Raw genomic sequence first — 55,660 nt, 5'->3', positions numbered from 1 at the left:
AGCGCACCGACCTCGATCGGATCACCCAACCGCGTCCCCGTGCCGTGTCCTTCCACCACGTCCACGTCACCCGGCCCCAGTCCGGCACCTGACAACGCTTGCCGCACCACCCGCTCCTGCGCGCGTCCGCTGGGAGCTGTCAGACCGTTCGAGGCGCCGTCCTGGTTCACCGCAGAGCCCCGCACCACGGCGAGCACCCGATGCCCCTGGCGCACCGCATCGGACAACCGCTCCACCACCACCACACCCACACCCTCAGCAAACCCAGTCCCATCAGCGCTACCGGCGTACGAACGGCACCGGCCGTCCGCGGACAGTCCGCGCTGCCGACTGAATTCCACGAAAGTCGCCGGGTTGGACATGACGGTGACACCACCCGCCAGCGCCAGGGAGCATTCACCGGAGCGCAGCGACTGCGCCGCCCAGTGCAGCGCCACCAACGACGACGAACACGCCGTGTCCACCGTCACCGCGGGCCCCTCAAGCCCCAGCACATACGACACCCGGCCAGACAGGACTCCGCCGGATTTTCCCGTGGTCAAGTGCCCTTCGAGCTCTCCGGGGACCTGGTCGACCGTGGATGCATAATCGTGGTACATCAATCCAGCGAATACGCCGGAATTGGTGCCACGGAGTGAACGCGGGTCAATCCCTGCCTCTTCGATGGCTTCCCAGGACGTTTCCAGCAGCAACCGCTGCTGCGGGTCCATCGCCAACGCCTCATGCGGTGAGATGCCGAAAAAGCGCGGATCGAATTCCGCTGCTCCCTCCAGGAAACCTCCCCGCTTGGTGTAGCTGGTACCTGCGTGATCGGGGTCCTCGTTGTAGAGAGCGGCTACGTCCCACCCGCGATCGGCAGGAAATTCCGTGGTGGCATCCTTGCCGGCAGATATCAGATCCCATAGGCCCTCAGCCGACCGCACGCCCCCGGGGTAGCGGCATGCCATCCCCACGATGGCGATGGGATCGTCGGCGGATACCTCGCCCTCTCGCACGGGGCTCTCTTGGAACGAGCGTGATCCGGACGGAGGTTCCGTGGCCGTTTCGTCGCGGAGCAGGGGGAAGAGGTGCTCAGCCAAAGCCAGCGGGGTGGGGTAGTCGAAGACAACGGTGTCAGGCAACGAAAGGTTCGTGACATCGTTCAACCGGTTGCACAACTGGACGGCAGCGATGGAGTCGAACCCGGCGTCCTTGAACGACTGATCCACTTTGACCATGTCCGGCTGCACGTAAACGAGCACCTGAGCCACTTGGGTGCGAACCAGGTCGACTACAGAGTTGAGATCCGGGAAGTGTCGCATGGCGGAGCAGTCCTCGGTCGGGCTGGAAAAGTTCTCCTGATTCACCTGAGCACCTCATCGAAAACATTGATGTCACCCCGACATTGCAGGGTGAGGGAATCCGTAGTGATGACACCTTCAACATGACCCGTATGACGACCAGTCGCCCGGCGCGGAGTCATGGGCTTGTCTGCGAGGACGGTGCCTTCGGTATGGTGTTCGCGGAAATATGCGGTCAAGGTGCGACGGGGGAGTGCGACGGTGGTAGAGCGCCGAATTCACTGAGCGGTCCCGGTTCCACCGCAACGGCGTCATGTCCCAACGTTCACCAGCAGTCGGGCCCGATCCTGGCCCCGCTGGTCAGCTCAGCTTTTCGCGTAGCACCCAGGCTTCCAGAAAGTAACTCCAGCGTGAGGTTCATCTCGAATGTTCGACCATGTTGGGTTTGATTGCTCCCGCGGTTCTTCGCAGGCGCTTGAACCGGTTTCTTAAAGTATCAATGGCTATCGCGGCTTGCCATCATCAACTTTGACGGTTTCTGTCCTGGACCTGGCCGGCCCGGGGCTGCCGCGACGTTGCGGTGCCCGGCCCCGGCCAGGCTCCTGGGCGATCCGCCGCGATGCCCGGGTGGGCTGTGGCCGAACGCGCGTTGCGGCGTAGGCCTCACTGAGCCGGCCTGCACCCCTCGGCGTAGCGGGCCAGCCCATCCGCCATGCCCTGCATGAACTTCTGCAGGTAGCGCGGCATGAACCAACCCAACAGCCGGCTTGTCTCGTACTCGCCGTACCAGTGGATGACCGTGCCCGAGCACGCTGTCGGCTTCAGTTCGATGCGCGCGTGATAGTTGTGCATCGACGGATTGAACGCGTCTTCGTAGGCCAAGAGGCATCCCTCGACCTTCTCGGTCAGCCGCTCGCCGGTCACGACGCGTCCCGTCCGGAAAGCCCGGACGGCACCGATGCCGTCGTCGCCGCCGGGGTCGAGGCCGACCGACCGTGTCGTGTCCAGACTGTCCACCTTGGACCACAGCGGCCAGCTCGCGGCGTCGACCAGCAGCTTCCAGACGATTTCCGGCGAGGCGCCGGTGGTCACTGTGACGTCGTATGTGTGCATGGTGGAGGGCTCCTGTGCGTGGATGTGGGCGGTGTCCGTGTCAGGAAGACGCGGACGCCGTGGTAGCGGTCGGCCGCACACGTGGATGCGGTGGGGCGAGAGCCGGTCGGCGATCTGGAGGGTGATGACCACGGGGCCCGTGCCGAACGGCGTCCCGCACCCCCTTGGCGGCGTGGTCATCCGTCGAGGAAACGCAAGAGCTCGGCGGTGACGACGTGGGAACGACTTGTGCAAGTCGGCCCGCACGGTGGTGACACGGTCGGGTCCAGGCCGTGTGAGCGGGCGAGGGCGGCGAGCCGCTCGACCGCCACGGCCGAGACGTCGACGGCGGTGACATGCCACCCCTGGCGGGCGAGCCACAGAGCGTCGCCGCCGTTGCCGCATCCGAGGTCCAACGCGTCACCGGGCGGCAGGCCCGTCCCGGTCTCGGCGAGGCGGACATTCGGCTGCGGGCCGCCGGCTGCCGGCCGGGCCGCGTGGACGCCGTCCCAGAACGTGACCGTATCGGTGCTGCGCATCAAGGCTCCTTGTGTCGGGATGCACTCAGTCTTGCCAGGCACCGCACGACTTGGCACGAAATCTTGCGGTTACGGCAAGATGGCCTGATGGATCGCACGACGGACGACGAAGTGCTCGACGTGGTGGGGCCGCGCCTTCGTGCGCTGCGTCGTGACCGCGGCATCACCCTCGCCGACCTCGCGGCGACGACCGGCGTATCGGAGAGCACGCTGTCCCGGCTGGAGAACGGCCGGCGCCGGCCGAGCCTGGAATTGCTGCTGCCGCTGGCCCGTACCTATGACGTTCCGTTGGACGACCTCGTCGGCGCCCCGCGCACTGGCGACCCCCGGATACACCTCAAGCCGGTCAGGCGCTTCGGGATGACCTTCGTGCCCCTGTCGCGGCGACCGGGCGGGGTGCACGCGTTCAAGATGATCATCCCCGCACAGCCGGAACCACTCGAACCGACTCCGCAGACCCACGAAGGCTTCGAATGGCTCTACGTGCTCAACGGACGCCTGCGGCTCGTGACCGGCGAGCGCGACCTGACGCTGCCGCCCGGTGAGACAGCCGAGTTTGATACGTCCTTGCCCCACTGGCTGGGCAGCGCCGACGGCGGCGCGGTCGAGCTTCTCATCCTGTTCGGCCTGCAAGGGGTGCGTGCGCACGCACGCACTGACCCTCATCGATCCGATCAGACCGGTGGACGGCGGTGAACTCAGACTGGGGGTCTGCCCGCGCTCGGTCCGCCGGCCCTTTCGAGGAAGACGACCGCGTCCCGCAGGTTTCCTCCGTTCCGCAGGAGGCTGGGGTCACCGTCGGGCTGCGGTGTCGGAGGGGAGTTCGGCGAAGCGGTCGCGATACGCGCTCACGAAGCGGGCAAGGTGGAAGAGCACTCCCTTGAGTTGCGCTGGTCAGTTCCGTCGTTCGCCAGGTGTCGGCCGAGGTGTTCTGCAGGTCGTCCTTGCCGTTGACCAGAAGCAGCGGACAGCACGGCATGTCCAGGACGCGCCGGTCGAGCAGGGACAGCTCCGGGCAGAGGGCGAGGCAGTCCTCGACGGTCGGCGCGCGAAGCGCAGGACGCAGGACGCCGGAACTTCTTCGGCCCGTCCGTCACTTCGCACCGGACAGAGCACCTGGTTTCTTCGAAACCGTAAGCTCCGCCGGCGCTCCGCCTCATCCGAATCCGGCGGAGCCCATCCGCTGTGCGCAATGAATACCTGGTCGGCCTGATCGGCCTGGTCGGCCTGATCGGCCTGATCGGCCTGACCGGACCCGGTGTGGAGGTGTCGATGGCCGGCCTGCCCCGGTTCCGTCGCAGGCCACCTGATCCGCATGCTCGTTCACAGATCTGGATGCTTCGTCGCCACGTGGTAGTACCCCGAGTGAAACACCAGGGGGGTGCCGCCGTCGGCCTCGTACTGTTCGACCTCGCCGAGGAAGATGACGTGGTCGCCGGCATCGAGGCGTTGGACGGTGCGGCATTGGAAGCGGGCGACCGCGCCGTCGAGGAGGGGGGTGCCGGCGATGCCGGGGGTGGTGGGGGTACTGCGGAATTTGTCGTCGGCCGGGGTGGCGAACTGGCGGGAGAGGTGGTGCTGGTCGGCGGCCAGCACGTGGACGGCGAAGTGCGAGGCGTCGGTGAAGTCCGGGAGGCTCGGGCTGTTTTTGCCGGGGCACCACAGGACGAGGGGCGGGTTCAACGAGACGGAGGTGAAGGAGTTCGCCGTCATGCCGACGTTGCGGCCGTCGGGGGCGCGGGCCGTCACCACGGCCACTCCGGTGGCGTACTGGCCCAGCGCGCGGCGCAGTTCGCGGCCGTCGAAGCGGGCGGCGTGCCGGTCGCGCTTCTCGGCGAGGAAGCGGTGAGCCTCGGCCTCCTCGAACCACCAACGGTAGAGAGTGCGCGGGTCGTCGAATCCGGCGGCGAGCGCGTCGGCGACAGAGGGGATTTCGGCCGCCGCTGTCAGGAGGTCGCGGTGGTGGGGACTCAGCTCGGTCAGGAGGGAGTTGGTCCAGCCGACGGCCCATTGAGCCCAGCCGCGCCAGAAGCTGTCGAAGGTGCGCTGCATCCACTGCGGGGTGAACTCGGCGGTGCCGTGACGGAGAATGCTGTCGAGGTAGTGGGTCGCGGCCTGAGCCGCGTTGTTCGAACCCTGGCCGGTGATCGGATCGTTGAGGACGACGGCGTCGGCCATGCCGAGGACGTGCCGGCCGGAGGACAGTCGGGCGACGGGGTGCCGGACGGTCGGAGTGAACTTGCCGCGCAACACGCCGCCGTCGTCGGTGAGCCGGGCGTGCCGGTAGCGCTCGTATGCGTCGGGGAAGAACCGGTGGAGGATTTCCAGGGAGCGGGTGAGGTGGCCTTCAGGCGTGCGGATGTCGTCCCAGCAGTCCATCGGGCCGCCGGGGACACCTTCGAAGACCATGATGTCGCAGGGGCCGGTGGTGGTGAGGGCGGGGAAGGAGAAGAATTCGCCGACGCCGGGGACCAGGTGGTAGTGGACGGCGTCCTCCCCCTCCCGCGGTGCCGCTCCCGTGACGTACGTCAGGGCCAGCGCACGGCGTGGCCGGTCGTACGGGGAGAGTTCGCAGTTGCGCGTGAAGAGCTGACTCAGCTCGCCCTTGCCCGTGGAGACCACGACGAGATCGTGCGTACGGGCGTACCATTCGAGGTCGTTGACGCCCGCCTCGTGCAGCACGATCTCGCCGCGGCCGCCGTCCGCGAACTGCTCGATCCAGGCGGCACACTTGACCCGCTGGTCGACCGAGTGGGCAGGGGCCTCCAGCGGCGCGCGCCATGAGACGGCCGGAGTACCGTGCGGGCCGATGAGAGAGAGCGCGATGCCGGAGATGTCCGGGGCCTGGTCCTCCCAGTGGTGCAGGCCGAGTTCGCGCTCGCTCTGCAGCGCGGTGTCGAACATGCACTGGCTGGACATGACCGGGCCGCGACGTATCTCGTCGGGGTCGCGGTCGGTGACCAAGGTGACGTCATAGCCGTGCGCCTGTAGTCCCAGAGCGAGTTGGGCACCCGCCTGCCCGGCGCCAACCACCGCGATCCTTCTCATGCCCTGCAGTCCTGTTTCTCGTACGTCAATGTCACTGGCGTAGCGTCAGTTGTCTTTGCCCAGCTCCTGCCGGCCACTCAGGCACCGGCCTCCGTCAGATAGTTCTTCGCGGCGACCGGGTCCAGGAACCAGTGGAGCAAGTCGCGCGGGTCGTCGAAACCGTTGACGAAGCGGGCGGCGATACGGGAGTTGGCGCTCGCCGCGCCGAAGATCTCCAGGACGTGCTGCGGCGGGGCGCCGAGCATCGCGTTGGTCCAGGTCGTGGCGGACTGCGCGTTGTCCCAGAAGCGGCCGAAGGCCAGCTCCATGAACGCGGCGTCGTACGGGCACTCGCCGTGGTCCAGGATGGTGGCGAGGTAGGAGGCCGCGCACTTCGAGGCGTTGTTGGACCCCTGGCCGGTGATCGGGTCGTTCAGGACGACGACGTCGGCGAGGCCGAGCACCCGGGCGCCAGAGGGCAGCGTGGCGACGGGCTTGCGGACGGTCGGCGCGAAGCGGCCCGCGAGGGTGCCGTTCCGGTCGGTGAGCGTGACATCGGTGCAGCGCTCGGCCTCCCACGGAGCGTACGTCCGCAGCAGTTCCTGGAACGTCGCCAGCTGCTGGTGGGGGGTGAGCCCGTCGAAGCAGTCGAGCGGGCCACCCGGGATGCCCTCGAAGAACATGATGTCGCAGGGGCCGCTGGTGGTGAGGCTGGGCATGGTGAAGTACTCACCCATACCGGGGATGACGTTGAAGCTGACGCCGGGGCGGTCGGGCAGCGGCGCCATGCCGGTGACGTACGCCAGGGCCAGCGCGCGCTGCGGCGCGTCGTACGGGGAACGCACGGCGTCCCGCTCGAACAGCCCGGCGATCTCACCCTTGCCGGCCGCGACGATTACCAGGTCGGACTCGGCGGCGTAGCGCTCCAGGTCCTCGATGCCGGCTTCGCAGAGCTCCAGACGACCGCCGCGGCGCGCGAACTCGCCCATCCAAAGCGGCATCTTGACGCGCTGGTCGATGGAGCGGGCGGTGGCCTCGAGGCGGGCGTCGAAGGACAGCGCCCGGCCACCCTGGCCGTCGGCGATGTTCACGCCGAGACCGTCGATCGACGGGCAGGCTTCGCCCCAGAAGTCGAGGCCGAGGTTGCGCTCGTGGGCCAGCGCGGTGCCGAACATGGCCTGGCTGGACATGACCCGGCCCTCGCGGATCTGGTCTCCGGTGCGGTTCGAGACGATGGTGACGTCAAAACCGTGGTCGACCAGGCCGATGCCGAGCTGGAGGCCGGCCTGGCCGGCTCCGACGATGGTGATCTTGCGCATGAGGGGATTCTCCGGGGTTGTATGTGCGTTTTTCGAGCGGTGCCGTGCGGTGCCGTGCAATGCCGTGCGGTGCCGTGCGCTGTGCAGCGTTTCGGCACGTGGCGGCGTCAACGAGAGGGCGGCGGTGGTGTGGGGTGCGGCTGCCCGCCTGAGGGGGGTTGGCGGGCAGCCGCGGGAGGCCGGGGCACCCGTAGGGCCGGGGGATGGGCCCCGGGTGAACCGGCCGGCTAGAGGGGCCCGGCCGAATCGGCGAGCCGGGCCGGCAGAGGCAAGGGTGCCGCGACGTGCGGAGGTATGGCCTTGGCGGCCCTCTCCGCGCCGGTCGCGCGTAATACGCACGGCGCGCATGCGACGGGCCGTCCGCTGGGCGTGACTCCGCCTCTGACGAGCGCAGCCCGGCCCGGCACTCCCTGCATTGTTGATTCCAGGATTCTCTCGGGTCCGCGGCGGTCAGGGAGCAATCCTGGTATGGCAAGATCACCTTCGCTATCCGGATCACGCGGGTTGCTGTCCCGATCGCGCATCTCGGCGGTGGAGGTTTACATGCCCGCTGAAGAATTCCCCCTCGCAAATCACCAGCGGTTCCATACAGCGGACATTTGGGAGGCGCGGGTCGAGGTCGGCCGCGCCTTCTGTCCCCATGAGCTGCGCATCACGCGGCGCTCGGCGACGCTCGACGCCCGGCTGCACGGCGCACCCTTCGATCGGACAGGTCTCTATTATCTCGATTACGGAACGGAAGTCCGGATTACACCGGGCGATCTGGAGAGCTTCTTCCTCGTCCAGGTCCCGCTCGCCGGTTACGCCGAAATCACCTGTGGCCGCGAGGAGATCATTTCCTCCCCGGAACTCGCCTCTGTCCCCTCTCCGACCGGAAAGTTGGACATGCGCTGGGGTGACGGCAATCCGCAGCTGATCGTGTGGTTCGACCGATCGTCGCTGGAATCGCACCTGGGCAGCTTGCTCGGCCGCACCGTGCGCCGCCCGATCTTCTTCTCGCTCGGCATGAACCTCACCACATCGGCCTCCCGGTCCTGGCTCAACATCGTCGACCTCATGCGCCGGGAGGCGGAGGGGCCCGGTGGCATGACAAGCCAGCCCATCGTGACAAAACAGCTTGAATCGCTCCTCATGACCCAGCTGTTGCTGGCCCAGCCGAACAATTACTCGTCGGCGCTGCTCGGCGAGCAGCCGCGCGTCGCGCCGCCCGCGGTCCGCCGCGCCATGGAGGTCATCGAGGGACACGCCGCCGAGCCGCTCACGGTCGCGGAGATCGCGGAATGTGTCGGCGTCGGCGTACGGGCCCTTCAGGAAGGCTTCCGCCGGCACCTCGGCACGACACCGCTCGCGTACCTGCGCGAGGTCCGCCTGGACCGCGTACACAAGGAACTCCTGGCCTCCGACCCGGGTGCCGCGACCGTCACCGCCGTCGCCTCCCGCTGGGGCTTCCTGCACCCGGGCCGCTTCTCACTCGCGTACCGCCAACAGTTCGGGGAGTCGCCTTCGGAGACATTGCGGTCATAGGGAGGAATTCGGCCGTTCGACCGACCTGCCGACCTGCCGACCTGCCGACCAGGGGGCGGCGGGGCTTGAGGGCGCCGTGGACCCGCTGTGCGATCCCCGGCCGTCTGTGTGGCCATGGTCACGGCGTCAAGTCGAGAAATTCCCAGTGCGCCCGGGGTTGCGCGCCGCTGAGCCACTTCCCGCAGTTCTGCAGGACCGTGGGGCTTGAGGTGAGGTGCTGGGTACCCGTGCCGAGATCACGCAGAAACCGGTCGATCGGCCCGCGCCGGATCGCCGCCGTCCCCGCCCATCGGTGCACCGTCTGCCCCACGTCCTGCACGGTCCACGTCGCGTGGTTGAGCGCCAGCCTGAGCAGAGTGTCGTGCTCGGTGCTCGGCAACTCGCCTGCAGCCAAGGTCTCTTCGATACCCCGCCATACCTCCGTCGCCCACGCCCGTGCCGAACGAAGCTTGGCTTCGGCGGTCGCGTACTCCGCGTGGAACTGCGTGGTGTCGACGGCGGCGTTACGTGTGCCGGATTTCGCCGCGGCGACCGACTTCAACTCGTCGAGGAGGCGCCGCCCGACCCCCAACGCCCAACCGGTGTGTCCGATCGCGGACATGTTGACCAATCCGAGGCGGTAGATCGCGCCACCGTTGGCCGGGTCCGTCGTCGTGGCGAGATACGTGTGCGTTGCCGGGACAAGCACGTCGGCGCAGTGGTAATCAATGCTGTGCGTCGCACGCAGCCCGAGCACATCCCAGTTGTCGACGAGTTCCACCTGCGACTTCGGCATCGCCAGCACCCGCAGCTCCCCACTGCCCTCGACCTGGATCGCACTGTGGATATGGGTGGCGTGCGCCATGCCGGAGGCGAACTGCCAACTGCCGCTCACCAGATAGCCACCCTCCACCGGGACGGCCCGGCCGGGCCGGGTGCCGTGCCCGGCCAACAACGCGTGGTCCCCACCCGCGACATCAGGGAACAAGTCGGCCGTCGCAACGGCATCGAGATAGGCCGCAGTGGTACCGGTCATCAACTGCAGCGCCATCATCGTCCAGCCGGCCGCGGAATCGTGATAGCTGATCCGCTCGACCGTCTCTATCAATTGGCGTGGGGAGAATTCGTATCCGCCGAGGCTCTGCGGCAGTGCGGCTCCCACGACCCCAGCACCCAGCAACGCCCGCGCGATGTCCTCGGTGAGTCTGCCGCGTTCCTCGGCCGCGCCAGCGTCCGCCTCCAGCGCCCCGCCGAGTGCGTCAATCCGCTCCAGCATCGCGGGAAATTCGGGGCTGACATGCAATCCGATCGAGACCGCCATGGCTGGTTGCTCCTCGCTATCAGTATTGAGTCAGCGTCACCATAAGGGAGGAACCGTTCCGTTCCCCGAGCTGTGGTCGCATGGTGGCGATGCTTTCCAACGAACCTTCCGCGGAATGCAAGGCGCGGGTACCGGCCGGTCGTGCTCCCCGGGACCGGCCCGGCCTCGAACGACCAGGGCCCGGACGAGCCGTCGGTCCAGGGCTCCGGAGAGCCGGACGCCTCCTCGGCCCACGGCAACACCGCCGGCGCCGGCTCCGGTGCCGGCACCGGGAGTGCCACCGCCACTGACACCGGGAGTGCCACCGCCGCCGACACCGGGAGTGGCACCGCCGCCGACACCGGGAGTGCCACCGCCACTGACACCGGGAGTGGCACCGCCGCCGACACCGGGAGTGCCACCGCCACTGACACCGGGAGTGCCACCGCCACTGACACCGCCGTCACCGACAACGGCATGGACTCGAATTCCGGCGCCATCGACCACGTCGAGGTCAACGTCCCCGATGTCGACGCCGGGCCGGTCTCCGTCGCTCAGGTGAAGGGGACGGTGGACGACATCCGGATCGTCGGCAGCCTGCCGTCCTCGGTCAAGGGTGCGGTGCTGAGCCGGGTGCGCGGCGACGTCCAAGGCCACTGCACTGGCGCCGGCGACGGGGGCCGGCCGATGGAAGGAAGCTCGAACTGCCGGTCCGACCGACCGGCCGACCGTGCCGGTGACGCTCTTGCCCGATCGTGCCACCACGCTCCCGGCTGACGTTCGACCGCCGTGCTGCACGGGCTCAGGGGGTGGGCAGACCGCCCGGGCGGGCAGGGCGGCCGAAGCGAACCGGTACGCCGGGGGAGTACAGCACGCTCACCGGCGGGCCGACCGGCGAAGGCAGCCCGGCTGCGGTCACCAACTCATCCTCGCAGTCAAGGAGTTCTGCCCGGTGCAGCGGCCAGCGCGGGTGGGCATTGGGCAGATACACCGGTCGGCCGAAGAAGGCGTTGTGCATGCCCCAGCGGGCGGTCAGGAAGTGTTCGAGGGGGGTCGGCTCCTCGATCCGCTCGCCGATGCGCACCGCGATCCGGCAGCGCACCCCGCGCGGCCCCGGCCAGCGTCGGCTGCTGGTGTAGCTGATGGTGTCCGCGTCCGCGTCACGATGGATCGCCATCTTGGCCCACACGTAGGGCATCCGGAAGGCGCTGCGGGCGACGGCCACCGGCAGCAGCCGCGAGGCCTCCAGCGAGCGGAAGACCACGCCGCGTCGGCCGTGCCGGTCCACCGAGTAGAGCCGCACGTTGGTCTCGGGAAAGGTGCCGAGGTACGGGATACCCGGCATCCTGAACCAGCCCACCCGGTGCATCCGGAAAGCCACCAGGCCGATGTAGGTGAGCCCGTCGTAGGTGTCCGGCACGGTCCCGGCCGGCAGCAGCGGCGCCACGTCCGCAGGGTCGGCAGCCCAGTGCAGGAACGACAGGTCGAGCCAGGACTGGGTGAGCAGCGTGTCCGCAACCTCATTCAGCGGATCGGGCGTTATCGGCTCCGCAGGGGCGGAAGAGAGCGACATCACGTCAGCCTTGCACACCTGTGCGATCGTCGCGCCAGGAACCCCTCGTCGGCTGCGAGGCAGCCCCGACCGGATTGGCCGGCGTGGGTGGCAACCTGGACCAGAGCGTGGCATCCGCGTGATCGTGGCGAGCTGCAGCATGTCCTCGGTGGTATCCCCTCCCAGGACCCAGCCCTGTTGGGGGCACAGGTTCGAAGGTCTTGCGATGACGAAGAGTCACCCATTGCGCCGACGGACTTCCTGGCGACCACTCTCCCGGCGTCGTGCGCAAAGAAGCCGCTAGGCGGAGGCGGTGCCTTCCCAGATCCGTCGGGACGCTTCCAGCGGGTAGCAGGTGTCGGCGGGTGGGAGGTTCCAGACTCTGGTGGTCGACCGGTCCAGGGTGAAGCGCGGCCAGCCCGGGTCGCCGGTAGCGGCGAACGAGGTCCAGGCAGTTCGCAACCGGCCGGACAGGTCGGCGAAGTCGGAGGGCGGCGGTGAACCCAGAAAGCGGGCGGCGTAACGGCTGGTGGCGTTGCCGAAGGTGAACGGGACGTCGATGCCGTGGGCGGCGCCCAGGGCGGGGCCTTGCCAGGTGAAGTCGTACAGCCAGGTGAGGCCGCCTGCGCGTGCGTGGGACCGGGCGACCCGGGTGGTCGGGATCCGTACGAGCGCGTCGGACAGCATGACCGTGAACAGGTCGGTGTCGGTGAGCCCGGGGTGGGCCCGGCGGTAGGCGGTTGCCGCCTCCTTACCCAGGCCGACCGCCTCGGCGACCGGCTCCAGGTCGACTCCCGCCGCGGGGGCCGGGCCCTGGCCCCGATACTCCTCGTGGGTGAATCCGCAGACCAGGTCGACGTCGCAGCCCGCGCCCGTTTCGAGGGCGGCCCACGGCTGCCCGGTCACCAGGTCGCCGTCGATGACGGGACCGAAGGCGCTGAATCCGTCCGCGCGGGTGCGAAGCGGCGCGTCCTGGACCGCCAAGAGTGCCTCGGGCGGCAGGCCGGCCAGCCCGTCCCACGTCGCCGGGACGCCTGCGGCCTGCGCGATCGTGGCAGTGATCGTCTCTGCCTCGGTTCGGGTCCGGGCCCCCGCCGGGATGCTCTGGGCGATCGCACGCCGGAACAGGCCCCGCGCCGCGGGCGCGGCCATCAGCAGCACGGCGGAGGCGGCGCCGGCGGACTGTCCGAAAACGGTCACGTTGCCGCTGTCGCCGCCGAAGGCAGCGATGTTGTCCCGGACCCATTGGAGGGCGGCGATCTGGTCGTGCAGCCCTCGGTTGTCCGGCACTCCGGGCAGGTGCCCGAAGCCCTCGAAGCCGACCCGGTAGTTGAAGGTCACCACGACGACTCCGGAGCCGGCGAGCGTGGTGGCGTCGTAGTGGGGCATGCTCGCCGAGCCGTGCTTCCACAGGCCCCCGTAGATCCACACCATGACCGGCAAGTTGGCCGCACCGGGGTCAGGGGTCCACACGTTCACCGTCAGGCAGTCCAGCCCGTCGCCGGGCCGCCACATGGCGGGGGCGCCGGGGGCCGGGGCCGGCTGCGGGGGCGCGGCCCCACATGCGAGAGCGTCGCGGATCCCGTCCCACCCTTGAGGCGCGGTGGGGGGCCGGAACCTCAGCGGACCCTCGGGCGGCGCGGCGAAGGGGATCCCCCGGAAGCACGAGATCCCGTCCCTGCCGGCCCCTCGCACCTTCCCTGCGGACGTCACCACCACTGGATTCATACAGCGCTCCTCAGCCAAGACGGGCCTCCTGGCCACGACAGGCCGACCCGATTCTACGGCTGGGTGTCAGCCGGCCTCATACGCCGTGCCCGAAGGTGAAGTGGACGTTGTCGCCCGGCCGGCGCTTGAGCTTGGCCGATCCCTTCAGCAGCGGTTCTTCGACGGTGCGTCGGACGGCATGTGCCCCGGTCCCGGCGGGGGCTGCGGCGGTGGACTCGGCCGCGGTGGCCGCGCCCGTGGTGCCCAGGGTGAGTGCGGATGCCGCACCGGCGATGAGGGTCGTGGCGGTGACGGGAAAAGGGCGTCGGACGCGGGTGCGGAGCATTGCTTCCTCCAACGGGAATGGCATCGGTCGGACCGTCATCGGGTCCGTCGGCCGGGATATTCCCGGCCACTCACCACGGTGTCGTCCGCACCCCGTATCGCCGCATCGCACCACAGGCGGGTGTGCCTCCGCCGCCCGGCACCACGGACGGATCATTGCCAGGAGCCTCCGTGCCTGACCGGTTGGCCATCGGCTACAACCGCCACTCGGCAGGTGGTCCTGACCGCCTCGACAAGGCACATGAGCCGTGGCTCCGGGCCGGTGTGGGAGGCCCTGTGGCGTGTCTCGGAGGGGTGAATTCGGGAACCTGGCCGCTCCCGGATTCCGGTAGGACCGTTGGGCTGGGTGGATAGCCGGATGATCGCTCTTCGGGCGTCCTTTTCCTTTCCCGTACACGTACTTGAGGAGACGTCCCCTTGGCTACCGCTGATCTTCCTGGGCCTGATTCGCTGCTGCGCCGCACGCTGGGGGAGTGGCGGATCGGGTTGGTGGCATGGCGGCTGCTGGTTCTGCAGACCGCGGATCCGGCGGTCGCGGCCGGCATGGCCAACTTCTCCACCTACCGCGCGCACCCGTGGCGGCGTGTCGAGCACACCATGGACAGCGGGAAGCGGCTGTTCTTCTCCGACCGTGAAGGGCTGCGCCGTGAGGTTGCCCGTCTGGAGCGCACGCACCGCCGTCTGGCCGGGACCGACGAGCAGGGCAGGCCGTTCACCGCGTCGGACCCGGCGGTGCGGGTGTGGGTGCTGGTCACCTTGTACGAGTGCATGACGGCGATGCGGGAACTGTCCGGACGCCCGCTGATGCCCTCTGAACTGGATCAGATGTACGGAGAATTCCGGGCGGTGTGTACCGAGTTCGGACTCTCCGACGACCTGTTCCCGGCCACGGCCGCGGACGTGCCCGCGTATATGGACCGCACGATCCGCGAGCGTCTTGAATACAGCGAACCCGTGCGCTACCTGCTCTTCGACATGCTCCGTGAAGCACCCGCGCCCCGCCGTCTCGGTCACCTCAAGCCGGCCTGGCCGCTGCTGCGCACGGTGGCCGCCCACGTGATCGGTGCGCTGACCATCGCGGACCTGCCGGAAGCCTTCCGCGAGCGCTTCAACTTGCCCCGCACCCGGCGCGCGGCCCTGCTGTCCTTCATCCTGCACCGTGGCGTGCGCGTGCTGGTGAATGCGTTGCCCGAGCATCGCCGCTACCGCACCCCGCCGGCGGGAAACTCATCGACTTCGCAGCCTTCCACCGCCTCCACCGATCGTCCTTCTCCGCCGGAGGCAAGCCCTGTCCGGCTTCCCGCACCACGCCGCCGCCGGGGCGCCGATTCCCGCCCGGCGCGTCTGCGGACCTTCTTCCGCCAGGTCCTTGACCAGACCGGCGACGGCCGCATCAGCTCGGTCGATCTGCAGGCCATGGCGCACAACGTGTGCTGGCCGCTCGAACTCACCCCCGAGCGCGAAGCCCGCGTCTATGCCGCCTTCGAAACCTGGTGGCAGCACCTGCGGACCGGCATGGATGCTGACGACGACGGACAGCTGACCTGCGAGGAGTTCGTCACCGCCATGCTCACCGGGATCGACGCCGGGCCGGCCTATCTCGAGCAGGGGTTGCATGTCGCGGTGCGGGCGGTCTTCCACGCCGCGGACACCGACGGCAGCGGACACCTGTGCGCCGATGAGTACCGCACGATCTTCGGCGGCTCCCGGGTCCACCCCGCCGAACTCAACCACGGCTTCCGCCAGCTCGACCACGATGGAGACGGCCGCATCACCGAAGCCGAATTCATCCAGGCCTTCACCGACTACTTCACCGCCCGCACCGACAACACGGCCGGCACCCAACTCCTCGGACGCCCATAGCGGCCGCTGCGGGCCAAGTGCCGGGGCAGCCACTGATGCGGCCGGGCGCGCATGCTTTCGCAGGGCGTCATCATCGCGCTGCCCCGCCAACGCGACACCAGCCGGGTGCCGGTGCGCAACGCCCCTCCGTGGTCCGTGAAATGCTCGCCGCGGCCAGTGCGGGCACGGGCCCCGCCGTGGGTAGGAAGCGGGACGGGGGAAATGGGATGACACAAGGACGAGTTGAGGGGCCCCTCGAACAGAATCGACGGCAGGACTTGGGACAGGAGGCACCGTTATGCGCATCCCCGGACCCGGGCACCAGGAGGACGGCGGGCTGAGCGCCGTTGCGGCCGCGGGCGGGCTGCACCGTTACCAGTTACGCCTGCACGAGGCGTACGGACCCGTCGTGCGCTTCCAACTGCCGGGCGCGGACACGGCCGTGTCGGTCGCCGATCCCGTGCTTCTGGAGGCCACGGCGCACATCGACACGCGGCCCGAGGAGCTGTTCGCGTTCCTGGACCCGCTGTGCGAGGCAGGCAACCTGCAAGTGCTACCCGCCGACGAGCACGGCCCCTGGCGCCGATTGCTGCTCTCGGTGCTCGCCGGACGGCCGGCGCACGAGCGGCACTTCGCGCGCTTCACCGAGCTGGCGTGCGAGCTCGCGGACCGCTGGGCGGGGGAGGGCGACGGCGAACCCGTCGAGCTGCAACAGGAATTGGCCGCGCTCTCGCTCCGTATGATCTGCGGGTTCGCGCTCGGCGGCGCGGAAACCGACACGGACCGTGTCGTCGCCGCGTTCGAGGAGGTGCTCACCGAGCACCTCGGGCGGCTCTACCAGGTGCCGCGGGCCGACCCGCGCTCGGCGGAGCGGGCCGAGGTGGCCCTTGCCTATCTGCGCGCGACGGTCGACCGCGTGGTGGCGGCGCACCGCTCGGGTGGCCGTACCGACCGCGGCGACCTGATCGGGGCGCTCGTCGAGGCCGGTCAGAGCCCGGCACGGCTGCGGGACACCGTGATGGTGACGCTGCTCGCCGCCCACCACACCACCGGCGTCGCCGTCTCGTGGACGCTGCACCTGCTGGGCCGCCATCCTGACGTGGCCGATCGCGTCGCCGCCGAACTGGACCAGGTGTTGGGTGCGCGCGAAACGCCCGATTACGGTGATCTGCGGCGGCTCACGTATCTGGACATGGTGCTCAAGGAGTCGATGCGCCTGTTCCCGCCCGGCCCGTACGGCGCACGCGAGACGACCGAGGACCTGGTTCTGGGCCCGTACGAGATTCCGGCCGGGACGACGGTGTTCTATCCGTTCTGGGCGGTGCACCTGAACCCTGAGCACTGGCCCGAGCCGGAGCGGTTCGACCCCGAGCGGTTCACGCCGCAGGAGGTGTCCAAGCGGCCGCGGCTCGCGTACATCCCCTTCGGAATCGGGCCACGCAGCTGCGAGGGCGCCGCTTTGGCCATGGTCGAGGCCCAGCTCGTCCTGGCCGTCCTCCTCAAGCGCCTGCGCTTTCGGCCCGCGCCGGGGCACGAGGTGACGCCGGTGGAACGGTTCGTGCTGTGGGCTCGGGACGGGATCCGGATGACGGTGCGGCCAAGGGACCTCTAGGGCTTGTCCGGCTTTGCGAGTCCAAACCCTCAGTCGCCGCGGCGCACCCGGGCTGCCTTGCGGGCCTCGGCGAGCTTACGGGCCTCGCCGGCCTTGCGGGACTTGCCGCCGGCGCCGCGGGAGGTGTCCTTGCTGGTGCCCAGGCCGCGGAAGGGGACGTTGGTGTTCTTGGTCCGGGGCGCGGTGGGCCCACCGTCGAGCGGGGTGCCGGAGGGGGCCTTGGCCCCGGTGAGCCGGCTGAGCTCCGCCTCACCCGAGCGCACCTTGGTGATCGTCGGCCTGATGCCGGCCGCGGCTATCAGCCGGCTCGTCTCGCGGCGCTGGCCCGACAGCACCAGCGTGACGACGCTGCCGGACTCACCGGCCCGGGCAGTGCGGCCCGCGCGGTGCACATAGTCCTTGGGGTCGGTGGGCGGGTCGACGTTGACCACGAGATCGAGGTCGTCGACGTGCAGACCACGGGCCGCGACATTGGTCGCCACCAGGACGGTGACCTGGCCGTTCTTGAACTGCGCAAGGGTCCGTGTGCGCTGCGGTTGGGATTTACCGCTGTGCAGGGCCGCGGCGTGCACTCCGCTGGCCCGAAGATGCCGGGTGAGCTGGTCGACCGCCTGCTTGGTGTCCAGGAACAGCAGTACGCGGCCGTCGCGGGCGGCGATCTCGGTCGTGACGGCGTACCGGTCGGGGCCGTGGACGACCAGTACATGGTGGTCCAGCGTCGTGACCGCACCCGCGGACGGGTCGACCGAGTGGACGACGGGGTCGTGGAGGTAGCGGCGGACCAGGTGATCGACGTCGTGGTCCAGGGTGGCCGAGAACAGCATCCGCTGGCCGTCGTGGTGCACCTGGTCGAGCACCGCGGTGACTTGCGGCAGGAAGCCCATGTCGCACATCTGATCCGCCTCGTCGAGGACGGTGATCCGTACTCGTCCCAGGCGGCAGTCCCCGCGCTCGATGAGGTCGTGCAGGCGGCCAGGGGTGGCGACGACGACCTCGGCTCCGTCGCGCAACGCAGCGGCCTGCCGGCCGAGCGACATGCCGCCGACGACCGTGGCCATCCGCAGCCGGAGCGCGTCGGCATACGGCGCGAGGGCTTCTGTTACCTGTTGGGCCAGCTCCCGGGTAGGCGCCAGGATCAGGGCGAGGGGCTGCTTCGGCTCCGCGCGCCGCCCGGCCGTCCGTGCGAGCAGCGGCAGGCCGAAGGCGAGCGTCTTGCCCGACCCCGTGCGCCCGCGCCCCAGGACGTCGCGTCCTGCGAGGGCGTTGGGCAGCGTGGCCGCCTGGATCGGGAAGGGCTCGCGTACCCCGAGCTCGGTGAGCGTTCGCAGGACCTCGGCCGGCAGTTCCAGGTCGGCGAAGGAGGCGACCGGGGGCACCGTCGAGGTGAGGGGCACCGGCCGGGCGGGGGTGCCGTGCGAGGTGCCGAGGCGGTCCGGGTGGTTCATGTAAGAGCCTTCCGTAGGGGGAACGTACCGAGGAAGGCCCGGCAGGAATGAGCACCGACGAAACAATGGGAACCGCACGGACGGAATCGCCGGTCGTCACGGCCGCCCGAAAATTTGAGGCTAACACGAAGTGACTGCTCGGCCCCGGCACCGCGGTGCTGATCTCGGCGAGGAGCAGGTTGCCACGGAGGCGGGTGAGGGCACCGTGGACAGCGAAGCGACTGCCCTCTGCCGGTGACGGAACGGTGTCAGCCTCCAGGTGCTGCAACGGCCCCAGCCGTCGCCCGGAAGCTCACGGGATGAGCTGACCCGTTCGTCCGTGGGCCGGGGGCGGCGACGGAGGAATGGGTGATCGTCGGGGCGATCTCGTTGGTGGGCTTCGTCGTGTGCGTCGAAGTGGCGGACGCTGTGGTGCCATGGGACCGCGCGGGCCGCCCGGCAGATCCTCGTGCCCGTACTCGCGGTAGCCGTTGGCGGCCGGCCGGGCTCTCAGCAGCCCCTCCACCTCGTAGTAGCGCGGCGACCGCGTGCTCACCCCGGCCGGCTCGGTCAGCTCCCCCATCCACACGGCGGCTCGTGCCACTGCCACCTCGTGAAGCGGTGCGGCCCGGACTCCTGTGGGGTGCCGGTCCAGGCGGAGACGCGGACCACCGCCGAGACGCGGCGAACGTCGGAGGCCCAGGGGAGTGCTGCCGTTCCCCTACCGATGCCAGGAGCGTTCACACAGCGCGGTCAGACGCGGCGTTTCCCTCATCGGAGTGGTTTCGCCCCGTCACCGGACCGCTGCCGGTGATCTTCCGGTTGCCTCTCGAAGAGCACGCATGGCGCGCACTTGCAGACCATGCACCGACTACGTGCAAAGCAGAGGGGCCACAATGAGCGACGGGACGGTTCTGTTCGCGGTACGCGAGGTCTCACAGAGCGGAGGCATCGCCGCCGAGCAACTACGCAGAATGCGCCGTGAGTTGGAGACCCGAGGTCTCGACGTGCGCTGGGCCACCACAGCCGACGACGCCCAGGCGGTGCTGCGCACCGAGGCAGGCCTGGCCGCCGCCGTGGTCGACTGGGACCTGCCCCAGGCCGCCGGAGACGGCGGCGAAACAGGCGGCGCCGCGGTACTGCGCCACGCCGGTCGGCGCTTCCAGAACCTCCCCGTCTTCCTGGCCATGGCCGGCGAAGACCTGGAACACCTGCCCCTGTGGGTGGCCGAAGCCGTGATCGGCTATATCTGGCCGCTGGAGGACACCGCATCCTTCATCGCCGGACGGATCGCCGGCGCCGCCCGCGGCTACCAGCACAACCTGCTGCCACCGTTCTTCGAGGCACTGCGCCGCTTCGACCACGCGCACGAGTACTCCTGGCACACCCCTGCCCACTCCGGCGGTGTCGCCTTCCTCAAGTCCCCCGTCGGCCGGGCCTTCCACGACTACTTCGGAGAACGGCTGCTGCGCAGCGACTTGTCGATCTCCGTCGAGGAACTCGGTTCCCTCTTCGAACACACCGGCCCGGTCGGCGCGGCGGAACGCAATGCCGCCCGCGTCTTCGGCGCCGACCGCACCTACTTCGTACTCCACGGCGACTCCACCTGCGACCGGATGGTCGGTCACTTCAGCGTCACCCAGGACGAGATCGCACTGGTGGACCGTAACTGCCACAAGTCGGTCCTGCACGGCCTGGTCCTCTCCGGAGCCCGGCCGGTCTACCTGGTCCCCACCCGCAACGGTTACGGACTGGCAGGACCCCTGTCACCTGCCGAGATCCAGGCACCGGCGGTCGTCTCCCGGACCAGCCGTAACCCGCTGACCCAGGGCGCCGTCTCACCCAAGGCCCAATACGCGGTGCTGACCAACTCCACTTATGACGGCCTGTGCTACGACACACTCCAGGTCGCCCAGGCCCTCGCACCCAGCACCCCCCGGCTCCACTTCGACGAAGCCTGGTTCGCCTACGCCCGCTTCCACCCCCTCTACGCCGGCCGCTACGGCATGGCGGTGGGCCCCGACACCTTCCCCGGCCCCCAACGCCCCACCGTCTTCTCCACCCAATCCACCCATAAGATGCTGGCCGCGCTGTCACAGAGCGCCATGGTGCACATCAAACCCGCACCCCGGGCGCCGGTGGAGCACGAACGGTTCAACGAGGCGTTCATGATGCACGGCACCACCTCACCGCTGTATCCGATGATCGCCTCCCTCGACGTGGCCACCGCGATGATGGACGGCCCCCAGGGCCGCTGCCTCATCGACGAAGCGGTGACCGAAGCCATCCGCTTCCGCCAGACCGTCGTACGCGTCGGCCGGCGCATCACAGCCGCCGACGACCGTCCGGACTGGTTCTTCGGCGTCTGGCAGCCCGAGACCGTGACCGACCCGGCCACCGGCGAACGTGTGCCCTTCGCCGACGCACCGGCCGAACTGCTGCGCAGCGAGCCGTCCTGCTGGCAGTTGGAGCCCGAGGCGGACTGGCACGGTTTCACCGGCCTGACCGAGGGCTACTGCCTGCTCGACCCCATCAAGGTCACCCTCACCTGCCCCGGCATCGACGCCACCGGGCAGATGTCCGACTGGGGCATCCCCGCCCGCGTCCTCACCGCCTACCTGGCCACCAGGAACATCGTGGTGGAGAAGACCGACAGCTACACCACACTCATCCTCTTCTCCATGGGGATCACCAAGGGCAAGTGGGGAACCCTGATGGACGCCCTGATGGACTTCAAAGCGCTCTACGACCACAACGCACCCCTGGAGCGTCTGCTGCCCGAGCTGGTCGCCGCCCACCCCCACCGATACACCGGCCAGACCCTGCGCGAGCTGTGCCAGGAGATGCACCACCACCTGCGCGACGCCCGCCTGGTCGAGCTGCTCGACACCGCCTTCCAGGACCTGCCCGAGGCCGTCACCCCACCCCAGCACTGCTACCAGCGCCTCATCCGCGGTGGCACCGAGCGCGTAAGACTGACCGACGCGGCCGACCGGGTGGCCGCCGCCATGGTCACCGTCACCCCGCCGGGCATCCCCGTCCTGATGCCCGGCGAAAACACCGGCACCCCCGACGGCCCGCTGCTGCGCTACCTGACCGCCCTGGAATCCTTCGACCGGCGCTTTCCCGGCTTCCGCAGCGAGACCCACGGCGTCACCCTCGCCCCGGACACCGGCGACTACCTCATCGAATGCGTACGCCAGATCCCCGCCCAGCAAACCGGTGGCACAGCCGAAGAGCACCACAAGAACCGACACGGAATCCGCTAAGCCCCCGACTGCCCCCAGGCTGACCCCATGGCACAAGGCCCCCCGTCCCACGCGGCCGGACGGGGGGACCGGCCGGAAAGCGGCCAGGGGTACAGGGCCTTGCCCCGCGGGATGTATGGGTGTCGGCACCGTCCCTCACCGAGGTACCTCTCCCCACCAGCAAGATCCCGATCCACGGCTGGAGTATCAGGGCTGTGCCCCCCGCCCGGGTCCCACGGGCCACGCCGCCCGACCACATCACCGTGTACCCGTGAATGTCTCTCCTGCGGGACGTGCGCCTTAGATGTACTGGTCGGCCCAGGCACTGATGATGTGGGCGGCTCGCTGTGCTTGTCCTCGGGCGGTCAGGAGATGGTCCGCTCCTTCGAGTGAGACGAAGCTTCGCGGGTGTCGTGCCTCGCGGAAGATCTCTCCCGCGTTGTCGATGTCGACGGTGTTGTCGGTCGGCGAATGCAGGACGAGCAGCGGCAGGTCCAACTCGCCGATCCGATCCCGCAGGTGAGCACGGCGGACGTCTTCGACGAAGGCACGCTTGAGGACCAGGGTCCTCCCGCCGACGAACCACTCGTGCGACCCATCACTGAGCACGCGATCCACGACCGCGTCGTACTGTCGCTCGACGTGGCTGGGATCGACAGGCGCCCCGATCGTGGCGACCGCGCGGACGCCGGTTGCCTCGGCCGCCGCGGCCAGGACGGCGGCGCCTCCCCACGAGTGCCCCACCAGCAGGTCTGCCGGAGTCCCTCGCTCCGCCATCATGGCTGCGGCACGGATCGTGTCCTGGACCTTGACGGTGAAGGAACCGTCCCCCCAGTCGCCGTCGGAGTCCCCGATCCCGAGGTTGTCGAAGCGCAGCATGCCGATCCCCTCGCGTGCCAGCTGCTTGCTGACACGCGACGCGGCCGGCGAGCCCTTGCCGAGCGTGAATCCGTGCACGAAGATCCCCCAGCCGCGAATCTCGCCGTCCGGCAGGTCGATCGCTCCGGCCAGTTCGGGGCCGACGACGCTCGGGAAACGCACTTTTTCGCTCATGTTGTGATCACCTAGGCAGGGGCTGTTCGTGGAGCAGGGAAGGGAAGACAAGGGTGCCACCGGTCGGCGCCACGCGCGCTCCCGGCAGGGGAGCAGTGAGCGCGGTGCCTGTCGTGATCGGCGCGTCAGGCGGTCGGCTTCTGGCCGGAGGACTGCTCGGTGGTGAGCAGTGCGGTGATCTCCTCGGCGAGGTGCGGGCCGAGCTCGCCCCAGCCGTCCTTGTAGCCGTAGACGCCGGCCAGGGTACGGGCCTCGTAGTCGCCGTTCATGATCTCGATGTCCGTGGCCGTGATGAGCGCCGGGTGGGCGACGCCGACGGCCGCCGAGATCTTCAGCAGCTCCTTGCGCAGGGTGCGCAGGTAGAGAGCGGCCCGGGTGGCCTTCGAGGCCGGGTCGAGGCCGCGGGCCAGCCACGGGCTCTGGGTGGCGATGCCGGTGGGGCACTTGTCGGTGTGGCACTTCTGCGCCTGGATGCAGCCGATCGACAGCATGGCCTCACGGGCCACGTTGATCATGTCGGCACCCAGGGCGAAGGCGACCACGGCGTTCTCGGGCAGGCCGAGCTTGCCGGAGGCGATGAAGGTCAGGTCGTCGGTCAGCCCCAGCTCGGCGAAGACGCCGTAGACCCGGGAGAAGCCCATCCGGAAGGGCAGCGACACCGAGTCGGAGAAGGTGAGCGGCGCCGCCCCGGTGCCGCCCTCGCCACCGTCGATGGTCACGAAGTCGACCCCGCGGTCACCTCGCGCCATCTGTGTGGCCAGCTCCTGCCAGAACTCCATCTCTCCCACCGCGCTCTTGATTCCGACCGGCAGGCCGGTCTCGGTGGCGAGCAGTTCGACGAAGTCGAGCATCGAGTCGACGTCACTGAACGCGGTGTGCCGCGACGGGGAGGCGCAGTCCTCGCCGAGCGGGATGCCGCGGATCTCGGCGATTTCCGGGGTCACCTTCGCGCCCGGCAGCATTCCGCCCAGCCCCGGCTTGGCGCCTTGGGAGAGCTTGATCTCTATCGCCTTGACCGGGGCACCGGCGACCACATCCTTGAGCTTGTCGATGTTGAAGCTGCCGTCCTCGTTGCGGCAGCCGAAGTAGGACGTACCGATTTGAAGGACGAGGTCGCCACCGTTGCGGTGGTACGGCGAGAGGCCGCCCTCGCCCGTGTTCTGCAGGGTGCCCGCCAGCGCCGCCCCCTTGTTGAGCGCCGTGATCGCCGCGCCGGAGAGCGATCCGAAGCTCATCGCCGAGATGTTCACCACGCTCGCCGGCCGGAACGCCTTGGCGCGCCCGCGCGGCCCGCCCAGCACCTTGGCCGACGGCAGTGGGGCCTGCGGGTCGTGCGCGTCGGGCAGCGTACCGGCGAACGTGCGCTGCTTCAGGTATGCGTGCCCCTGCATGTGCTCGACGTCGTTGTCGGTTCCGAACCCGAAGTAGTTGTTCTCCCCCTTCGCCGACGCGTAAACCCAGGTGCGCTGGTCGCGGCTGAACGGGCGCTCCTCGTCGTTGGAGGTCACTATGTACTGCCGCAGCTCGGGCCCGATCGTCTCCAACAGGTACCGGGCGTGCCCGAGCACGGGGAAGTTCCGGAGCAATGCGTGCTTCTTCTGGACAAGGTCACGAGCGGCCACCAGTGCCAATGCAGTTGCGGTGGCCGTGGCGATGCTCCGGACGCGCATGAACGTTCCTCTCCTCGATGCTCGACTCCATTGCCATGCGGTGGAGCCGTCGTGCCGCGCGTGGAGCGGCGGGCACGACCCAGCGGGCGTCAACGTCCTTCGGAGGACGCCAAATGATATTAGGGTCTCACCCGGACAGAGGGTCGCGGGTGGGGTGGTCTTCCCAGTGGTGGGCGGTCCAGGCGCATCGGAACGGGCTGTGCACGGTGACGCTCGTGTAACACGGCGTAACGTCTGAGCGTCGGCGTCGGCGTCGGCGCCGGGCCGGGCGAGGCCAGGGCTGCCGGACGGCCTCGTCGCCGAGGCCGCGACCCAAGGAGCTGCGACCCGGCACCTTGCCCAAGTCATCGGTGCCTGACCGGGCCGCCCTCGCGCACCTCCCAGCCGACCTGGTGCGTAGCCGGAAGGGAGCGGCGTGAAAGATCGGTTCGAGGCCGGCTGCGCGCCGTGCTCGGTGTGGGTGTCGGCGGGGTTCTCGGCAACGGCCTCGGCGGAGGCCGGGAAGTACGGTGCTCCCCCTCGATCTTGCCCGGGCACACGGGGCGCGTCGCGGAGCGGAATGGGCGGCACCTGCTCCCACCACAGAGGTGTGAAGTACTGGTTCAGGTAAGCCGGCCCGACGCATGCAGCGTTGGCGTACCGGCACCTCGCCTGCGCTACCGACGGGCAACCTGCAGTGATGAGCCGACTGCCCGTCAGCTCGGACCTGACACCGTCAGCGCGGAGTCGGACGGGAGCATGGCTTATGACTTACGGGCGACGCCACCGGCGATGCACCGCTGGGCTGCGTTCTTCTCCTTCGGCTGGATGGGGCCGCGGAGGTGCGGATGGGGGTTCTTCCTCCCGGCGATGGCCTTCGCCTCAGGGGAGCAGCGTCGATCTCGACACGCTCAGCGCCCTCAGCCAGACGGTTGCCACCCGTACCCCAGCAGGCGCTGAATGGCGAGACACCTACCGCCGCCTTCGGCCGTTCCTGAACTTCGCCAAGGTAGTCGCGCCTGTACCTGCCAGCAGACGCAGTCGGGGAGGGTGCCTTGCGCGCAGCCTGGCGGGCAGGGTCGCCATCGGGCGATTCACGGTGGCCGGCCACGGCTGATCGTGAGGCAGATCGCTCAAGGAGACTGCCCTCCTCGCCGGCCTCGGGCGAGGATCCAGCCGAGTGGCTCTCCGCGACCGCGGTGAGGACCGTCAGCCCGCCTGGATGAGGAACCGCTGGTCGGCCTCGCTGGTACACCTTTCTTCGATCGCTTCGGCTCCCGCCGTGGTGTGGTTGTCGGCAATGCCGATGCACCTGCTGCTGTTGGCCGGGCGAAGTCGGAAACCCTCGCTGTCACCGGCGGCGGCTTCCACGCGGAACACAGTGGCCTGGCCACAGTCGTCCCGGGGCTCAAGCATGCCCTTTACCCTGCCAGTGCTCATGATCGTCAGGCATCCTCTCCCTTGCCGGGGATGATGCCACTGGATGCGGTAGCGGCCCTCACCAGCCGCTTCGAGGTAGGTACGCGGCACCGTGGCTTGGGCGCAGGGGAGCTGGACCGCGACGGCGCTGGCATAGGCACCGGCCCGGTCACGTCCGTCGGTCAGACAGAGGTCTGGCGTACGGACGGGGCGGATGGTGACCCAGCCATCGGTGGGAGTCCGGGAAGCGGTGGCCGCGGCAGGCGGTGCGCCGGGGGTATCGGAGCTGCCGGGGAGCAGCCACCAGATGACCAAGGCGACCAGCATGACCATGAGACCGGTCGCGAGCACGACCGTACGGCTCTTGGCCCGGTGTGGCCGCGAGCCTGGCCGCGAGCCTGTGGGCTCTTCGATCTGCGGTTGAGTCTCGGCTTCGGCCTCGGGGCCGGGCGCCGTGGGGGACTCGGGAGCGATATCTGTGGCGATCCGGTCCCGGGCATCCAGCCAGGCGCCGACCTGTTGGTCCTGCCCGCAGGCACGGACGAACGCGGCCAGCACATCAGGTCGCGGCAGGCTTGTCCGGCGCAGGATGTCGGCCAGTGTGCTGCGCGCCAGCACGTCACCGTTTCGGGCGGCCCTCTCCTCCAATTCGCGGTAGGTCAGCCCTGAACGCTCCTTGAGTTGCTGCATCGACTCGATGAAGCGGGCAGCGTCTCGGGCTTCGTACGGCGAGAATTCCCCCAGGTTCTCCACGAAAGTCATCCTGCTGCGGCCATGGCATACGAAACAAGGGCGGATTCAGCTATCCCCTGCAGTCCGGGACAGACTTCGGGCAACGCCCTGACCAGCCCGGACAGCCCGCGACTGTCCGGGACTTCCGGTCCCGCTGTTTTTGCGGAAGTGCGCCGGCTGCCGCATGCTCAAGCGGTCGACCCTGACGCCCCCGCACCTCGCGCACCCGTCCAGGTTCCGCCCGGTCACTCTTCCGAAGCAGCCGGTGAAGGAGCAACGGTTGGGCGCGGCGCACGGTTTCACAGTGTCTTGGCCGGCCAGTCGAGCAGGCGGGCGCCGATGACGGCGGTCTGGAGCATGTAGCGGTGGTCGGGGTCGGCGGGGTTGGCGCCGGTCAACTGGTGGATGCGTTCCAGGCGGTAGGTCAGCGCACGCACGCTGAGGGAGAGGCGGCGGGCTGCTTCGGCGGCGATACAGCCGGAGTTGAAGTAGGCGGTGAGGGTGTCCAGGAGAGGCTGCGGGCCGCCGCGGGCGGTGGTGAGGGGGCCGAGTGCGCTGTGGACCAGGTCGGCCATGGCTTGCCGGTCGCGGGTGAGGACGGGGTAGACGAGCAGGTCGGCGGCGCGCAGCACGAGGTCGTCGAGCTCCATGCGGTGGGCCAGGTCGAGGGTGTTGAGTGCTTCCTCGTAGGACTGGACCACGCCGCCGGGGCCCGGCTGGGGGCGGCCGATGGCGACCCGGCCGCCTTCGGTGGCCGCGTAGGCCTGTTTGGCGAAGTGGAGGAGGATCTCGTCCTGGTCGCCGGGTGCGATGCACAGCATGCGGCCGCCTTTGGTGGTCAGCAGGATGCTGCGGTCGCCGAACCGGGCGATGAGGGACCGCTCCACCCGCCGCAGCACCGCGTCACCCTCGTCGTAGGCGGCCGGTCCCTGGGCCACGGCGACGGCATGGGCGTGGGAGAGGCGCAGCCCGAAGCGTTCGGCGCGCTCGGCCAGGCGGCCGAGGTCGCTGCGGCCGTAGAGGAGGTCATCGATGAACTCCCGGCGCGCGGCTTCCTCCTGGCGTACGGCCAGCCGCTGGGCTCGCTCATAGCCTTCGGCGAAGGCGTCGATGGCCTGCTGCACGGCGGCGAGCACGCTGTCCGGTGAGCTGGACGAGCCGGGCCAGGCAGCGCGGGTGGCGGTGAGGTGTCCGCTGACGAGGGCGCGCAGGCCGAGGCCCGCTTCGGCAGCCTGTTCTCCGAGGGCGCGACGGGAGTTGATCTCTTCGCGGGTGAGCCGGCGGCCGGTGGCCGAGGCGTCGGCCAGAATCTGGGCGTAGCCGGCCAGATAGTCCTCGGGTATCTCGTACTCCGCCACGTGTCTCCCGGTTTCTTGACGTGCCGGTGACGCGTTCTTAGCGGCAACCTGGCATGGAGACCTTAGTGAAGATTGCCGGAATCCGGCAATGCGAGTGCCGTACGGGCCGGGCAGGATGGGTGTGGGGGAACACAGGGGACGGTCCCGATGCCGCTTACCGGCAGGATGGGTGTGCCGCGGGACCGTCTTGCCCCTGGCTGCCGCACAGGCAGGGCACAGAACAGAGCCGGACGAGATCTCGGGGAGGGTTGGCATGGGGACGTTTCTGGCGGCGGCCGCCGGTTTTCCCACCATCGTGTTCACCGCCGCCCTCGTCGTGGTCGTGGCCTTCTGGCTGCTGGTCGCCGTCGGCGTGACCGAGTCCGGGAGCTTTGATGCGGATGCGGATTTCCGACCCTGGGGGATGGGCGGGGTACCGGTCACGGTCGCCTTCTCGCTACTGACGGCGCTTGCCTGGTTCGTGAGCCTCGCCGGGACCGTTCTTCTGGATTCCACCGCCTCTCCGGGCTTGGTGCGGGAGCTGCTGCGGCCGGCCGTGCTGGTCGTGGCCATGGTGGTCGCGTGGCGGGTGACGCGGGTGCTCGTACGGCCGTTGCATCGTCTCTTCCCCGCCGCACCCGGGCCGCCCCGGGCCGATTTCATCGGGCTGACCTGCATCATCCGCACCGGGCGGGTGGACGCAGGCTTCGGCCGGGCCGAAGCCGCCGCCCACGACGGCTCCACCACCGTGATCCAGGTCCGCCAGCCGGGCGACGAACCTCTGACGTACGGCAGCACCGGGCTGCTGTACGCCTACGACGAGGCCGGCGGGTTCTTCTGGGTCGAGCCCTGCGACGCGGCACTCGACCCGGGCGGGCACGCTACCTGACCCGGGCGGGCACGCCGCCGAGCCGCCGGGCCGCGCGCACGGCCCACCTCACGCTTCCGCTTCCTCACGCCTCAAGGACCGTTCCTATGGATGCCGTCACCGTGGGCATCGGTGTACTCGTCGCCGTTGTCCTGCTCATAGCCGTCGTCATGCTGCTGGGCTTCTCCCGCTTGTTCCGCAAGGTGGAGCAGGGCAAGGCGTTGATCGTCTCGAAGATGCGGAAGGTCGATGTGACCTTCACCGGGCAGGTCGTGCTGCCGGTGCTGCACAAGGCCGAGGTGATGGACATCTCGGTGAAGGCCATCGAGATCACGCGCACCGGCCGGGACGGGCTGATCTGCCAGGACAACATCCGCGCGGACATCCGGATCTCGTTCTTCGTCCGCGTCAACAAGACCGTCGAGGACGTCATCAAGGTCGCCCAGGCCGTGGGCACCCAGCGAGCCAGCGATCAGGCAACGCTGCAGGAGCTGTTCCACGCGAAGTTCTCCGAGGCGCTGAAGACGGTCGGCAAGCAGCTGGACTTCACCGACCTCTACACCAAGCGCGACGAACTGCGGTACCGCATCATCGAGGTCATCGGCGTCGACCTCAACGGCTACCACCTTGAGGACGCCGCGATCGACTACCTGGAGCAGACGCCGCTCGGCCAACTCGACCCGCACAACGTCCTTGATGCCCAGGGCATCCGGAAGATCACCGAGCTGACCACGGTCGAGCACGTGCGCACCAATGAGTTCCAGCGCACCGAGGAGAAGGAGATCACCCGGCAGAACGTCGATGCCCGGGAGGCGATCCTCGAACTGGAGCGGCGGCAGGCGGATGCCGAGATCAAGCAGAAGCGGGAGATCGACACCTCCCGGGCCCGCGAGGAGGCCGAGACCGCGCGGGTGGTGGAGGAGGAGCGGCTGCGGGCGCAGGGCGCCTTCCTGCGCACCGAGGAACAACTCGGTGTGCAGCGCGAGAACCAGTCACGCGAGGTTGCGGTGGCAGCGAAGAACCGGGAACGGGTCATTGCCATCGAGAGCGAGCGCATCGAGAAGGACCGCCTGCTGGAGGTCATCGCCCGGGAGCGGGAGACCGAGCTGACGCGGATCTCCGCCGAGAAAGAGGTCGAGGCGGAGAAGCGGGACATCGCCGAGGTGATCCGGGAGCGCGTGGCGGTGGACCGTACGGTCGCCGAGCAGGAGGAGTCCATCAAGAAGCTGCGCGCCGTGGAGGCGGCTGAGCGGGACCGGCAGGCGGTCATCATCGCCGCCGAGGCGGAGGCGCAGGAGAAGCTGGTCAAGGACATCAAGGCGGCAGAGGCCGCCGAGCAGGCCGCGACCCACCGGGCGGCGGAGGAACTGACCCTGGCACAGGCCCGGTTGAAGTCGTCCGACCTCGACGCACGGGCCAAGGTCCGGCTCGCCGAGGGCATCCAGGCCGAGTCGGCCGCGGAAGGCCTCGCGGCCATTCAGGTGCGCGACAAGGAGGCCGAGGTCATCGAGAAGGCCGGCCGCGCCGAAGCCGAGGCCACCGAGGCACGGCTGCGCGCCGAGGCCGAGGGCGTACGGGCGAAGGCGCTGGCCGAGGCGACGGCCATCGGCGAGAAGCTGAAGGCCGAGGCGGCCGGCCTGAGTGAGAAGGCCGCCGCGATGGCAGCCCTCGATGAGGCGTCCCGTGGCCACGAGGAGTACCGGCTGCGGATCCAGACGGAGAAGGAGATCCGGCTGGCCGGCCTCGACGTGCAGCGTCAGGTCGCCGAGGCGCAGGCCACGGTGCTTGCGACCGGACTGGAGAACGCCGACATCAACATCGTCGGCGGCGAGTCGGTCTTCTTCGACCGGCTGGTGTCCTCGATCGCGCTCGGCAAGGGTGTCGACGGCTTCGTCCAGCACTCCGAGACCGCGCAGGCGCTGGCGAAGCCCTGGCTGGACGGCTCGGCGAGCTTCACCGACGACCTCGGCCGCATTCTCGGCTCGGTCTCGACGGCCGACGTACAGAACCTGACCGTCTCCGCGCTGCTGATGAAGCTGATGAAGACGGGCGACGGCGTGAGCGCCGGGCCGCTGCGGCAACTCATGGACCGGGCCGGCGAACTGGGCCTGGCCGACGTGCCGCTGAACGCCCTGAGCGGCATCGACACCACCCACACCAACGGCGCCGTCAAGGCGTGATCACCCGCGTCGACCGGAGCTGCCGCACAGGGGACGGCAGCTCCGGTCCGCACCTTTGTGAAGGGAACGAGATCCCATGGCAACCGGCCTGGACACCGGTACGTACGAGGTCCTGCGCGACCGGCTCGCCGCACAGGGCGCCGAGCTCGCCCGCCGGGCCGAGGAACTCAACAGCCGGCGCACCGCGGAATTCGGCTCGACACGGCTCGAACTCACCGGCACCGGGCAGCTGCGCACCGAGCGCGCCTGCCTGCCCCGCGACATCGTCGCCATCGGTGATGCCCTGCTGTTCGGGTACGGCGCCCTGGCCGGACGCACGAACGAGCCCGGCTCCCACGAGGCCGTCCCGGGCGAGGTCTTCGCGCTGTACGACCGAGACCTGCAACCGATGCCCGAGGACGCGGTGCCGGGCCTTCTCGACGACCCTGCCTTCGTACGGGAGTTCGCCGCCCTCCACCGCTACTACCGAGAGACCCGGCTGCTTCAGCTGCGCCACGTCGAGGGCAAGCTGCTCGCCGTCTTCCGGACCGGCGACAAGCCGGACGACATCCGCGTACTGCGCTGGTCGGTGACCGAGGACGGCCGGGTCTCCTTCCTCGACGCCCGCGGGGAGCGCGACCACCTCTTCCCGCCGTCTCATGACATCGAGTGGACCGAGGCGACGCGCGAGGACCATGTTCCCGGCCGTCACCCGCATGTGTCCATTCAGGGCGAGGTCTTCGTCGCGACGGTCGGCGGCAGGCTCACCGTCAAGGTGGGCAACGACACCGAGACCGGCGAGGGGATCTACGCCGAGCCGGTGGACGAGCCGCTGCAGGCCCTCGCCGACGCGGAGGTCGCCCACGCCAGGGCGGGCGCCCTCATCCTGCTCCGCATCCGCCCCTACAAGGAGTCCGCCGAACGCTACTTGGTCTTCAACACCCTCACCAAGGCCGTGGTGCGGCTCGACGGCCTCGGTCAGGCGTGCCGCCGGCTGCCCGAGGACCAGGGAATCGTCTTCCCGGGCGGCTACTGCCTGGCGACCGGCGCGTACAAGGTCTTCGACACGGACACCGCCGACCTGGAGTTGGCGCGGATGGTCCGCTCGCCCAACGGCGAGGACCTGCTCTTCGCCTTCCACGCACGTGCCGAAGGCCGCAACCTGCTGCTCTCGTACAACCTGATCCGCAAGGAGGTCGACACTCCGCTGTCCTGCCGAGGCTGGGCGTTGTTCGAGGACGGCACAGTGATGCTGCTGCACGGCGGCAGCGACGAGGCGGCCCGCGTCCACGGGCTCCAGGTGTGGCGCTCGCCCTACGTCTTTGACACCTACGCCGCCGCACAGCCGATCGGCACCGGCCCCCTGGCCCGGGTGAGCAATGCGGGCCTCGTTCGTGGCATCTCCGACTGTCTCGCCCTGGCCGGCACCGTCGCGGGGAGCACGGCGACGACGGAGGTCTACGAGGCGCTGGTGGCGGACTGCGTCCGGGTCGCCGACACCCACCACTGGCTGGCGGATGCCGAGTTGGGTGATCTGCGCGGCCCGCTGGACGCGGTGCGGGCCACCGCCGAGCAGGTGCTGAGCGAGTTCGAGACCGTCCAGGCGCTCACCCGGCGGGCCGCCGAAGCACTCGACGAGGCCGCGGCCCGTATCGCGTCGGTGGTACGCCGCCTGCGCGGCGAGGCCCCGCGCAGTGCCGGCGCCTGGGTGGCGGGACTGTCCGAACTGCGGCAGGCCCAGGGCCATCTGCTCACCCTCAAGGACCTGCGGTACGCGGACACCGCCCGCGTCGATGCACTCGTCGCGGACGCCGCGACCGACCTCGCCTCGTTCGGCCGGCGCGCCGTCGCCTTCCTGGCCCATGAGCACGCCTTCACCGGCCACCGTCAAGACATCGAGCAACTTGTCGCGAAGGGGGAGTCGATTGCCACGGTCGCCGAGGCCGCACCGGTCGCAGCCCGGCTCGACGAGCTGACCGAAGGGCTCCGGACCGTCACCGAGGTCGTCGAGGGGCTCGACATCGGCGACGCCACTGTCCGTACGTCCGTCCTGGGAAGCGTCGCGGAGGTGCTGGGAGGGGCCAACCGCGCCCGTGCCACGCTCGACGCCCGCCGACGCGAACTCCTCGACCACGAGGGCCGCGCCGGATTCGCCGCCGAGTTCGCCCTGTTGGGCCAGGCGGTCAGCGGCGCCCTCGCAGTGGCCGACACGCCGGAGGCATGCGACGAGCAGCTGGCGCGCCTGCTCGTACGGCTGGAGAACCTGGAGTCCCGCTTCGCGGAGTTCGACGACTTCCTCGGCGAGCTGACGGACAAGCGCACCGAGGTCTACGAGGCGTTCTCGGCCCGGAAGCAGACCCTCGCCGACGCCCGTTCCCGGCGCGCCGAGCAGCTGGCCGCCTCGGCGGTGCGGGTGCTGGAAGCCGTCGGCCGCCGCTCCGCCACGCTCGCGGACGCCGACGCGGTCGCCACGTACTTCGCCTCCGACCCGATGGTGGCCAAGGCCCGGGGAATCGCCGGGGAACTACGCGAACTCGGCGACGGCGTACGGGCGGAGGAACTGGACGGCCGCCTGAAAGCCGCCCGCCAAGAGGCGTCCCGCGCCCTGCGCGACCGCACCGACCTCTATACCGCGGACGGCCAAACCCTCCGCCTGGGCCGTCACCGCTTCGCCGTCAACACCCAGCCCCTGGACCTCACGCTGGTACCGCACGGCGACGGCCTCGCCGTCGCCCTCGCCGGCACCGACTACCGTTCCCCGGTCACCGACCCCGCCTTCGCCGCCACCCGCCCGTACTGGGACCGGCCGCTGCTCTCCGAGTCGCCCGACGTCTACCGGGCCGAACACCTCGCGGCCAGGCTGCTCGACGAACACGGCCCGGCCGCCCTGGCCGCCGCCGACCTCCCCGCCCTGGTACGACAGGCCGCGGAGCAGGCGTACGACGAAGGCTACGAACGCGGCATCCACGACCATGACGCGACCGCGATCCTGGCCGCGCTGCTGCGGCTGCACGATGGTGCGGGGGCGCTGCGCCACCGGCCCGCGGCCCGTGCCACGGCCCAGCTGTTCTGGGCGCACGAGCCGACCGCCGAGGCCCGCGAAGCCTGGACCCGCCGCGCCGTGTCGCTCGCCCGCGCCCGGGGGACCTTCGGCCCGGCCCCGGCGATCGCCGACTTCCAGGCAGAACTCGCCGCAGCGATCGGCGGGGAGGGGGGAGGGGCCGCCGCCGTGTACCTCTTCGAGGAACTGACCAGTGGCCCGGACGGCTTCGTCCTCAGCTCCGAGGCCCGCACGCTGCTCGACACATTCCGTCGTGCAGTGGGCACCTCGGCCTACGACGACGACCTGACCGCCCTCCACGACCTCGCCGCCCGCCGCCAGCTGGTCGAAGCCTGGCTGTCCTCGTACGCCCACGCCACCGGGTCCGACCTCGCCCCCGGAGACCTGGCCGAGGCCGTGGCGGCAGAGCTGTGCCCGGACCTCGCACGCTACGCGTCGGATGCGCCGCTGAGCGAGACCGTCGGCGGCCTGCTCGGCACCCACCCCCGCATCACCGGCCGCGCCCTCACCGTCCGCATCGACGAACTGCTCGCCCGCGCCCGCGACTTCCGCACTCACGATGTCCCGGGCCACCGCGCCTACCAGCGGCAACGCACCGCCCTGGTGGCTGCCGAGCGCTCCCGGCTCCATCTGGAGGCCCACCGTCCCCGGGTGATGTCGTCCTTCGTCCGCAATCGGCTCGTCGACGAGGTGTACCTTCCCCTCATCGGCGACAACCTCGCCAAGCAGCTCGGCACCACGGGCGAGACCAGGGCCCCCGACACGGGCGGACTGCTTCTGCTCATCTCCCCGCCCGGATACGGCAAGACGACGCTCATGGAGTACGTCGCCGACCGGCTCGGCCTCCTCCTCGTCAAGATCAGTGGCCCGGCACTCGGCCACTGGGTCACCTCCCTCGACCCCGCCGAGGCCCCGAACGCCACGGCGCGCCAGGAGATCGAGAAGATCAACTTTGGCCTGGCTGCCGGCAACAACACGCTCCTCTACCTCGACGACATCCAGCACACCTCACCCGAGCTGCTCCAGAAGTTCATCCCGCTGTGCGACGCCACCCGCCGCATCGACGGGGTGTGGGACGGCCAGCCGCGCACCTTCGACCTGCGGGGCAAGCGCTTCGCGGTCTGCATGGCCGGCAACCCCTACACCGAGTCGGGCAGCCGCTTCCGGGTGCCCGACATGCTGGCCAACCGCGCCGACGTCTGGAACCTCGGCGATGTCCTGACCGGCAAGGAGGACGCCTTCGCCGCCAGCTTCGTCGAGAACGCCCTCACCGCGCACCCCGTACTGGCCCCGCTCGCGGGCCGCGACCGCGGCGACCTCGACGTGCTGATCCGGCTCGCCGCCCACGACCCTACGGCCCGCGCCGACCGGCTCACCTACCCGTACGTCCCTGCCGAACTGGACCGCATCACCGCCGTGCTGCGGCATCTGCTCACCGCACGCGCCACGGTCCTCGCCGTCAACGCCGCCTACCTCGCGTCCGCTGCGCAGTCCGACGCGACCCGCACGGAACCCCCGTTCCAGCTCCAGGGCTCCTACCGCAACATGAACAAGATCGCCCAGCGCATCCAGCCCGTCATGAACGAGGCGGAACTCGCGGGCATCATGGACGACCACTACACGACCGAGGCCCAGACCCTGACCACCGGAGCCGAGGCCAACCTGCTGAAGCTGGCCGCATTGCGCGGCACGCTCACCTCCGAACAGGCAGCCCGCTGGGCAGAGCTGAAGTCCGCCTACGTCCGTACGCAGCAGCTCGGCGGGGCGGACGGCGAACCCGTCATCCGCGCTGTCGCCGCCCTCGGGCTGCTCGCCGACCATGTGGCGGCAGTCGAGCAGGCGATCATCCGTGCCACCGACCCCCGCAGGCTCATGGTGCAACCGGCGGCCCGGCACAGGGCCAAGCCCCAGGACGAGTGAGGCGGCCAATGGGGAGGACCGCTCGCGGGGTGCGTCAAGATGCCGTATACATCGTCGCGCGCCCGCTGGTCGCCGTGCCGCATCCGCGTGACGCTGGCCCTGGGCAGTCCGAGAGCCGAGACAGGAGCCGATCGTGCGCGCACGTGATCTGGCAGAGGAATACGAGACAGTCAGCCTCGACAGCGAAGCCCTGGACGCGGCACGGCTGATGGCTCAGCACCGGCTGCCGGGCCTGCTGGTGCTGGACGAGCAGGGCGCACCGGCGGCTATCCTGCCCGCCTCCCAGATGATCAAGGCGCTGGTGCCCGCGTATGTCGTGGAGGACCCGACGCTGGCGGCGGTCGTCGACGAACGCCATGCCGACCGGCTCTGTCAGGCGCTGTCCGGCCGCACGGTGCGGGAATGCCTGTCGAAGGCGGCTCCCGCGCCGCCGGTCGCGGCGCCCGACGACACGGCACTGGAGGTCGCGGCACTGATGGCGCGGGTACGCAGTCCGCTGGTGGCGGTCGCGGACAAGGACAAGGCCGGTTCCCCGCGGCTGCTCGGCGTGATCACCGCCTCCCATCTGCTGGAACGGCTACTCCTCGCCACGTCCTGACGAGGGAGGCCGCCTACGCCGAGCCGGACCGGGACCAGCCGGCCCGGGCCGGACGGCGTGCGAAGCCCGGCTCGCAGACAGTGCCCAGGCATCAACGTCTGTTTTGCCGGAGCCCGGCAACATCTCCGGTCGGCTGACTGCCCGTTAGTGGTCTGTCAAAGACCCATCAAAAATATGTAAACTTCCGGACGGTGTGCCGGGAAGCCTGGTCGGCGAGCAGGGGATCACTCTCTTTTCGATCGGGGTTCGTCATGGTGCCCGTAGTGGTGTTCGGTGCCGCACTGCTGGTGGCGGTGTCGTTGTCCGGGCCGGCGGCCCGGACCGTGCTTTTCACCTCCTTGCTCCGGTTCGGGCCGAAGGGCTGCGCCTCGGTGGTCTACGGCCTGCTCGTGCTCCAGTCCGGCATCCCGCAGGCGGAGCCGGCATTCACCCTCATCGCGGTGTGCATCGCCTTCTCGATCATCGCCCACAGCTCCACGGACGTGCCGATCGTCCGCGCTCTCCACGTCGAGGAGCCGGCCGGAGTCCCGGCCGTGCACGACGATGTGGCTCCTCGACCGCGCTCATCCGCCGCTCAGGAGGACCACGCCGGTGCGCCCTGCTGAAGACACGTCGCCGGCCGGCGAGCGCCCCCTGCCGAAACCTTCCATCGGAGGATCGTGAACAACTGGCACAGCTGGGCCGCGATCGTCGTGTTCGTCGGCGCGTACGCCCTGATCATCAGCGAGAAGATCCACCGCGTTGCCGTGGCCCTCGGCGGCGCGGGACTGATGCTGGCGATCGGGGCGACCGACGACGTCTCGGCGTTCTACTCCGCGGAGTCCGGCATCGACTGGAACGTCATCTTCCTGCTCATGGGCATGATGATGATCGTCGGTGTCCTGAAGAAGACCGGCCTGTTCGAATACCTGGCGATCTGGTCGGTCAAACGCGCCCGCGCCAGACCCTTCCGGGTGATGGCCATGCTCATCGTCATCACCGCGCTGGCCTCGGCCCTCCTCGACAACGTGACCACGGTCCTGCTGATCGCGCCCGTCACCCTGCTCGTCTGCGAACGTCTCGCGCTGCCTGCCGCGCCCTTCCTCATCGCCGAGGTCCTCGCCTCCAACATCGGCGGCACCGCCACCCTCGTCGGCGACCCGCCCAACATCATCATCGCCAGCCGGGCCGGCCTCACCTTCAACGACTTCCTGGTCCACCTCGCGCCGCTCTCCGCAGTCCTGATCGTCGTACTCCTCGCACTGTGCCGGGTGATGTTCCGCAAGACCTTCGTCTACGACGAGGAGCGTGCCGTCGAGATCATGGCGCTGGAGGAGCGCGAGGCCATCAAGAACCCGCGCCTGCTGATCCAGGGCCTCGTCGTGCTCGCCCTGGTGGTGGCCGGCTTCGTCCTCCACCCGGTCCTGCACTACGCCCCCAGCATCGTCGCCCTGCTCGGCGCCGGCCTTCTCGTCGCCATCTCCTCGGCGGAGACCAGCGAGGTACTGGCCGAAGTGGAGTGGCCCACGCTCGCCTTCTTCGCCGGCCTCTTCATCATGATCGGCGGGCTGATCGACACCGGCGTCATCAGCGAGGTCTCCAAGGCACTCGCCCACGTGATCGGCTCCAACGAACTCGCCGGCTCCATGACGCTGCTGAGCGCCTCTGCGGTCCTCTCCGGCGTCATCGACAACATTCCCTACGTGGCCACCATGGCCCCCATCACCAGCGACCTTGTCCACAACATGGGCGGCGGCAGCGACCACGTCATGTGGTGGGCCCTCGCGCTCGGCGCGGACCTCGGCGGCAACGCCACCGCCATCGGCGCGTCCGCCAACGTCGTCGTCCTCGGCATCGCCGAACGCAACCGCCAGCCCATCTCCTTCTGGCAGTTCACCAAATACGGCCTGATCGTGACCGCGGCGACGGTGGCACTGTCCCTCGGCTATGTGTGGCTGCGCTACTTCGCCTTCGGCTGAGTCGGCTTGGCCTGTGCGTGGGACGGAGCGGGTCGGGGCCGGTGGCGATCACGGTCGTGGTGTCGGGCTGCCCCAAGGCCGGCTTTACGAGTCTGCCGGACGCCGCCGGCGCACGGAGCGGGAGAGACGGTCGAGCTGCGTGACCTTCTGGACCGCCTCGGGGCACTGGGCGATCTGCCGCAGCGGTCGGTGCCCATCAGGCAGGTGATCACCCACGTCGATGGCAAGCCCATGGCCCGGCTCAAGATCGGCCGGCGCACCAAGCTGGTGACCCGCCCCGGCCTGCTCATGTCCCAGGCCGAGGTGGAAGCCCGACTCCGACACCGGCTCGCCGGCCTGGGGCACGAGGTGGAGTGGGGACGGGAAGTGCTCACCGCCGACCAGGACGCCGACGGCGTGACCGTCCGGCTCGCCGGCGGGCAGATGCGGGCCGATTGGCTGGTGGGATGCGATGGTGCCCACAGCCAGGTGCGTAAAGCGGCGGGCATCGAGTTCCCCGGCGTGGCCGTCATCGAACGCTTTCTGCTCGCGGACGTGCGGGCGGTGCTGCCCTTGCCCCGCGATGCGGTGTCGGTGTGGCTGCGCGCGGACCAGATGGTCGGAGCCTTCCCCCTGCCCGGCACGGACCTGTGGCGGATCATGGCCCCGGCCCCCGCCGGCACCAGCGAAGACCTCGATGCCGACGAAGTGCTGGCCGTACGCACCGAGGCGCTGCGTGATGAGGCAGGGCTGTCCGGCACGGTAGTGCGAGAGGCGGTGTGGACCTCCGCCTTCCGCATCCACCGTCGTCTGGCATCCACAGTCGTCTGGCATCCGCCTACCGGCACGGGCGGATCCTGCTGGCCGGGGACGCCGCTCACATCCACAGCCCGTTCGGCGGGCAAGGCATGAACACCGGTCTGGGAGACGCCGAAAACCTGGCCTGGAAGCTCGCTCTCGTGGCCACCGGCCGCGCCCAGACACCGCTGCTGGACAGCTACCAGGCCGAGCGCCGGCCGATCGCCCAAGAGGTGCTGGACTCCACCAGCGGCATGCTCCGGATAATCGTCGGCCGGACCCCGCTCACCCGGGCGGTGTGCGATCACCTCTTCGTCCCGCTGATGAACAGGCCGTTCATCCAGCGGCTGATCTGGGAGGAGTCGTCCCCGCTGAAGGTCAACTACCGCCGCGGTCCGCTGGCCGGTCGGTCCCTGGCAGCCTTGCCCGGCCGCGGCCCGTACGCCGGGGACCGGGTTCCCGATCTGGCCTGCACCAGGCGTTTCTCGCCCTGCGGGCCCACGGCCCGGCAGCGCGGCGGGCTTGCTCGTGACGTCGGCGATGGAGCGGATGCCGCCGAGCGGCACGATGCCCACAACCGCGGCGATAAGGGTGCCGAAGAACAGGGCACCCGCGGAGGAGCCCGGCCGAGGGGTCCGGTAGGGGGACGAGCCCCACTGATCACACTCGTGCGCCTCTGCGTGCGAGGAGCCCGTCGTGGACCGGGGTGAGGTCGGGTGGGGGCCAAAAGAGGTCCGTAATGTGCGGCAAAGGATGAATTGCGCGTCGAGCTGCATACGGTGAGTCCTGAGCGGCGATCTTGCCGCACCGGCCACCGTGAGGGGATCGATGTGGAGGGTAGTGACCGTGATGGCGAGCCTCGTCGCGCCGGGCCGCAAGGACAGCCCGACAAGGCGGCCGAAAGCGGCCCGCCACCCCGAGGGGGCTCCGCACATCGACCGGCCGCCGGTGCCTCCCCACTGACCAAAAAGGCAGCCAGGCCCCATCCCGGTCGTCGCCGGTCCCTCGCCGCACTGCTCAACAGCCCGCCGCCGGGCCCCACGCGGCCGGGATTTTGGCGCAGTCCGCTGCGGGGACCGTGGCTGACGTCGGTCTTCGGGCTGATGCTCCTGGTCGGCATCACCGTGCTGTTCGTGACCGGACTGCTGTCCTACGCCGCGTACAACCCGAATCTGGCACCGGGCAACGACCAGACACCGGGGAAGGGCTGGCTCGGCTTCTATCTGTTCTCCTGGCCGACCAGCCCGTACTGGCTCTACCGCCTCACCCAGGGAATCCATGTGACGCTGGGCGTGGTGCTGATCCCGATCCTGCTGGCGAAGCTCTGGTCGGTCGTCCCCAAGCTGTTCACCTGGCCGCCGGTGCGTTCACTGAGTCATGCGCTGGATCGGCTCTCGCTGCTGCTGCTCGTGGGCGGGGTGCTGTTCGAATTCGTCACCGGCGTGCTCAACATCCAGCTCCATTACATCTTCCCCGGGTCCTTCTACACCCTGCACTTCTACGGCGCCTGGGTCTTCATCGGCGCCTTCGTCGTTCATGTCGCCTTCCGGATTCCCGCCATGGCAAGGGCGCTGCGCAGCCGTCGCTTCCGCAGCGTCCTGAGTACCCCCGCCGCACGCACGACACCCGAAGCGGCGGATGACACCGGCCTGGTGACCCCCCACCCCGCGCCGCCCACGATGTCGCGGCGAGGCGCGCTCGGCCTCGTCGGCGCCGGCGCGCTGGCACTGCTCGTCGTGACGGCCGGTCAGAGCATCGGCGGGGCCCTGCGCAAGACCGCGTTGCTGGCGCCGCACGGGCAGGAGCCGGGGACGGGCCCCAATGGCTTCCAGATCAACAAGACCGCGGCGGGGGTAGGTATCCGTGCCCGTGACATCGGGCCCGACTGGCGTCTGGTCGTGCGCGGCCCGGGCCGGGAGCGGATCTTCACCCGTGCACAGGTGCTGGCGTTGCCGCAGCACACGGCGGTCCTGCCGATCGCCTGCGTGGAGGGCTGGTCCACCGACGACCAGCACTGGAGCGGGGTACGGCTGGCCGACCTGGCAGCTCTGGTCGGACTGCGGCAGAGCCCTCCCGGCGTCTTCGTCGAGTCTGCCCAGCGGGGTGGATCCTTCAGCTCCACCCACCTGCGGGACAACCAGGTGCGCGATCCCAGGTCACTGCTCGCCCTGCGGGTCAATGGCGCGGACCTCTCTCCGGACCACGGTTATCCGGCGCGGATCATCGTCCCGGCCAACCCCGGTGTGCACAACACCAAATGGGTCACTCGCCTCACCTTCGGAGCAGCACAGTGAAAGGCTTCCGCACACGCTACGGTGCGTCCCCCCTGCACCTCTTGCTGGTGCTGTGCTCATTCGTCCTGGCCGTCTATGCGGGACTTCGATTGCTGAAGGGGGACACGCTCGGCGTCGTCCTCTGGTTCGTGGGCGCCGCGCTCCTGCACGACTTGGTCTTTCTCCCCCTCTACACCGTCACCGACCGAGTGGTGCAACTCGCCTTCCGGCGCAGAAAGGACGCGAAGGACCGCTCCCACTCGCTGACCGGCTGGATCAACTACCTCCGCGTGCCCGCTTTCACGGCCCTTCTGCTGCTCCTCGTCTGGTATCCGCTCATCCTGAACCGGGTCCCGGGCTTCACCTCGTACACCGGCCTGCCGGCCGACGTGTTCTGGGGCCGCTGGCTGCTGATCACGGCTGCCCTCTTCGCGGCCTCCGCAGTGTGTTTGCTGGTCGCGATGTGGCGTGCGCATGCGCCCCGGCCGAGAGCGCACGAAGCCCCTCCGAAGGCGCCCGGCCGGCACCAGGCGTAACGCGAACCCAAGGCAGCGAGTTCCGAGAAAGGGCGACAGGGAAATTCCGATGCTCCGCGCACCCGAACGAACCACACGGACCGTCCTGGCCAGGCAACCCGCCCCGTGCTTCCGGGCCGCCGGCCTGCCCGAAGCGGATCCCAGGCTGCTGCGGGGCGTCCCGATGCCCACGGATACCACCGGCGCCCCCCAGCGCAACCGGCTCCTCAACGCGCGCCTGACCGTGTGGGACCTGCCTCGGCTCCGCGACGTCGGTGCCGACGCCGACACACAAGCCGGCGCGGCGGCAGCACCGCACATCCGCTTTGCGGCCATGCTGCACCGCATCGCGAAGGTACCTGTCCGGTGAGCACCGAAGAGCATGCGCCACAGCCGCCGCTGGGCTCCGGCCCCCGGTACGAGGACCCGTATGCGCACGCATTGCGGGACGGCCGCGGCCCCCTTTACATGCGTCGTATGGACGGTGGAGTGCTGTCGTCAGAGGTGGACCGCTGGTGTGCCGCTCCGGACCCCGCCGACATGAGCGTCCTGCGGCGGTGCAAGGGGGCGGTCCTCGACATCGGCTGTGGACCGGGACGCTTGGTCAGCGCCCTCCGGGCACTCGGCCACCTCGTGCTCGGCATCGACATCAACAGTGCCGCCGTCGCGCGGACCGCCGACACCGGGGGCGCGGCGTTGTGCCGATCCGTCTTCGAGCGACTGCCTGGTGAAGGGTTTTGGAATACGGCGCTGCTCATGGACGGAAACATCGGGATCGGCGGCGACCCGCCTGCCTTGCTGGAGCGGATCGGGAGCCTTGTGTCTCCTGGTGGAGGCCTGTTGCTGGTGGAGGCGGCCGCCCATGACGTCGACGAACGGTTGCATGTGCGGTTCGACGACGGCCGTGGCCGTCTCGGCAGGCCGTTCCCCTGGGCCCATGTCGGTATGGCAGCGCTGCGTCGCACGGCAGCGGCCGCCGGGTGGCAGCCGGGCGAACACTGGTCGGTCGGCGACCGCCACTTCCTCGAACTGAAGCGGTGTGCCAAGTCTCGCCCGGCACACACTCGGCGGCAAGGCTGACGCAGGCCGCAGCAGCGCCGCGTTGCGGTCTTGCCGCGAAGGTCAGCAAGATCGGTTCGGCCTCTGCCTTGCTGAGTGCGCCAGGCAGCCGGGGGAGTGCGGGAACTCCGACGAGCGGTGAACCGGTTCGTCGGAAGCACGTCGGCCGCCCGGAAAGCCAGTGCCTTCTGGGCGGCCGTTGGGCCGGGGAAAAGGGTCAGTGGCTCCCGGTGAGTTCGCCGCTGAGCTTCTCGTGGATCCGGGCGCTCGGCTTGTTGAGGCCGGTGATCTCGACGGTTTTGCCGCGCTGCGCGTACTTGGTCTCGATCGCGTCGAGGGCTGCGACGGAGGAGGCGTCCCAGATGTGTGCGGCGCTCAGGTCGATGACGACCTTGTCGGGGTCGGTGGCGTAATTGAATTGAGTGACCAGGTCGTTGGAGGAGGCGAAGAAGAGTTCGCCGGTGACGGCGTAGACGACCTGGCCGCCGTCAGGGTCGGTGACGGCGGTGACGTTCGCCAGGTGGGCCACGCGCTTGGCGAAGATGACCATCGCGGTGAGGGAGCCCGTGACAACGCCGATGGCGAGGTTGTGGGTGGCCACCACGCAGGCGACGGTCACGAGCATGACGGTGATCTCCCCGACGGGCATCCGCTTCAGGGTCTTCGGGGCGATGGAGTGCCAGTCGAAAGTGCCGACCGACACCATGACCATGACGGCGACGAGGGCCGCCATGGGGATGTCGGAGACGATGGGGCCGAAGACGATGCACAGCACCATCAGGAAGGCGCCGGCCAGGAAGGTGGACAGGCGGGTCCGGGCGCCGGACACCCGCACGTTGATCATGGTCTGGCCGATCATCGCGCAGCCGCCCATGCCGCCGAAGAAGCCGGTGACGATGTTGGCGATGCCCTGGCCGATGGACTCGCGGGTCTTGGAGGAGCGGGTGTCGGTGATGTCGTCGACCAGCTTGGCCGTCATCAGCGACTCCATCAGGCCGACCAGCGCCATGGCGAGCGCGTACGGAGCGACGGTCTTCAACGTGTCCAGGGTGAACGGCACGTCCGGCAGGCCCGGTACCGGCAGCGAGGAGGGCAGTTCGCCCTTGTCGCCCACGGTCGGCACCGCGATGCCCGCGGCGACCGTGATGACGGTGAGGATCACGATGGACACCAGCGGCGCGGGCACCACCTTGGTGACCTTGGGGAAGAACACCATCAGCGCCAGGCCGGCAGCGATCAGCGGATAGACGGCCCACGGCACGCCCGTCATCTCCGGCACCTGTGCCATGAAGATCAGGATCGCCAGGGAGTTGACGAAGCCGACCATCACACTGCGCGGCACGAACCGCATCAGCTTCGCGACACCCAGCGCGCCCAGCACGATCTGGAAGACGCCGGCGAGGATGACGGCCGCGACCAGATAGCCGAAGCCGTGCTCGCGGTTGAGCGGCGCGATGACCAGGGCCACGGCGCCGGTCGCCGCGGAGATCATGGCTGGGCGGCCGCCGACGATCGCGATGGTCACGGCCATGGTGACGGACGCGAACAGGCCGATCGCCGGATCGACACCGGCGACGATCGAGAACGAGATCGCCTCGGGGATCAACGCGAGAGCCACCACGAGACCAGCCAGGACCTCGGTGCGGAAGACCTTAGGGGACAGCCAGGAAGGGCGAAAGCCGCGCAGCCGCTCGGCCGCCGGAGGCAGTGCAGACGTGGACAAGATGGAGATGGTCCTGTCGTGCTCGGGCACACCTGACGTCACGACAGGCGTGCGGGGAGACGCGGAAGGCCGGGACGGCACTCCGCAAAGTCCGCGAGCGGCGGACTTGATGTCACAAGGCAGCAGCGAGTGCGGGCGGGAGGAGCCCGGGCACAGCTTGGCGGCGAAGGGTCACGGCGGGCAGACGGCGGCGCTGGGCGTCATGGGGGTGCGCACGCTCTCTCCTGCAGGCATCGGGCTTCGCCGGGGGCGTCGTCGGCCCCGACACGGCTGGGAAGTGCGGGATGGTGTCCCGCACCGTGGAGTGGCGACGGCGCAACGCCACCCCACCCCTCATATCCGATGACCCTACCCTAACGTTACGGTAGAGATTGCTACGGGCCGCCTGGCCTGCGGCGGAACCCGAGGAAGGCGCCCGCGTGAGCAGCGAGCACATGCAGATCGGCGAGGTCGCCGCGCGTACCGGACTGTCGCTGCGCACCATCCGGCACTACGAGGAGACCGGTCTCGTCATTCCGTCGGCCCGTTCCCAGGGCGGATTCCGCCTGTACGCCGAGGCCGATGTCGCCCGGTTGATGGTGATCCGGCGCATGAAGCCGCTGGGCTTCACTCTCGACCAGATGCGCGACCTGCTGGCGGCCACGGACCGTCTCGACGCCCCCGCCGGGCTCGTTGACGGCGAGCGCGAGGCGCTCCTGGGCCGTGTGCGGGAGTACCAGCAGGCGGCAGCTCGGCGCGTCGAGGAACTGCGGGTGCAGTTGTCCCGCGCCGAGGACTTCGCTGCCACTTTGCACGCCCGTCTGGACCGGGCCGCGCCCGCCCGGGCCTGACGCAGCCGGTCGATGCGGTCCGCGCCGGACCTGGTGGTGCAGGGGCGGCATCCCTGCTGGCCGGCGGAACGTCCGGTCTGATGCTCTCGGGGACCGCCTGGTCCGGGAAGTCTCCAGCACCACCGTCACCCAGCGAGGGTGTCCAGCGCCGGGCGAGCGCGGGGCCGGCGATACCGGCTCCGTAGCTGACTCTGCGGGGTGCGGGGCGGGCGGGGGCGTGGGCCGTCAGTTCCCGTCAGGTGGAGAGGGGGGTGTGGAGCGCACGCAGGGCGCTCTGGTGGGTGAGCCAGCCGACCAGCCGGTCCTTTCCGGGGCCGAGGACGGGCAGGCCGGTCCCGGGCGCGGCGACGAGGGCGTGCAGGGCCGTGGAAAGCGGCATGTCGGTGGTGAGGGGAGTGGTCGGTTCGGCGAGGTCGGCCGCGAGGGCCGGCGGTTCACAGTCGCCGCCGGGGCGTTCGGCGAGCACTTCGGCCACGGATCGGGCGGTGAGCGTGCCCAGGTAGCGCCCTTCGGTGTCCAGAACCGGCAGCGCTCCATGATCGGATCGGACCAACAGGTCCCCCGCTTCCGCGAGTTCGGTGGCAGACGGCAGGGGAGCGGGAAGCGGCTCCATGACTTCCTCCACGGTCTGCGAGCCGATCGCGGCTCCGGGCGCGGGTGCGTTCAGGTCGATGCCCCGGCGGCGCAGCTTGAGGGTGTAGACGGTGTCGTGGGAGAGCAGTCGGCTGGTGAGGGTGGCCAGGACGATGGCGAGCATCAGCGGCAGGATGATCGAGTACTGGCCGGTGAGCTCGAAGAGGATGACGACGGCGGTGATGGGCGCGCGGGAGGCGCCGGCGAAGACCGCACCCATGCCGACCAGGGCGTAGGCGCCGACCGCTCCTGCGGTCGACGGCAGCAGCTGATGGGTGGTGGCGCCGTACGCGGCGCCGAGCATGGCGCCGATGAAGAGGCTGGGGGCGAAGACGCCGCCGGAACCGCCGATGCCGATGGTCAGGCTGGTGGCGAGGACCTTGCCGACGAGCAGGAGCAGCAGGAAGCCGGCGAGGTACCCACCGTGGGCCGCCTTCTCCAGTACGGGGTAGCCCACGCCGTACATCTCCGGCAGCACCAGCAGGACCACGCCGAGCAGCAGCCCGCCCACGGCCGGGCGAAGCCATTCGGGGCCGCGCCAGGCCCAGTCACAGGCGTCCTCGATCCAGTACAGGATCCGGGTGAAGCCGACGCCCACGACGCCCGCGAGCACACCGAGCACGGCGAACAGGCCGTACTGGCCGAGGTGTTCGACATGGAACGGCGGTAGCGTGAGGAAGGCGGTGTCGCCGAAGGCGGCCCGGCCGATGACGCTCGCGGTGACGCTGGCCAGCACGGTGGCACCGAACGCCTCGATGCTGAAGGCGCCCAGTATCAGCTCCATCGAGAAGAAGACGCCGGCGAGAGGGGCGTTGAAGGTGGCCGCTATGCCGCCGGCCGCGCCGCAGGCGACCAGCAGCCGCATCCGGTCTTCGGACACCTTGACCACCCGGCCCAGGGTGGAGCCGAGGGCGGAGCCTATCTGGACGATGGGGCCCTCACGGCCGACCGAGCCGCCCGAGCCGATGCACAGCGCCGAGGCGAGCGCCTTGACGACGGAGACCTGGGGGTTGATCCGGCCGCCGCGCTGGGCGACCGCCAGCATCACCTCCGGCACCCCGTGGCCGCGCGCCTCCTTGGCGAATCTGTCGACCAACGGCCCGTACAGCAGGCCTCCGACCACAGGCGCCAGCACGACGAAGAACCGCCCCCACCACGGAACGAGCGGATTCGCCTCCGGGCCGGCGCCCGCGTAGTCGGCGTGACCGGAGAAGAGGCGGGTGAAGGTCACGATCAGCCAGCGGAAGACGATCGAACCGAGACCGGCGCCCGCGCCGACCGTCACCGCGAGAGCCAGAAGTCCCCATGGAGCGTTGCGCACGCGCGCCGCGGGCGAGGGGAGGCGGGTTTCCACGGTGGTTCCCCGGGTGCTGGTGCTGGTGCTGACGGCGTCGGTGGTGCCTGTCCCGCTCATCTTGTCCTCTCGTCCTCACTGGGTGCCAATTTGCATTATGCAAAAGTTGTCAAGTGGCACTTTTGGTGGGGTGGAGGTAGGCATGTCGGGAAGGGAGTGCGGGATGCGAGTACGGGGCGCACGCCCGTCCCGGGGGCCGGGCCGGTTCATGCGAGCTCATGTCCGGGCGTCGCCTCGAGCCGGACGAACGGGATGCGCCGTCCCGCCTGGCGGTACGCCGCTTCGCTGCCGTCCACCTCGAACCCCATGAAGGAACACAGTCGGCGGGCCAGCCGCGGGTGCTCCGGGGCGTAGCGGGCCATGATGGCGCCGCCGTCCTCGGGAGGGAGGAAGTGGGCTGTGGCGGTGTAGCGCCGGTTGCCGCTCTGGATCGTCGTCCGGGGGGAGTGGCGCAGATTCTGGTACCAGGCTGCGGCCGGGCCGAAGCCGGAGGCGATGGTCCAGCTGAGCCTGTCGCCGTCCTGCTCGTGGGCTACCACCTCCAGGACCACCTGGCGACGGAGTCCGGTGAGGCGGCCGGTGTGATGCAAGAGCAGCATCCTCTTGCCGAGGAGAGGCCCGAGGCCTGCCCGGTAGAGGCGGATGGGCAGGCGGGCCACGAAGCGTCGCCATCCGGTGGGCAGCGGCGGGCGTTCGTGGGCCGAGAAGTGATGCGTCATGGTGTTCCTTCCGAGCGGCAGTCGCGGCCCGTGCGTGGAGTGGGCGAGGCGCTGGGATGGATTTTCGTCAGTGCAACAGTTGCATAGTCTAAAATAGACTCCCCGGGTGCAAGGCGTGCGGGGCTCCGGAGTGTCGTCACGCCGACGGCCGGACGCGCCGAGCCCTCAGGACCAGGCCCTTCACGCCTGCGGACGGCGGGCCTGGCCAGGGGAAGTGAGCCCTCGCGGAGCAGGCGGAACGGCCGGGCGAAGGCATCCTGCGGGCCAGGCCGTGGGCCGGACGGCACGGAACGGGCGCTCGCCCGTCGGCACGCCGGGAATGCCCTGGACCGGGTGGCGGAAGGAATCGCACTCGATGGTCGTATGCACTGTGGGTGTCCCGATGGGGCCACCGTCGCTGCCGGACGGTAGAAATGGGGGATGGTCGACAGCGGAGCCCCCACGAGGGGTGTGGATGATGTGGATGCGGTGACCCGAGCGGTGCTCACGGCGTCAAGACTGCTGGTCGCGGTGTCCGCACGGTCACTCGGAGAGGTCGAGGAGCGGGTGACGCTCCCTCAGTTCCGGATGCTGGTGGTGCTCTCCACGCGAGGGGCCACCAAGCTGGTCTCGCTCGCCGAACTGCTCCAGGTCGCTCCCTCGACCGCCATGCGCATGGTGGACCGGCTCATCGCGGCCGGTTTGGCGGACCGTCAGGCCAACCCGGACAACCGGCGCGAGACCCTGCTCCGGCTCACCGACGAGGGTCGGCGTACGGTCGAGGACGTCACCGCCCGCCGTCGCGCGGAGATCAGCGCCATCGTCGAACGTCTTGCTCCCGAGCAGCGCTCCGCGCTCATCGGAGCGCTCACCGCATTCAACGACGCGGGTGGTGAGCCGCCTGTGGACGCTCCGGAACTGCATCCCCTGGGGTGGGCCGACGCTCTTCCGGATCGCCGTACGTGAGCCGGTTCGCTTTCGCCGCGCGCGTGTCAGCCGCGCTGCGGTGGGCGGTGGCGGAGTGGGTGCCGCGCGGCAACGGGGCAGGTCCCGCGCGCCGAGGCCCCACGGGTGCTCACCGTCGCCGGAACTGGGGGCCGTAGGTGCCCGGGTGATCGGGAAGGGCGATCTCCATCAGTTCCACGGCGGGGTGCTCCAGCCCGCGCATGGCGTGGACGGCCAGCTGCAGAGTGTGGTGGTCGCCAGGAGACGTGCCACGGACCCGCGGCCGGCCTCGGCCTGAGGCCGCCGCACCGGCAATCCGTCCGCCGCCGTCTGGGCCTCCCCCTCAGCTGCAACCGCTGTTCCGCTCACCGCGGCCGGCGCTCCGGCCGCCAAGGCAGCCGACGCCAGAAAACTCCTGCGATTGATAGGGGGGACCGCCGGTCCGTCCGGGTCTTCGCTGGTGCCACTCACCATTGCCTCCCGTCATACTGCTCACGGTGCCTCGGGCCGAAGCGCCGTGAGCCGTTGAAGGCTCGCGAAGCTAGCAGCGATCACGGTCGCTCCCAGGATGCACAGGCCCCGCTGCACGCTCCCTCCACCCTGTTGGACCAGCCAGGGCCGACCAACACGTCGAGCTGGGAACCGGCGCTTGTTGCCCCGGCACCGTCCAGGACGCCGGCCAAATCCGGATGGGGTGCCACGCGTCCGGCCGACCAGACGAATCTGCGCCCGGCAGCGGGCGCGTTCGAGACGGTGCGTGGTTCCCGGACTCACGGCTACGCCGCGGGGCGTGCGACACCGAAGGCCCCGCTCCGCTCATGGAGTCCCTTCCGAAGAGGCCGCCGGGACACCGCCGTCGGTGCAGGTAGATCGGTGGAATGCGTGGTGAACAAGGGGGTGTCGTGTTGCCGGGCCGATTGCGTTCACGGAGAATCACCGGATTGATCCCAACAGCGAGGCGGTCGTCTTGTCCGATCCTGAGGACCTTGCGGGGTGCCCTGAATTCTCCGGCCCGACCGATTCCGACATGGCCAGAGACCAAGCGGTCAATGTGGTGCGGGCGGTGATGGCCTGGTACGCCGGGCAGGTCACGAAGGAACGCAGGGCCCCGATGCCCAACCCGGCCCGCGTCGAGGAGTTGACGGCTGCTTGGGAGGCCGCCCGGGCGGACCAGAACCGGCTGGCTGAGGCGGACCCCGAGGAAATGGCGCGGGTCGCCGCTCACTATGCGGGCCGGTACAGGGAACTGCGCGAGCCGTAGCCTCCCGTCATCCAGGTGGGAACCGGCAGGTGCACGCCGGTCCCCGGTTCGGATGGTCTGCGCAACGTGCCCCTCCGGGAACTCTTCGGCCCCGCAGGGCGGATGGCCCGGTCGGCGTCGGACGCCGACTACGCCCGGTTCCGGTCGGTACGGGCCCGGCTGCGGGCCGTCTTCACCGCCGCCGACGGGAGCGACCACACCGGCGCCGTGGACCTCCTCAACTCCCTCCTCCTGGAGTTCCCCGCCGGCCCCCAGCTCTCCGGTCGCGAATACCTCGATGACAAGGGCCGGTCGCCCTGGCCAAGCACTCCTCGCCGCCGGCGGGGTGGTGACATGCCATGCCGTTTGGTGGCACGCTCGAATGCCGACTTGCAGCGCGTGATCGACCGGGGATGGTGGGATTCGATGGCATCGTGCGGGCCTCGACGGCGACCATGTTGGAGAGTTGATCGGCGTCCTGACCTACCGCATCGAGTGGGTGGGAAACCTCGCGATCACCATGACCGCCAGCATCCTCACCGTCCTCTCCCTGGCTCTTCTCGGCCTGCTCGTCCCGGTCGTCGGCCTCGGCGTCGCGCCGGCCGTCATCGCGCTGACGCTGTACGGACTGCTGCCGGTGGTCCGTAGCGCGGTCGTCGGGCCGGGCGGAGTCGACCCGGCTCTCGTCGAGGCCGCCAAGGGCCAGGAATGTCACGTTCGCCCAGCTGCTCAGGGCCGAACTGCCCCTCGCCCGGCCGCCCATCCTCACCGGTGTCCGGGTGCCGACCCAGATGCTGACGGGCATCGCGGCGATCGCGGCCTTTGCCTCAGGGCCCGGGCTCGGCAACCAGATCTTCCGCAAGATCTCCAGTCAGAGCAGTGCGAACACGCTCAACGAAGTACTGTCGGGGACGCTCGAAATCGTCGTCCCAGCCCTGCCGTTCGACGCCGGGTACGTGCTGATCGGACGGCTCACCATCTCACGGGGGATCCGTGGCTGACTCTGCCGAAATCGTCGAACCGACTTTCCCGACGCCCGGGGCCGCGGGCCCCGGCGGGTCCGTGATCATGGACTGGCCGGTGACACTGGTCGAGTCGCTGCTACGCCCACGCGGCATGGAGGTGGACTGATGCGCCTGGCCCAGGTACGGACGGCCGTCGTGGGCGCCCTGCTGCTCGCCGCCGCAGGACTGAGCGGCTGCGGACTGACCAGCGGCAGCCCGCTGGCCGACTCGGTGCAGCCCGGCTCCATCGGGAAGGGGCGACCGCTGGACGGTGCCCAACTGACCGTGACCTCAAAGGAGTTCACCGAACAGATCATCCTGGGCCAGATCATGGGGCTGGTCTTCAAAGCGGCCGGCGCGGAAGTCCTGGACCGGACGGGCATCCAGGGCTCGATCGGTGCCCGCGAGGCGGTCAAGTCCGGTGCGGCGGACGGGATGTACGAGTACACCGGCACGGCCTGGATCACCTACCTCGGTCACACCAAGCGGGTCGTCGACCCCTACGAGCAGTGGGGGGCCGTACGCGAGCAGGACCGCCGCAACGGCATCACCTGGCTGCCCGCAGCCCCGCTCAACAACACCTACGCGCTGGTCGCGAACCAGGCGAATGCGCGGAAGTACCGGCTGCGCACACTCTCCGACGTGGCACGTCTGACGAAGAAAGCCCCGGGCGCGGCGACGATCTGTGGCGGAAGCGAGTTCTCGGTGCGCGAGGACGGCCTGCCGGGCGTGGCGAAGGCGTACGGATTCGCCCTCCGGCGCGGGAACTTCAAAAAGATGGACGACGGCGTCGTCTACACCCAGGTCGCCGAGGGCGCGGCCTGCGCCCTCGGCGTGGCGGCCACCACCGACGGCCGCATCCCCGAACTCAAGCTGAAGGTGCTGGAGGACGACCGGCACTTCTTCCCCAACTACAACGCGGCACCCGAGATGAACAGCGCCACAATGAGGAAGTACCCCGCCATCGCCGACCTCCTCGCCCCGATCACCAAGCGGCTGACGGGGGCGGAGGCCCAGCGGCTGAACGCGCGGGTGGACGTGGACGGGGAGGACCCGCACGAGGTGGCGAAGGACTGGCTGGTGCGGGAGGGCTTCATCCGGGAAGGCTGACGGACGGATTCGCACGAGCGTCCGGCGGGCAGGAGGAGCGCGCCCTGCCGCTCGCGTAGACGCTGCCGTCCGGAGGGCCGGGACACCATGATCCGAACGACGCGCCCTAAGCATCCCGGCATTTGTCCCGGACCTCGGGGCGTTGCTGGAAGCCGGCTGACCGGTAGGTAGCGACGGCGCCGGCATTGGAGCTCGGGGTGCAGACGAGCGCGCTCGACGAGCCCAGTTCCCGGAGTGCGGCCGCGGCGGCGACGGTAATCGCCTTGCCGTAGCCATGACCGCGATGTTCCCGATGTACGCCCATCGGTTCGAGCAACCCGGGCCTACCCGGCCCGGCCGACCACACCGTCACCGTCGCCACCGCGTTGCTCCGGTCGTCGTACGCGACCAGACACCGGGCGTCGGCGTACGGCGATCCGGCCGCCATCGCGTGCCAGCGCTCGTCTGTGAACGTCGACCTGTCGAACGATGCCCGCTGTACGGCGCTCCGCACGTGTGCCAGCTCCGGGCCGATCACCTCGATCCGCACGCCGGGGTCCTCCACCGGGTCCGTGAGGTCGCGTTGCAGCGGCGTCCACGGCTGGTCTGTGTTCCAGCCGTCCGCGGACAGCAGCTCGTGGACCAATGCACCCATCGGCGCATCGATGCTCACCTTCCCCTCGGGCAGCACGCCGCGCTCCGGCTCGGTCATGTCTTCAACCAACTGCTGCGCCAACTCCTCGTCCCGCTGAGCGGCTGGCGCGATCGCCAGGCGCAACAGCCCGGGACAGTCCAGCAGCCCGACGGCGAGAACCTGTCCGTCCCTGCTCCACGCCCTGACCGCCGCGGCCGTCGCCTCTGCTCCGAACCGCCAGAACCAGCCCAGATCGCCCGGATGCAGTTGCATCGGCGCCCCGTTGTTCTGCCACTGCCGCAGCACGCGCACAGCCTCGCTCAGCCTGTCGACTCCCGGCTTGCCTAACGTAATCGTCACACCCCGATCACACACCAGGGCACGGACGGTCCGCACCCGGTTTCCGGCCGGCTGGTGTGGTGCGGGGTGGGGGACTCAGGAAGGCGGCTGATGATCGAAGAGACACTGCCTAGCCGGTCCTGCCATCGAGGACGGCCTGTGCACACCCTGCCGAACCGCGGCAGCCGCCGTGGCATCCCACCCCGGACGAACCAGCTGAAGCGTCCGGAGCAGCAGTTGCTCCGGCGTTGACGGCGTATCGTGCGGTCGTGACGCACTACCGAACCGCAGCATTTGCACCCGGCACCTGGCTGAAGAACTCGCCATGACCACTGCATTGTCCTGATGCCCACCTCCGCCTGGGCGGAGAGCACTGGCTGATGGCCTTGGCCGGCGCCAGGGTGGCCGGCTCACCTCCGCCCCGGTGGAGGTGAGCCGTCACAGTACCGGCCATCCCAAGTGCACGCGCCGGAAAGCGCGTTCAGGGTCCTGGCACCCGCCGATGACGGCTGACCGAGCCCCACCCCCGCCATACCTTCAACACCCAGTGGCAGGGCGTTCGGTCATCGGTGGGTGAGAGCGTGGATGTGTGCCGAGATGGCCATCGACTGTTCTGCCGGAGCGTCGTGACCGGCCAGTACTTCGATGAGGCGGCTGTCTTTGATGCCTTGGGCGAGAACGTCGGAGTGGCTGGGGGCGACGAGGATGTCTTCGGCCGCGGCGATGACGAGAGCGGGCGCATTGACATGTGGGAGGTCATCACGGACGTCGACGCTCAGTGCGAGATCGATGTGCCGCCGTGTGCCGGGCGGCAGCCCGGCGACCGTCCTCTCCGCGAGGCGGTCGATGTCCGCATGGTCCAGCTGGGCCAGGGTGGCCGGGCCGCACGACTGCTGCACAAGGTAGCGCCCGAGGAGCCGCGCGTCGGCGTCCAGCAGGTCGCGCCAGGTCTGGAGAGCCAGGCGTAGGCGGGGGTCGGGGCAGGCGAAGCCGGCGATCAGAGCGAGTGCCGCCACACGGTGGGGATAGCGGATGGCGTGGCGCACGGCGATGGCGCTGCCCATCGAGTAGCCCACAACGGTGTAGCGCTCAAGACCGGCGCACTCCGCTGTCAGGGCAATGCTGTCGGCGATGGTGTCCAGCTGCAGGGGGCCGTCGGGAAGCGGACTGGTGCCTGAGCCTGGGTTGTCGACCGCAATGACGCGATGGTGCTCGGCGAGCTGCTCCAGCAGGCTCCCCCAGCTGGTATCGATGCCGCCGGCCACCCCGTGGACCAGGACCACTGGCGGGCCGCTTCCTTGATCGGTGTAGTGGAGATCGGCATGACGTGCGCCCGAGGGAGTGGACACGAGGCTCCTTTGTTCCATGCTGACAGCTGGGATCCTGTCACCACCGTAGGAGCCTTTGACCCCAAGGCCGAGCCAGGGGCGTGAGAGGGGCCGGCTCACAGCTCCGTTACCTGAGCGGGTATCTGCCGGAAGGCCCACGCCACCACCCCGTGCCGTTGTGACTGGTGGTCACGAAGAAGGCCATTCAGCTCCGCCACTGCTGTCAGTTCGCGTGCCGCAGACACCACCTGAGGGCCCGGCATCGCCGGGCCCTCAGAGGCGTGGAAGGGCGGTCATCCGCCGTCGGCGCGCGAAAGACAGGGTCGTGGAACTTGCTGGACAGCTGACGAGAGCCGGATCGCCGAAGACCAGCTCCAATCCGTGGCAATAGGTGAGGTCGTAGCCGGCAGCCAACCGAAACTGGCCGACGTCCCAGGCAACGACTTCCCAGTCCCACCAGGATCGCTCAAGGAGCTGGATCGCAGTGTGCCGGTGCCCAGTGTCCACCTCAGAGCCTCATCCTGTTCGAAATGACCGACAGGCTGCACAGGCATTCAGGGCCCTCGGCTCGACCACTTAGTCTAGATGAATGAGTCCGATGTTCTCAGTGGTCGAAGGCGATCAGGGATCGTTTGATCTTGGCGCCGGTGGTCCAGTTGTGCCAGATGCCGGCGG

The 55,660-nt window shown here is 69.5% G+C and carries 41 protein-coding genes and 5 pseudogenes; 26 read left to right on the top strand and 20 right to left on the bottom strand.

Annotated features, from left to right (window positions below; genetic code table 11):
• From ACGFR7_RS34865 to ACGFR7_RS34855, 3 genes and pseudogenes are all read right to left on the bottom strand, one after another.
• Nucleotides 1-1,346, bottom strand: a 1,346-nt coding sequence (locus tag ACGFR7_RS34865; RefSeq protein ID WP_393327301.1) for a beta-ketoacyl synthase N-terminal-like domain-containing protein, incomplete at its 3' end; no start/stop codon positions are given.
• A 597-nt stretch (nt 1,347-1,943) separates the two neighbouring features.
• On the bottom strand, nt 1,944-2,393 hold the full coding sequence (locus ACGFR7_RS34860) for an SRPBCC family protein (protein WP_393327310.1): 450 nt from the start codon (nt 2,391-2,393) through the stop codon (nt 1,944-1,946).
• A 216-nt stretch (nt 2,394-2,609) separates the two neighbouring features.
• Nucleotides 2,610-2,911 (bottom strand): annotated as a pseudogene (locus tag ACGFR7_RS34855) (SAM-dependent methyltransferase); the annotation flags it as partial.
• Between the two features lie 87 nt (nt 2,912-2,998).
• Between ACGFR7_RS34855 and ACGFR7_RS34850 the strand changes: the two are divergent.
• Entirely contained in the window at nt 2,999-3,607 is a 609-nt protein-coding gene (locus tag ACGFR7_RS34850) for a helix-turn-helix domain-containing protein (protein WP_393327299.1), read from the top strand.
• Nucleotides 3,608-4,234: 627 nt separating this feature from the next.
• Here the strand turns inward: ACGFR7_RS34850 and ACGFR7_RS34845 are convergent.
• Entirely contained in the window at nt 4,235-5,959 is a 1,725-nt protein-coding gene (locus tag ACGFR7_RS34845; protein WP_393327296.1) for a styrene monooxygenase/indole monooxygenase family protein, read from the bottom strand.
• 77 nt (nt 5,960-6,036) lie between these two features.
• Nucleotides 6,037-7,257, bottom strand: a complete 1,221-nt coding sequence (locus ACGFR7_RS34840) for a styrene monooxygenase/indole monooxygenase family protein (RefSeq protein WP_393327293.1) — start codon at nt 7,255-7,257, stop codon at nt 6,037-6,039.
• A gap of 468 nt (nt 7,258-7,725) precedes the next feature.
• Between ACGFR7_RS34840 and ACGFR7_RS34835 the strand changes: the two genes are divergently transcribed.
• On the top strand, nt 7,726-8,781 hold the full coding sequence (locus ACGFR7_RS34835) for an AraC family transcriptional regulator (RefSeq protein WP_393327290.1): 1,056 nt from the start codon (nt 7,726-7,728) through the stop codon (nt 8,779-8,781).
• 118 nt (nt 8,782-8,899) lie between these two features.
• Here the strand turns inward: ACGFR7_RS34835 and ACGFR7_RS34830 are convergent, their stop codons facing one another.
• The gene (locus ACGFR7_RS34830; RefSeq protein ID WP_393327287.1) at nt 8,900-10,081 is read right to left on the bottom strand and encodes an acyl-CoA dehydrogenase; all 1,182 of its coding nucleotides are present in this window, start codon (nt 10,079-10,081) and stop codon (nt 8,900-8,902) included.
• Between the two features lie 141 nt (nt 10,082-10,222).
• Here ACGFR7_RS34830 and ACGFR7_RS34825 point away from each other — a divergent pair, with 141 nt between their 5' ends.
• On the top strand, nt 10,223-10,837 hold the full coding sequence (locus ACGFR7_RS34825) for a hypothetical protein (protein WP_393327284.1): 615 nt from the start codon (nt 10,223-10,225) through the stop codon (nt 10,835-10,837).
• 25 nt (nt 10,838-10,862) lie between these two features.
• Here the strand turns inward: ACGFR7_RS34825 and ACGFR7_RS34820 are convergent, their stop codons facing one another.
• The 3 genes from ACGFR7_RS34820 to ACGFR7_RS34810 all read right to left on the bottom strand — a co-directional run bounded on the left by ACGFR7_RS34820 (nt 10,863) and on the right by ACGFR7_RS34810 (nt 13,665).
• Nucleotides 10,863-11,633 carry a YqjF family protein gene (locus ACGFR7_RS34820; protein WP_393327281.1) on the bottom strand — a complete coding sequence of 257 codons (771 nt, stop codon included), beginning with the start codon at nt 11,631-11,633 and terminating at the stop codon, nt 10,863-10,865.
• 279 nt (nt 11,634-11,912) lie between these two features.
• Entirely contained in the window at nt 11,913-13,340 is a 1,428-nt protein-coding gene (locus ACGFR7_RS34815) for a carboxylesterase/lipase family protein (RefSeq protein ID WP_393327278.1), read from the bottom strand.
• 76 nt (nt 13,341-13,416) lie between these two features.
• On the bottom strand, nt 13,417-13,665 hold the full coding sequence (locus ACGFR7_RS34810) for a hypothetical protein (protein ID WP_393327275.1): 249 nt from the start codon (nt 13,663-13,665) through the stop codon (nt 13,417-13,419).
• Between the two features lie 416 nt (nt 13,666-14,081).
• On the opposite strand from ACGFR7_RS34810, the gene ACGFR7_RS34805 reads away from it, so the two are divergent.
• Together ACGFR7_RS34805 and ACGFR7_RS34800 are read left to right on the top strand one after the other, a co-directional pair.
• Nucleotides 14,082-15,527 carry an oxygenase MpaB family protein gene (locus ACGFR7_RS34805; protein ID WP_393327273.1) on the top strand — a complete coding sequence of 482 codons (1,446 nt, stop codon included), beginning with the start codon at nt 14,082-14,084 and terminating at the stop codon, nt 15,525-15,527.
• 277 nt (nt 15,528-15,804) lie between these two features.
• Nucleotides 15,805-17,118 (top strand): cytochrome P450, encoded by a 1,314-nt coding sequence (locus tag ACGFR7_RS34800; RefSeq protein WP_393327271.1) that lies wholly within the window; start codon nt 15,805-15,807, stop codon nt 17,116-17,118.
• A 29-nt stretch (nt 17,119-17,147) separates the two neighbouring features.
• Here the strand turns inward: ACGFR7_RS34800 and ACGFR7_RS34795 are convergent, their stop codons facing one another.
• Together ACGFR7_RS34795 and ACGFR7_RS34790 are read right to left on the bottom strand one after the other, a co-directional pair.
• Nucleotides 17,148-18,563 carry a DEAD/DEAH box helicase gene (locus tag ACGFR7_RS34795; protein WP_393327268.1) on the bottom strand — a complete coding sequence of 472 codons (1,416 nt, stop codon included), beginning with the start codon at nt 18,561-18,563 and terminating at the stop codon, nt 17,148-17,150.
• 292 nt (nt 18,564-18,855) lie between these two features.
• Entirely contained in the window at nt 18,856-19,125 is a 270-nt protein-coding gene (locus ACGFR7_RS34790; RefSeq protein ID WP_393327308.1) for a MerR family transcriptional regulator, read from the bottom strand.
• A gap of 313 nt (nt 19,126-19,438) precedes the next feature.
• Here ACGFR7_RS34790 and ACGFR7_RS34785 point away from each other — a divergent pair, with 313 nt between their 5' ends.
• Nucleotides 19,439-21,811, top strand: a complete 2,373-nt coding sequence (locus ACGFR7_RS34785) for an Orn/Lys/Arg decarboxylase N-terminal domain-containing protein (RefSeq protein ID WP_393327265.1) — start codon at nt 19,439-19,441, stop codon at nt 21,809-21,811.
• A gap of 279 nt (nt 21,812-22,090) precedes the next feature.
• Here the strand turns inward: ACGFR7_RS34785 and ACGFR7_RS34780 are convergent, their stop codons facing one another.
• From ACGFR7_RS34780 to ACGFR7_RS34765, 4 genes are all read right to left on the bottom strand, one after another.
• Nucleotides 22,091-22,843, bottom strand: coding sequence for an alpha/beta hydrolase family protein (locus ACGFR7_RS34780; RefSeq protein WP_393327263.1), 753 nt, complete (start codon nt 22,841-22,843; stop codon nt 22,091-22,093).
• A 125-nt stretch (nt 22,844-22,968) separates the two neighbouring features.
• Entirely contained in the window at nt 22,969-24,513 is a 1,545-nt protein-coding gene (locus tag ACGFR7_RS34775) for an FMN-binding glutamate synthase family protein (RefSeq protein ID WP_393327261.1), read from the bottom strand.
• Between the two features lie 1,188 nt (nt 24,514-25,701).
• Nucleotides 25,702-26,673, bottom strand: a complete 972-nt coding sequence (locus tag ACGFR7_RS34770; protein WP_393327258.1) for a helix-turn-helix domain-containing protein — start codon at nt 26,671-26,673, stop codon at nt 25,702-25,704.
• Nucleotides 26,674-26,942: 269 nt separating this feature from the next.
• Nucleotides 26,943-28,001, bottom strand: coding sequence for a PucR family transcriptional regulator (locus ACGFR7_RS34765; protein ID WP_393327257.1), 1,059 nt, complete (start codon nt 27,999-28,001; stop codon nt 26,943-26,945).
• Nucleotides 28,002-28,254: 253 nt separating this feature from the next.
• On the opposite strand from ACGFR7_RS34765, the gene ACGFR7_RS34760 reads away from it, so the two are divergent.
• The 12 genes and pseudogenes from ACGFR7_RS34760 to ACGFR7_RS34705 all read left to right on the top strand — a co-directional run bounded on the left by ACGFR7_RS34760 (nt 28,255) and on the right by ACGFR7_RS34705 (nt 43,189).
• Entirely contained in the window at nt 28,255-28,869 is a 615-nt protein-coding gene (locus ACGFR7_RS34760; protein ID WP_393327255.1) for a hypothetical protein, read from the top strand.
• 86 nt (nt 28,870-28,955) lie between these two features.
• Nucleotides 28,956-31,028, top strand: coding sequence for a flotillin family protein (locus tag ACGFR7_RS34755; protein WP_393327252.1), 2,073 nt, complete (start codon nt 28,956-28,958; stop codon nt 31,026-31,028).
• 76 nt (nt 31,029-31,104) lie between these two features.
• The gene (locus tag ACGFR7_RS34750) at nt 31,105-35,988 is read left to right on the top strand and encodes a DNA repair ATPase (protein WP_393327250.1); all 4,884 of its coding nucleotides are present in this window, start codon (nt 31,105-31,107) and stop codon (nt 35,986-35,988) included.
• Nucleotides 35,989-36,121: 133 nt separating this feature from the next.
• Entirely contained in the window at nt 36,122-36,586 is a 465-nt protein-coding gene (locus ACGFR7_RS34745; RefSeq protein WP_393327247.1) for a CBS domain-containing protein, read from the top strand.
• 251 nt (nt 36,587-36,837) lie between these two features.
• Nucleotides 36,838-37,191 (top strand): hypothetical protein, encoded by a 354-nt coding sequence (locus tag ACGFR7_RS34740; RefSeq protein WP_393327244.1) that lies wholly within the window; start codon nt 36,838-36,840, stop codon nt 37,189-37,191.
• Between the two features lie 54 nt (nt 37,192-37,245).
• Entirely contained in the window at nt 37,246-38,544 is a 1,299-nt protein-coding gene (locus ACGFR7_RS34735; RefSeq protein ID WP_393327242.1) for an ArsB/NhaD family transporter, read from the top strand.
• Between the two features lie 189 nt (nt 38,545-38,733).
• On the top strand, nt 38,734-39,435 hold the full coding sequence (locus tag ACGFR7_RS34730) for an FAD-dependent monooxygenase (RefSeq protein ID WP_393327239.1): 702 nt from the start codon (nt 38,734-38,736) through the stop codon (nt 39,433-39,435).
• A pseudogene (locus ACGFR7_RS34725) lies at nt 39,378-39,506 on the top strand (FAD-dependent monooxygenase); the annotation flags it as partial. The gene ACGFR7_RS34730 and the pseudogene ACGFR7_RS34725, both read left to right, overlap by 58 nt.
• Nucleotides 39,507-40,334: 828 nt before the next feature.
• Nucleotides 40,335-41,615: a molybdopterin-dependent oxidoreductase gene (locus tag ACGFR7_RS34720; protein WP_393327307.1), complete on the top strand. Its 1,281-nt coding sequence runs from the start codon at nt 40,335-40,337 to the stop codon at nt 41,613-41,615.
• Complete coding sequence (locus ACGFR7_RS34715; protein ID WP_393327237.1) at nt 41,579-42,130, top strand: hypothetical protein; 552 nt, start codon at nt 41,579-41,581, stop codon at nt 42,128-42,130. The genes ACGFR7_RS34720 and ACGFR7_RS34715 overlap by 37 nt, the downstream gene beginning before the upstream one ends.
• Before the next feature lie 49 nt (nt 42,131-42,179).
• Complete coding sequence (locus tag ACGFR7_RS34710; RefSeq protein ID WP_393327235.1) at nt 42,180-42,479, top strand: hypothetical protein; 300 nt, start codon at nt 42,180-42,182, stop codon at nt 42,477-42,479.
• Nucleotides 42,476-43,189 (top strand): class I SAM-dependent methyltransferase, encoded by a 714-nt coding sequence (locus tag ACGFR7_RS34705; protein WP_393327232.1) that lies wholly within the window; start codon nt 42,476-42,478, stop codon nt 43,187-43,189. The genes ACGFR7_RS34710 and ACGFR7_RS34705 overlap by 4 nt, the downstream gene beginning before the upstream one ends.
• A 196-nt stretch (nt 43,190-43,385) precedes the next feature.
• Here the strand turns inward: ACGFR7_RS34705 and ACGFR7_RS34700 are convergent, their stop codons facing one another.
• Nucleotides 43,386-44,891, bottom strand: coding sequence for a SulP family inorganic anion transporter (locus tag ACGFR7_RS34700; RefSeq protein ID WP_393327229.1), 1,506 nt, complete (start codon nt 44,889-44,891; stop codon nt 43,386-43,388).
• 419 nt (nt 44,892-45,310) lie between these two features.
• Between ACGFR7_RS34700 and ACGFR7_RS34695 the strand changes: the two genes are divergently transcribed.
• The gene (locus tag ACGFR7_RS34695; RefSeq protein ID WP_393327226.1) at nt 45,311-45,721 is read left to right on the top strand and encodes a MerR family transcriptional regulator; all 411 of its coding nucleotides are present in this window, start codon (nt 45,311-45,313) and stop codon (nt 45,719-45,721) included.
• Between the two features lie 235 nt (nt 45,722-45,956).
• On the opposite strand, the gene ACGFR7_RS34690 is transcribed toward ACGFR7_RS34695, so the two are convergent.
• Together ACGFR7_RS34690 and ACGFR7_RS34685 are read right to left on the bottom strand one after the other, a co-directional pair.
• Nucleotides 45,957-47,651 carry a chloride channel protein gene (locus tag ACGFR7_RS34690; protein ID WP_393327304.1) on the bottom strand — a complete coding sequence of 565 codons (1,695 nt, stop codon included), beginning with the start codon at nt 47,649-47,651 and terminating at the stop codon, nt 45,957-45,959.
• A gap of 263 nt (nt 47,652-47,914) precedes the next feature.
• Nucleotides 47,915-48,427 (bottom strand): nitroreductase family deazaflavin-dependent oxidoreductase, encoded by a 513-nt coding sequence (locus tag ACGFR7_RS34685; protein ID WP_393327223.1) that lies wholly within the window; start codon nt 48,425-48,427, stop codon nt 47,915-47,917.
• 420 nt (nt 48,428-48,847) lie between these two features.
• Between ACGFR7_RS34685 and ACGFR7_RS34680 the strand changes: the two genes are divergently transcribed.
• From ACGFR7_RS34680 to ACGFR7_RS34650, 7 genes and pseudogenes are all read left to right on the top strand, one after another.
• Nucleotides 48,848-49,372 (top strand): MarR family winged helix-turn-helix transcriptional regulator, encoded by a 525-nt coding sequence (locus ACGFR7_RS34680; RefSeq protein ID WP_393327220.1) that lies wholly within the window; start codon nt 48,848-48,850, stop codon nt 49,370-49,372.
• Between the two features lie 1,006 nt (nt 49,373-50,378).
• Nucleotides 50,379-50,612 carry a hypothetical protein gene (locus tag ACGFR7_RS34675; protein WP_393327218.1) on the top strand — a complete coding sequence of 78 codons (234 nt, stop codon included), beginning with the start codon at nt 50,379-50,381 and terminating at the stop codon, nt 50,610-50,612.
• A 15-nt stretch (nt 50,613-50,627) separates the two neighbouring features.
• A pseudogene (locus tag ACGFR7_RS34670) lies at nt 50,628-50,924 on the top strand (ABATE domain-containing protein); the annotation flags it as partial.
• Between the two features lie 15 nt (nt 50,925-50,939).
• A pseudogene (locus tag ACGFR7_RS34665) lies at nt 50,940-51,061 on the top strand (Lrp/AsnC family transcriptional regulator); the annotation flags it as partial.
• A pseudogene (locus tag ACGFR7_RS34660) lies at nt 51,049-51,592 on the top strand (ABC transporter permease); the annotation flags it as partial. The pseudogenes ACGFR7_RS34665 and ACGFR7_RS34660, both read left to right, overlap by 13 nt.
• Nucleotides 51,585-51,722 carry a hypothetical protein gene (locus ACGFR7_RS34655; protein ID WP_393327215.1) on the top strand — a complete coding sequence of 46 codons (138 nt, stop codon included), beginning with the start codon at nt 51,585-51,587 and terminating at the stop codon, nt 51,720-51,722. The pseudogene ACGFR7_RS34660 and the gene ACGFR7_RS34655, both read left to right, overlap by 8 nt.
• The gene (locus ACGFR7_RS34650) at nt 51,722-52,705 is read left to right on the top strand and encodes a glycine betaine ABC transporter substrate-binding protein (protein ID WP_393327212.1); all 984 of its coding nucleotides are present in this window, start codon (nt 51,722-51,724) and stop codon (nt 52,703-52,705) included. Before ACGFR7_RS34655 ends, ACGFR7_RS34650 begins: the two co-directional genes overlap by 1 nt.
• A 106-nt stretch (nt 52,706-52,811) precedes the next feature.
• Here the strand turns inward: ACGFR7_RS34650 and ACGFR7_RS34645 are convergent, their stop codons facing one another.
• Both ACGFR7_RS34645 and ACGFR7_RS34640 read right to left on the bottom strand, forming a co-directional pair.
• Nucleotides 52,812-53,678, bottom strand: coding sequence for a GNAT family N-acetyltransferase (locus ACGFR7_RS34645; RefSeq protein ID WP_393327209.1), 867 nt, complete (start codon nt 53,676-53,678; stop codon nt 52,812-52,814).
• Between the two features lie 542 nt (nt 53,679-54,220).
• Nucleotides 54,221-55,006, bottom strand: coding sequence for an alpha/beta fold hydrolase (locus ACGFR7_RS34640; protein ID WP_393327206.1), 786 nt, complete (start codon nt 55,004-55,006; stop codon nt 54,221-54,223).
• Nucleotides 55,007-55,660 lie beyond the last annotated feature (654 nt).

It is taken from the genome of Streptomyces sp. NPDC048516 (assembly GCF_043199875.1).
GTDB lineage: Bacteria > Actinomycetota > Actinomycetes > Streptomycetales > Streptomycetaceae > Streptomyces.
Note: the sequence above shows the minus strand (reverse complement) of the source record. Positions and strands in the feature narration are given on the sequence as shown.

Coding starts and splice junctions, on each gene's coding strand:
- ACGFR7_RS34860 (WP_393327310.1), bottom strand. CDS start 2,393: ATGCACACATACGACGTCACAGTGACCACCGGCGCCTCGCCGGAAATC.
- ACGFR7_RS34850 (WP_393327299.1), top strand. CDS start 2,999: ATGGATCGCACGACGGACGACGAAGTGCTCGACGTGGTGGGGCCGCGC.
- ACGFR7_RS34845 (WP_393327296.1), bottom strand. CDS start 5,959: ATGAGAAGGATCGCGGTGGTTGGCGCCGGGCAGGCGGGTGCCCAACTC.
- ACGFR7_RS34840 (WP_393327293.1), bottom strand. CDS start 7,257: ATGCGCAAGATCACCATCGTCGGAGCCGGCCAGGCCGGCCTCCAGCTC.
- ACGFR7_RS34835 (WP_393327290.1), top strand. CDS start 7,726: ATGGCAAGATCACCTTCGCTATCCGGATCACGCGGGTTGCTGTCCCGA.
- ACGFR7_RS34830 (WP_393327287.1), bottom strand. CDS start 10,081: ATGGCGGTCTCGATCGGATTGCATGTCAGCCCCGAATTTCCCGCGATG.
- ACGFR7_RS34820 (WP_393327281.1), bottom strand. CDS start 11,633: ATGTCGCTCTCTTCCGCCCCTGCGGAGCCGATAACGCCCGATCCGCTG.
- ACGFR7_RS34815 (WP_393327278.1), bottom strand. CDS start 13,340: ATGAATCCAGTGGTGGTGACGTCCGCAGGGAAGGTGCGAGGGGCCGGC.
- ACGFR7_RS34810 (WP_393327275.1), bottom strand. CDS start 13,665: ATGCTCCGCACCCGCGTCCGACGCCCTTTTCCCGTCACCGCCACGACC.
- ACGFR7_RS34800 (WP_393327271.1), top strand. CDS start 15,805: ATGCGCATCCCCGGACCCGGGCACCAGGAGGACGGCGGGCTGAGCGCC.
- ACGFR7_RS34795 (WP_393327268.1), bottom strand. CDS start 18,563: ATGAACCACCCGGACCGCCTCGGCACCTCGCACGGCACCCCCGCCCGG.
- ACGFR7_RS34790 (WP_393327308.1), bottom strand. CDS start 19,125: ATGGGGGAGCTGACCGAGCCGGCCGGGGTGAGCACGCGGTCGCCGCGC.
- ACGFR7_RS34785 (WP_393327265.1), top strand. CDS start 19,439: ATGAGCGACGGGACGGTTCTGTTCGCGGTACGCGAGGTCTCACAGAGC.
- ACGFR7_RS34780 (WP_393327263.1), bottom strand. CDS start 22,843: ATGAGCGAAAAAGTGCGTTTCCCGAGCGTCGTCGGCCCCGAACTGGCC.
- ACGFR7_RS34775 (WP_393327261.1), bottom strand. CDS start 24,513: ATGCGCGTCCGGAGCATCGCCACGGCCACCGCAACTGCATTGGCACTG.
- ACGFR7_RS34770 (WP_393327258.1), bottom strand. CDS start 26,673: ATGACTTTCGTGGAGAACCTGGGGGAATTCTCGCCGTACGAAGCCCGA.
- ACGFR7_RS34760 (WP_393327255.1), top strand. CDS start 28,255: ATGGGGACGTTTCTGGCGGCGGCCGCCGGTTTTCCCACCATCGTGTTC.
- ACGFR7_RS34755 (WP_393327252.1), top strand. CDS start 28,956: ATGGATGCCGTCACCGTGGGCATCGGTGTACTCGTCGCCGTTGTCCTG.
- ACGFR7_RS34750 (WP_393327250.1), top strand. CDS start 31,105: ATGGCAACCGGCCTGGACACCGGTACGTACGAGGTCCTGCGCGACCGG.
- ACGFR7_RS34740 (WP_393327244.1), top strand. CDS start 36,838: ATGGTGCCCGTAGTGGTGTTCGGTGCCGCACTGCTGGTGGCGGTGTCG.
- ACGFR7_RS34715 (WP_393327237.1), top strand. CDS start 41,579: ATGGGTCACTCGCCTCACCTTCGGAGCAGCACAGTGAAAGGCTTCCGC.
- ACGFR7_RS34710 (WP_393327235.1), top strand. CDS start 42,180: ATGCTCCGCGCACCCGAACGAACCACACGGACCGTCCTGGCCAGGCAA.
- ACGFR7_RS34685 (WP_393327223.1), bottom strand. CDS start 48,427: ATGACGCATCACTTCTCGGCCCACGAACGCCCGCCGCTGCCCACCGGA.
- ACGFR7_RS34680 (WP_393327220.1), top strand. CDS start 48,848: ATGGTCGACAGCGGAGCCCCCACGAGGGGTGTGGATGATGTGGATGCG.
- ACGFR7_RS34675 (WP_393327218.1), top strand. CDS start 50,379: ATGGCCAGAGACCAAGCGGTCAATGTGGTGCGGGCGGTGATGGCCTGG.
- ACGFR7_RS34650 (WP_393327212.1), top strand. CDS start 51,722: ATGCGCCTGGCCCAGGTACGGACGGCCGTCGTGGGCGCCCTGCTGCTC.